This window comes from Rahnella sp. GSA61A, from assembly GCF_019969905.1.
Classification (GTDB): domain Bacteria; phylum Pseudomonadota; class Gammaproteobacteria; order Enterobacterales; family Enterobacteriaceae; genus Rahnella; species Rahnella aceris.
Map to the genome: position 1 here is coordinate 173015 of NZ_JAHXYO010000007.1, position 56888 is coordinate 229902.

The following is a 56888-nucleotide window of genomic DNA, read 5'->3' on the forward strand; positions in this document are numbered from 1 at the left end:
CCCCGACTAAAACATTAGCAAAATTAGCAAATTACAGTGCCAAAAAATGGACAAAGACTGGGGGAGTTGTCGATCTCTCACTTGTTAGTCGTCAAAGAAAACTGATGGCATTGGTTGATGTAGGAGAAGTTTGGGGTGTAGGCCGACGTATATCGAAAAAGCTCAATGACATGGGCATCAAGACGGCGCTCCAATTGGCTGAAACCCCGACGCCATTTATTCGCAAGCATTTCAATATTGTCTTAGAGCGGACCGTTAGAGAACTTCGCGGTGAGCCTTGTTTGGAGCTCGAAGAGTTCGCACCTACGAAACAGCAGATAGTCTGTTCCCGTTCATTCGGCGACAGAGTTACTGAGTACGACATGATGCGTGAAGCAATTTGCAGTCATGCCGTGCGTGCAGCAGAAAAACTACGCGGCGAGCATCAGTTTTGCCGGCATATCTCAGCATTCGTTAAAACCAGCCCTTTTGCCGTGAATGAAGTCTATTACGGCAAGACCGCTAGTACGAAGTTACAGATCCCCACACAAGATAGTCGGGACATTGTGGCTGCAGCTACTAAATGCCTTGATGCAATCTGGCAAGATGGACACCGTTTCCAAAAATGCGGAGTCATGCTAGGAGACTTTTATAGCCAGGGTGTAGCGCAATTAGGCCTGTTTGATGAGTATAAGCCGCGCTCTAATAGTGAGCAGTTGATGGCAGTGCTCGATGGTATCAATCATAGCGGCAAAGGTCGGGTATGGTTTGCTGGCCAGGGGATCCAGAAAAGTTGGGAGATGAAACGTCAAATGCTTTCTCCCGCTTACACAACTCGCTTCAGTGACCTTATGCGCGTTAAGGTTTAAACCAGCAGGTCATTTCTATATTTTTATTCTGGTTTCCTTCTTCAATACATAATCTAAAAATGCCGCAACAGATGACGACAAGACATCCGCTTGAGTCTATTTGCTTGCCATGATATTTTGGGTTGAGTGATTTATAACCAAAGAGTGATAAAGATTATGTCGCAAGGTTTTGATCCGAAAGATCTTGAGGAAATTTGCTCCAGGAAACCAACAAAATTCAAAATGAAGAAAGCAGATTACAAAGAACTTGGTCGTAATACGGTTTTGGGGTCTGTTGATCTTGTCTTCGGAGCCTTAGGCGCTGCGGTTCTTACTGTAGGAGCATTGAATAATAGCAATAAAGTCATCTCAAAATCCGAAAGCGATGATCTTGGTTATGGTTACAAAGACGGTAACCAAGGGTACGGTTATTATTTTGGTGATATTAAAGATGACGACTAGTAACTGAGAATCCATTCCAAGTTACTAGTCTTTGTTATTTTATGCCTTTAGTTGCAGCCGATGTTGCAGCATCCTTTGCCAATTTACCTCCCTTTTCACCTGCTTCCTGCGGCATTTTGCCTCCTTGTGACAAAGACTTCGCTACATCACCTACATTTACTCCTATCCAACCTAGCATCCCAACCCAGAACATGGGGAAGACCACATACATCATTCCCAACACCAGGTTCATGATCCAACCATCAGCGGTTGAGCTGGTAAATTCTGCAAAAGGCACGCTGCTGTTCGAAATGCCCTGCGCGGACATGCTGTCATACAAAATGGTAATCATCCTGTCATCGAGCCAGCCCGCCAGTTCCCACCAAAATGTAATGAATATCAGTGCAAACAACGCAAACGAAATGGTCACCACCGTCTTAGGTTCATAGGCGCTGAACATCATCAGCACCGGAATGACGATTATAATCATCATCTCCAGCAGAGCTTGTATCATTGGCAATGCCTGCTTCAGCGCATCAAACCCCGGCAACGCTTCCGCCTGCTTAATTCCCACACCAATTGTCGACACGAGGCGGGTCACGTTAAATGCCAGGCCTGAGCCCACATCACTGCTGCCAGTAGCATAAGTCTCACCGCTGCCTGAAAGCCCAACGTTGCGCGGACTCACCAGCCAGCGCAGTGCCATCTCCTCCCACTGATCCTTGCTAAATTTCCGCTGTAGCTCTGCCTTAGTCGACTCATCCATATTGGCCAGCACCCGGGCCTTCAGGCCATTAGTGCCATCAGACCACCACTGTTTACAGGTAGGATATCCACCTTTTCCCACATCCGGATAGCCGCTGTCCCGGGCATTGTCATACGGCCACTGGCTGCGCGGGCTGGTCGATGTGTAATAATCATAGTAACCACTGGTATTGAGAAAGTAGCTGCTGCCTATCCACCCTACTGAATTGATTGTTGCGTCACTCAGCTGGCTGTTGCTGTTTTTAAGCTTGAAGTAAGAACGGGAATAGCACTGATCTGCAAAGTCCTGCACTTCCTGCAGCACTATAGGGTCGCGAATTTTGGTGTTTTGCACGTCAAAGCGCATCTGGCGGAGCTGGTCTCCGCAGGGGATCGAGGCAATCATCGCCTGGGTGATGCCCTTGGATATCATATGCAACAGATACCACCAGACCGGGACTTCTGCCGTCTTGCCGTCAAAGTCGTTAACCAGCCCCTTGTAACCGGAGTTCTGGGGCGTAGGTACGCTTACACCGCACTGTTTCGCCCGTGAAGTATCGAATTTAATGGTGCTGATATCGACCGGCAACAGCGGAATGCAGCAGAACAGCATCACGCAAAATGATACGTAGAGCGCGTGCTCAACCCGCGGCAGTGCAAGAACACCTTTATTCCCCTCATCGGCGCCTTCTTCTCGCACCTTCAACCAGATACCCAGAACCTTGAAAACCAGAGGCAGCGCGAAAAGTCCCGTACTAATAAGGATGTTCCACAGGGCGTTATTCAGCATCCAGCCGAACAACACCAGGAAGTACTCCAGAAAACTGTTGGCCGTCATGACGCCTCCTTATGCCAGTACGGAACGCCAGGCGGCGAATTCGATAACGATAATAAAACCTGCCGCCATCCACTCAAGGCGATGAAGTGATTGACCCGGAGATTTCTTCACAACCTGCGGTCGCACAACATAAAACCAGGCCCAGCAAAGCCCGGTATACATTGTCAGCCGCCAGACAAACAGACCGTACCGGCTTGCACTCAGCCAGTCGCGCACCTTATGCCCATCCGGATCGACTTCAAACAACACTGAGGCAATGAAGAAAAGCCCCACAGTCAGCGCGAGGATAACCAGAAAAGCCAGCACGAAACGGCGCGTACGACCAAAACGACGCTGAGGGGAGACGGGTATCGTCATTATTGTGCTCCTGATTTCTGGCTCATGTTATTGAATCCCTGATCCTGACTTCCGCTGTGCTGCTGCAGACGGCTGTCCTGATTGCGTACACCCTGACGTTCCAGGGTCGTGAGCAGACTGTTATTGCTGATGGACTTTCTCAATGCCATTTCGTTACTCAGCGCGGCCAGCTCCCGGTCGAGCGCATCAACGCGACGGTCCCCCTCGGCCAGCGCTTCCGGCTGGTCGGCCGCATTGGGTTCAGACTGGCCGGTAGTCAGCATGCGTCGCATTGTCAACGCCTGTTCCACGGTGTCAGACATGGCCAGTTCTCCTGCGAGGCGCTGTACCAGTGCGGCACTGTCCGGGTCATCCTTCAGTGACTGGATCACGCCGCGGGTCACGACCAGGCTGCCCGTTTTCAGCTTGGCCAGGTTGTCGGTAGTCGGCGCTTCAGAACCCCCGACCAGTTTGGTTAACTGCTCGAGGTTTTCTTTAGTGGTATCTTCAAGTATCGGTGAAAAGCCGGTACCGGCGACCGTGCTGCCGGCGGCATTTTCATCGCCGCCGCCGCCGCACTCGCTGGCATCACGACAAGTTCTAATCGACCTGTCACCCAGCACTTTCACCACCGCGCTCGCAGCAGTCTCGGAGTTCGGATAACGCTGGCAAACGGACCCGTTACAGCTGGAAGCTCCCACGCTGCTGTTGCTGGTCACCGGCAGGTTGTTCATCATGTTGTAACCAGCCTTGGCCAGGTCATGCGTCGGTTTGATTGCCGGCTGGCCTTTGCCGCCACGCTTCTGGCCCCCGATCCATGTAGCACCTTCCTCACCCGTCGCCTTCTGCAGCTTCTGGTCGCTGCTAACGGCATCGCCGTCGCTGGAGGCGACAATATCCTTGTACTCCTCGGTGACGGCCGCCTGCGTCCACTTGCTTCCCATCGTGTAATCGGCCATTTTATTGGCCATGTTCTGACAGTTGAGTTTGGCCTTGTCAAAACTCAGTCCGGCCTGCAGCACGCCGTTGGTCAGCATTTCATACAGCCCGGGATTGGCGCGCTGGATAATCATCGCCGGCATACTGGAGACCGCGCCGGTAGCCCCCTGCATCACGGTGCCCATCAGATCCTTAAAGCCGCTGGTCACACCGTTAAGCTGATTACCTACCGTCGTTTTCAGGTCAAAATTACCGCACATCAGGTCGCTGCTCATTCCGGCGTTCATGCCCAGACGCGTCATGCTGTTTCGGGAAGCGGGCGGCGATATGACCGAGCCGCCGCCAATGGAATAAAACAGGCCGTCACTGATGGCCCCGTTGGCAGAAGCGCCGCTGGGAGAGGTGGTGACCTCAGCGTATGCATTGGGTGTGCCGCTGGCTAACATCACCAGCAACGTCAGCGGGAGAGCGAGAGGGACTTTTTTTAGCATTGTCATAGTGTGAGTCTCACGAAAAATCAGTGCTGGAAAGGAAGGTCTGACCGCGGCGTTTACAGCAGCTGTAAGGTTGCCAGAGTGCCCAGGCATAATTACCGTCCTGAGAAACCGTCGCGCCGGTGTCGGGGAAGACTGCACAGGTGGTCGAGAGCGTCGGAGAAAGACGTTGCCATTTATGGTTTTGGGTACCGGTATTCTCTTTCACCGGTGCAGGTGGCCAGTAGCCTGGGGATTGCTGACCTACCAGCGGCTGGTAGACGTGCAGTTGACCAGTGCGAGTGATGACATCGGCCACGCGCTGGGCGACGACGGCTGCGGACTTATACGCGTCCTGCTGGGTGACAAAACCGCTACGCGGATAGATGTTTCCCCACATATTGGCCCCGGCCTGACTGCCCAGCTCACGCTGTCCGGGGATAAGGGCTTCCGGGTACAGGCCTTCCGGCAGGCCGCTTCGCCAAACCAGCGCATCGAGCGAACTGACAAAGTAAGGAACAAAAGGCGTGGCGGCGGACTTGCAGGAGTAACCTGCTATCTGTCCTCCGATAAGCGTGGTGGCCGGATGGCCATAGGCATCGGCATAGTGAAAATGTAGATTCTGTTTACGCAGCCCGGGGGCCTTCATTTCTTGTTGTCCCCCGCCCGCGCTGACGCCGCCCAGAGAACCGATGACACTGCTTTCTCCGCTGCCAGCCGCACCGCTGACAGCGGACATTTCCGTCCAGGGATTATCGCCGGGGCCGGAATAGGCTGACACCACAGCTTCCGGGATGAAATGTTCAACCTTCACGGACGTTTTGACAGAACAGCCAAAAGGCGTACAGAGGAGCCAGTAGCAGATCCCCTTCACCTTCCAGCCGATACAGGAGACGCTGGCTGCACTGGAAATCAGGCTGGCGGTGTTGACGCTGGCCCCACACAGCCCACTTCCGGTCAACAACGTAGCCAGCAGCAGCCGGCGGGAACGGGGTGAGGAAAATATCATTGGTTTTCCCCTCGCCAGTCCGCCAAATGGTGCATGGCCACACTGACGTCCGTAGTACCGTAAACCACCCATTTATCGTCAAACACGACCGCAGGATATTTGGACAGCCCGAGTGACCAGGCTTTCATCACCCCTTGATAGGCGCTGGTCAATTGCCGTTGTTGAGATGAGAACGCGGGTGAGTTGAGAACATCCCGGGCCTGTTTTTCAGCCAGGGCGGGATTTGTCGGGAGGGTGCCAAAGATATCCGTTTGAACATGCTCGGGCGCATCGAGATATACGACAGGGATATCGGGTGAAGGGGAACTAACGGGGTTCGAACTGTCAGTATAAATGACGGTACCGGCGCAGGCACTGGCAGACAGGCACAGTGCCGACAAACAGCTGATTAGTTTTTTCATAGTGAACACTCCCTAAGCGGATAACCCGCCTAAAGTGCGTCGATACGCTGTTCACGTCAGTAAATAACTCAATATCTGACTACGAAAATTTATCCGGTCTGCTCGTCAGCATCCTGCTCTGCACGCCACTTCAGGTATTTCAATTCCGCATGGAAATATCCCATACAAAGTCCCGAAAACAAGTTCTGTCGGATTTCTTCCGGTTGCTATGACCTACTTTTATCAAGCTTTGCTGAAATATCATCTATGATTTTATTCTTCTCACCCATCCAGTTCTGAAACACATCCACTCGTTCATTTATAAAAGGATGGTCTTTAGCAGACGCAGAAAGCAGAAATGCAATAGCCTGTCCGACATCAATACAAAGCAATAAGGCCCCGTTTACCTGATAACTGTTTTCACCATAAATGCCAGTATGCGAAAAGGCGTGAAATTTATCATCAACCACACCGCTGTCATGCAGATGGTGAGATATTGCTTTGATGTTTGGATGCGCACCATACTCAATAGACAAGTCGTAGAGTTTTTTCACGTAGTCAGACATATCTGGTGAGATATATCTAAGTTTGGCTGTTGCCGCTACAATAGTAAAAACCTTACGGCAGTTATCAGTCGCAGTTTTGGATTTACCTCTGTTAAACCAAATTTCACTCATCTTCTTATCGGATGATGTAAGATATGCATAACAGGCTGACTCTAGTGCTGCACGAGCTACCGGAAGCACTGCGACTTGGTGACCAGATAGTGCCTGAAGAACAGCATTTGAAAGCATCATATACGAATTCATCGCCAGCAGCATGGTTGCAGCGTTTGCGTCATATTCATAGGCGAAAATCTCTTGATGAAAAATCCTGTCCATCTCATGAATCATCCCCATTAAGTCGGGTGCTTTTTTCTCATGATAAACAAGATTTTCTATGGCTGCTTTCAGATAGTTTAAAAGTGTATCAGCTTCAATCTTCACAGCATCATCCAATATGATTTTGTTGTGGATCACTTTATCCTTTCGGCTATGAACTGTAAACGATAACCCCTGCGATATTTATTACCTAGTGATCTGAAAAATCCATCTTGGACTAACTCGTCCACCAACACTAAAAAAATTCATTGTGACGCAAGTTAATTTCGAAACTATACACAAGATTATTAAAGCCTCAGAGGAATTAATCAAAGAGTATGAGAGCGAGGAATGGAAGTTAAGTACTCTTTTTAAGCCATCTAAAATTCCGCTTAATTGTCAGCCCCATAGGAATCGACCTGCAGTAAGAACGAACCAACGCTATACCTGTGGTTAACATGTGATACAAGCAACTTTATAAAAACTAGAAATGAAAAATTAACCTTTAGCCCCATTGTAGAGGCTATTTTAAGGGCAAAAAATGAACTTAGGACATGCCATTAGTTAATATTCTGCATCAGTGGATTCTAATGTTTTGGTAATCATTGTTGTATCAAAAAACATGTTAATACCATCTTGATCTGAATTTTCCATTACGCGAGTTTCCGAAGTTCCAAAAGATAAGGTGTCATGATCGGAATGTTCAAGGACATTTGTAACCATTGTTGAACCAGTTAAGAAAACATCGGCGTCAGTGTTTTCAAGATTTTCTGACAACATTGTGCCATCTAGATAAATATTGGTATCATTATTTTCTATCGTAGATGTAGACAATGTACTCTCATAGGGTTGTTGATTCGGATTAACCACAACCATCTCTATTTCATCACTATAATTAAATAAATACGGTTTCATACTTTCCTCTGTTTTTTATTGAAGAATCAGATTTATACACAGGAATCTCTTGAGTTTTGTTTTCTTCCTGCCTGGATGAGGGGAATAGCTGTAAAAAAATCCAGAGAGTTATTGCAAGGAAGAAAACTCTAATGCTATATTTTTCGGCATTTCGCAAGAGCCCAACTTTATATACCCTTGCGTTGCTAATAGCTTTCCACTCAAAATACTGATATAGCAATACATAATTTTCTCCTTTTGCCTTTGAGATATCTTCATATCTATATTGGTGATAACCCCTCACTCTCAACACTTCAAAGATAAATACTCCCGCATTAATTATATTGGATATAGAGCTTATGCTAAAATACAAAATGAAAATATAAACAAATATAGAGCTTGAGTTATATGATACAATAATTGGTAAAAGGTATACAAGAAGCCCTGCAACTGTCGTAATAAACCCTAGTAAAAAACTAGCTTTATTGTAGGAAGATGATATGGCCTCTTTATTATCCTCTTTCTTCTCTTTCAGAAACTCCACTTGAATGTCATGTAATTCACTCTTTGTCGGTAGTAGTGTATTCTTATAATTATCAACTTCATTGGAGATATCAGTTTGCGTGTATTCAGAGCATAAGTCTCTATAGAATAACTTATAGTATAGTGAGAATTTATTCGTTTCAAAATCATATGTTAAAAAATAATAATGGGAAATGCCGATGCAAACATGAAATAGAGATATTCTTATTAGTGCGTTTTTTAATGGAGTATCAAAATTTTTATCACAAGAAATATGTAATAAAAATGACCAGTTTAATACTATACAAATGAGATGTTTAATTGTCACGGTCTAACATCCTAATAATCCTCTCTGATATCTTAACTCCAGTTTCTAACTCTAACCATAGCCATTGGCCGTTAGCATTCATCTCTAGAAAATACCAGATGTTACTTTTTACAATGAAATCAAAACAACCAAAATTAAGTTCAAAATGCTTCATATATTTTAAACACTGAGACTTGATAATTTCTGGTATATCAATAATGTCATAAACAATATTATTATTACTCTTTCTCCAATCAATTTTGTTATTGGATACAATTTTAACAGTAAAAAAACACTCACCTACTACAGTAACCCGTGTTTCATAATCTTTATTTTGATAGTACTGAAAATAAATAGGCGTATATTTTAAATTATCATCAGGATAATGATTTAAATAAATATTTGATTGCACTATCTCTTTTTTATTTCCGGTAATGATCATTCCGCTCGCTAAAGGTTTAACAATATACTTTTTCTTGCATTGAGAATTATCTTCAAAGGAAATGTGATTCCCAATGGTGAATTCAGGAATATTGAATCCTATTAAACGTGCAATTTTTGCTTGCGAAATTTTATTGTCGGCATATTTCATTTTAGATGGGGGCGACAAACAAAAACCGTCGAATGAATCAGCTATCCCCTCAATAAATGACATACACTCCCGATGAACAAACCCCCAGTACTTCTCATCAATTATATTTGAGAGGGGTTGTGGCGCAGGTTTACGATAATATATAGATTTACATGTGTAGGATGTTATTATAGCCCCGTCATTACTCTTAAGTATAAATCCATCTTCAGAATAAGAAACTTGGTAATTAAAAAAATCATCCGTATTAAATCTAAAAAAATCAATATGCTGGTATCTTGAAATCAAAAAATCACATGTTCGATCAAAGCTGCTTGTAATTATTAATGTTTTTTTCTCCATAGCCTTATATACCCGCATCCTTTTATTTGTTAAGGAACAAACTTGAGCAAGAGAGTTTCTGAATTAGTTAAGACCATTTACTCACTATCATAGAGGAATACTACCAATATTCTAATGAGTTGAGAAGTATAATTTATGTAGTCAGCTTGGCTACAAGCAATGAACTGACGTCATCCCTAACTTTTAATGCAACGCGATGTTAGTATTATCCGCTCCGCTTTGGCACAGAGCCGCCTATCAGATTAGCTTTGGTTTGTGTCGTAGTTGTGTCAAGTCAAGTCTGAGCTAATACAGCTAACGCACCTACGGCTTGTTTAACTGGCGTCGTCTGCACAAAAAATTTGAGCAGCCGTCGCCAGTTTCCTGTTTCTTTATCCTTCTTTGACCGTCAGCACATCCAGAGATTTCAGCAACCACATCATGTCAGTGGCATCCGCCACATTGATATACCATCGGGCTCCCCGTACATACTCATTATCATCCGGCCAGACGGTATTACCCGTAATGGTGATCAATAAATCCAGCGTGGCCCCTGTATTATCTTTCAGATGTACGGAAACACAGTTAAGCGAGCCCACCCGATGAGGTCGCATCGAGAGAAGCACTGGTGACTGCAGGCGCTTTCGGATATGGTCGCAGAGCGTCATAAGCTGACCATGATCAGTGACACCGATACGAGCCTCTCCCTGCGGTGGCACATCAAACATGACGGCCAGACTCACTTCATTATCCTTGACTACGGCAGGTGGTAACATTCCCAGTCGTCTCATACCGGCCTCGCCTCAATGAGTATTCCCCGGGCCTTATCAAGCTTTCGGGCAACGTGAAACGCCGCTTCCAGTTCAGTACAATGGTATTCATTCATCAGCGCACGCCGCTCCGCTTTTTCTTCTTTTTCTGTCATCCCGAGTGCCAGGTACAGGCTGGGCGGCACAGCCCTGAACAAGGCCTCCACCCTTTTGGCCAGGACCACACCTTCGGTATAGCAACGCGGGAGCTTGGTCGCCGACAACAGCATGGCTTTTTGCTCCATCGTGAGCTTTTTAAAGCGTGAAATTTGCTCAACCTCATCCGGGGGCATGGTCAGACACAGCCACCACTCAGCCATGTTGAGCATTTTTTCCGCCGTATCCGGGTAGTCTGCAAGGTTCTGGGTGGCCAGCCACAGCCAGGCGCCGAGCTTACGCCACATCTTTACCACCTTGGTCATGTAAGGCGACAGCAGCGGGTTCGTGGTCACAATATGGGCCTCATCGATAACCATATTGATTTCACGGTCAAGATACTGGTCACGTTCGGCAATGTTGTTCACCGTATTGACCAGGGCAATGACCGCCACCGCCATCTGCGCCTCATAGCCTTCGCGGGCAAGCGTTCCCAAATCAATCAATGTGACGTCCGCCTCCGGCCACGGCGTTCCTGGCCGGTTAAACAGCTCTCCCTCAAAGCCTTCGGTGAACATCCGCAGCGCTTCTGACATTTCTTCGGCACGTGCCCGCCGGCTGGCCGTTCTGCGTTCGCGGCCGTCGGCATCTTTTGAGTTATCGCGTGCGATATTTTCCAGCGCATGCATCAGATCCTCAGGCAACATTTGCCGGTTCTCATTAAAGGATGTGCGCGCCGCCGCGAGGATAGCTTCACGCAGCATCCCGCGATCGGCCCGCGTCATGCGGGCCTCCTCGGCCGCCTCCCCGCCGGTTACCATCAGACGCGCCGCAATTTCCATTTCCCCCAGGATGTCACGTTTTTCATCGTCTTCCTCATCGCCCGTGCTGGCATCAAGCTCTGGCAGGGCTGACTCATCAATGACCAGCTCATCGGGTGAGGCCTGGAGCAACAGATGGGCATCGGCGAAGGGGGCCAGCGAGACACCTTTCCCCGGCTTCACGCTGATTTTATTGACGGTCAGCCCCAGCGACTCACAGTAATCTGCAAACAACCCAAACGAGTTTCCCGCCTCCAGCAGGAATAACCGGGAACGGTGTACCGCCATCAGCTGAGACAGCGAAGCACAAAGCGTGGCCGATTTACCTGAGCCGGTTGGACCGAACAGCAACAGGTGCGCGTTCTGCGTGCGGTCATCTTTGTTCATCGGATCGAAGGTCAACGGAGCGCCGCCGCGGTTGAAGAAGGAAAACCCCGGATTACCGGTGCCGGTATCGCGGCCAAAAACCGGCAACAGGCAGGCAAAATGCTGCACAAACGTCAGCCGGCTGTACCAGTGGTTTTTATCCACCGACGGGTTAAAGCACATCGGCATGGCACGCAGATATCCGTTCAGCGGAGCCACATCGTGCTCAGGATTTACCGGTTGCAGCCCGGCATTGAGCAGTTTGGCACTGATATCGAGATAGCGCTTATCGAGGCTGTTAAGGTCGGGCGCGCGCAGGAGAAACGTCAGCGCAGACCGGTAAAGTTTATGCTGGTCGCCCAGGTATTCACGTGCTTTTTTTGCATCTTCACGGGCGCGGGTGGATTCAATATTTTCCCCCATAGCGTTACGGCCAAGGCGGCTGAATTCTTCTTCCAGCACGTCCTGCGGTTGCACAATCAGCGTCATAGCAATCATGGTTCCCTCCGGCATCAGGTCCATCAGGGTATTGATGTTCTCCCCCCGTCGGACTTCACCGGTCAGATGGCCCGTTTGCGGCGCGCGGCGTAAGCGTTCGACCGGCACGGCCTTATGAGCGACGTTATCAAACCACCACACGCCCCGCTCGGCATCGCTGCGCGGGCGAGTAAACCACAGGGTTTCGCTGAAATCATTCAGAATAGGCAGGCTGTCCGGTTCACCGTCGTCGTGCCGTGCGGCGCGGTAGAGCACCTCGGGAGCCACCCACTGTGGACTCGGATTAAACCAGCGCAGCAGCCAGCTGTGGATCTGCTCCCCGTTTTGTCGCTCACAGCGAATGCCGGCACCGGCCAGCGCCGAGGTCAGCCGGTCACACACCTGATTAAGCAGGACGGCCGGCGGCAGCGGATCACGGGCATTCTTCTCGACGTAACGATAAATAACCATACGCGTGCGGCGGGTCTGGCCACGCCAGGGCGCGCCGGTGACAATCTTGTCCTCAAAAAGCCCCTTCTCTACTGAAATGCTTTGCATGTGTCGTTCAGTTTCAGCCAGCCAGGCGCGGGTAAACGGCGTCCCCTGCGCCCAGGGTTTGACATACCCCCGAAGCTTATCCATATAGGCCGTCACATCAGTTTCATCCTGACAATAGAACTGCACTACCCACTGGTTCCCGTCGAGCTCCGGCAGGCTGTCCTGCAGCGCATCCTCCACTACGTCGCGGATTTCTTCCAGACGTTCGGCCGGACGCCCCTCCGTGCCCACCGGGATCACCTCAAACACGGCGCCGACGGAAACACCGTCATCGAGAAGCAGGCACCGCCCCTCCGGAAGATATTCGCCCCAGGGCATATAATCAATAATCGACGGCTGCAGGCTATAGGCTCTGGCCTCATCGCTGTGGGTGAACCGCCCCTCACGGCTGAACGGCTCATGCCCCTCAACCGCGAAGGGTCCGTTGCCACTAAGCTGTACGTCTGAGGTATCGGGTTGACGACGAAACAGTGAAAACATTACAACTCTCCCGTGCGTTCGCCCGGCAGGGCATATTGGATCTGGCTGTAGAACGGAAACACCGTGCTGTATCCCGGCACCGGCGCATTGCCATCGGCGATGTGCGGGTACACGTACATCACCATGTCTGGATTGGGCAGGCGTGGAAACGTCTGCTGTATTTCATTTTCCTGCGTTCGGCTGTAACTTTCCGCCACTTGCGTTGACGCGGTGCGTTCGCGATCGTTGAGCGTTCGGCGAAGCGTAGTGCGCCCTTCCCCGGTCGCGTGCGTCGTTGATGCACCATCATTCCACAACTCCAGCATGGTACTGTCGCCCGGGGGCAACATCGTGTCTTTACTGGTACTGCAGCCACTCAGCAGCATAAGTACCCCTGCATACATCAGAAGTGTTCTTCTCTTTTTCATTCGCCTACCCGCCTTTCTTGTAGAGTTCATCCGCTGAAGCAAAGTCCTGAAAACAACGCAGTAAAAATCTGTCCAGCGCCTTTCGCTGAAGCTCTCCTGTGACACGCGGGATCCGTAATGCCGCAGCGGGCAGCCAAAGCTGCGCCGCCGCAGGCGTCGGGTCATTGACCAGCGCGACCATCCAGCTTAGTGAATTCTTTTTGCGGGGGGCGACCGGCCCCGGTCCACGACAGCACCACCACATCGGTTGCAGCACGCCAGAAAACAGCAGCGCACTCACTTCCTTCGCACCAAAGCCTGCCACTGCCGGGGCATGACAAACGGACTGCCAGGGCGTGACCTGATGCGTGATGAGCGAGAGAAACAACGCCTGTGCTGAGTCTGAAACCATCCCGACATCCCCCCTTAATCAAGACCGGTACCGGCCTGGCTCAGGCTAAAGCCATAGTTCACCTTGCGGCCCTTCTCTTCATAATCAATGGCAAGCTGTTTGGTGATATGGATCGCCACTTTCATACCAGGCGGCACGTAAATGGCATCAAAGGTTTGGCCATAGCGGGCTTTCACCCAGTCCGCCGTATCCCGCATGCCCCCGGACAAGGCCTTGCCCAGCACGGCCTGCCCGGCATCCCCCGTCAGCGTAGAGGTCACCCCGCCATATCCGTTGGTCTGCGTGCTGTTCTGGTTCTGAGCTAGGGCATCACCCGCCGCGCTGCTGGCCCCCAGCGCAAAGAGCGTCGGCAGGTAAGTCGAGGCGTTGGATTTGCGCTCACCGGAAAGGCACGGAATACCGTTTTCATCAGACAGCCAACCAATACTGCTCGCACTCCCGTTGCTTTCGCCCTGGCCTCCACCCTGACTATCAGCCTGCCCGGCAGGCCTTGGCAAAGTGCGCACAGTACCGTCTGAAAATACAAACGTAATGCTTGTCACTGAGCCGCGCACGCACGACAGCGTCCAGTCCCCCGTCGCCGTACCGGATACGACAGCCCCCTGCACATCCGGCAGATCGATGCCGTTTGCGGTCAGGTTGTCTTTTCCTATTAGCACCTTGAAAGGGTAAGGGTCAGTCACTTTCCCATCGATGGGAACGCGGCCAAGCAGCGCGGTCATCGCCCGACTGCCGATTAAGGTAGAGTTCTCAGGCATGGTATACACCGGGTCTACCGGCCCTTCGGCGGCTTTATTGCCGCTCAACGTCTGGCCGGTATTCGTTTTGTTGGCCAGCTCCGCTTTCTGACGGGTAATGGCGTTATCGTCCATAAAAGAGGTGGCAAAGGAGAACCCGCTGGCGGTATTGGTGTTTCCCTCACCCACGGGTTTGCCGCTGGCATCGACGGCAACGCCGTCTTTCGGCTCAATCCACTGAAGCCCGTCGCTGCCTGCCGCGGGGGCGGGAGTGCCGCCACCCTCGAGGCCTAATCCCACAGGGATATCGCTGCCGACCGTGGAGGAATTTCCTGTCACCGTCTCCTGGGTACGGTTGCCTTTATCCTGCAACTGCTGCATGAGGCCGCCTATTTTCGACGTCAGATCCTGCACCTGATTCTTCAGTTGGCTCTGCTCCTTGTCAGCCACGGACTGCGCGTTGACCACCGCCTGATTAATGCGCTCATCGACGTTCTGGTTAGTCTGCTTAAGGTTCTTGTTTTCCTCCGCCAGGCTCTTATTGTCCGCATCGAGCTGATTTTGCCTTTTGGTCACCGTCTTCAGGCTGCCGACCAGCGTTCTCAGGGTATCCTGCGGCGTGTCCCCCTCGATGCCCATGGCCTTCATATCCTCCGGCGTCAGGTCAGGCACAACCGTTCCGGCCGTGGTCTGCGCTTTCTTCTCGCCACTGCCTGATGAGCAGGATTTGACGCCGATAAACACCGTGCCAAGGATGGCCAGAGGCACCATCAGTTTGACTAAACCATTGGATTTGATTTTCATTGACGGGAACTCCGCGACTTTTTGGCATGAACGGGCGTCACAGTTGGCTCGGCCAGGAAAGCCCCTTCCGGACGGCCTTCAACCACCAGATACAACACCGTGGTATCCTCCGGCGTCCCGGCATTTCCTAACCACCTGTGCTGGAACGTCGCCGACACAAATTGCCCGTCCAGTTCACGGGGATCGAGAATGACTTTTGCCGCCGACGTATTGCGTACCTGCAGAGCCACCACGCTGTAACCATTGAGGGTCCAGGCGGCCAGCGGGCTGACCATCACCGGCGCTGAGGGATAAAGGGTCGTAACCCGGGACGGTAATTTCAGGGCGACCGTACTGATGCCCGGCACCGCTTCAACCGTCCGCAGCGGTCCATAAAGGCTTTGCGCGGCATAGCGGGTCAGCACCACGGGTAGCGGCGCATTCAGCTTCGCGGGTTTACGTCGTTCTGTTGTCCCCTCCCCCTGAGTGGTTGCCGGCTGCCCGCTGCTGCCGGCACCGCTGACCTGGGTTTTATCGCTGGCAGAGGCTGACGACACCTCACCGTCATAGACCACCTGAACCGGCTCACGGGTTGCTTTCCCTGCCGCCGCGCTGACGTCGAGCAGGATAATTTCGCCGTTTTCCTTGTTCTGCAGCTGCAGGCGCGTCACAGGAAACGCGTCGGTGGCATCCAGATAGACCGCCCCCCCGCTGCTCTGTACCCGCAGCTTGCCGTTAAGGGAAGGTGGAAAACCCACCCGCACGTTTTTGTCCACGAACACGATCCGCTCCTGCCCCACGTTTAGCGGTATCTGCAGAGGGATCCGCTCCCACTTCATCAGCTCCACGGCATGGGCGACACCGACCGTTGCTATCAGTAACCCACCGGCTACCAGGATGTTTAATTTCACTGGAATACCCCCGTTTTCTTCTCCGGTGCCTGGACAGGCATCGCCTCCAGACGCTGCGGCACACCGTCATAGCAGTCCATGGCCAGCCCAAATGGATTACGCTCAGGGTCACCCTCCCAGCGGATCACCTTTATCGGATAACGCACCATCGCCCGCTTAACCGGTTCGGTGTGGTAATACTCGTCCGCCACCAGATCAAGGCGGGCCACCCATTCATCCTCGGATTTGATCTCCACGCTTTTACTGCTGTAACCGCGCTTCGGGATCTCGTAAACCACACGCACGCGGTCTTTGAGCTCGCCGCTGTTGGTGCGAAATTCGGCATCCTTGTTTAAAAAGTCCTGACAGGCAGGCGTCAGGAAAGGACTCATCTGGGCAATCTTTGCCGGATAGTCCACCTCACCGTCTTTGGGCCAGGCATTGAGCTGCTGGAAAATGTAAAAGGCAAAGCTGTACACCGTTGACGGCGGCACTTCCCACCATTTTTTGGTACTGCCCGACCGCAGATCGGGCGGATTGTGGATGGTCAGGTTACGGGGTGCCAGCATCCAGCCGGTGCTGGCTGTCAGCAGCGCGACAAACAACATGCCGCACACCAGCCGAAGGGTAAAAATATGGTTGTCGCGTGCGCTCACCGCATTGCGAAAACGGCTCATTGACTTGCTCCCCGTTTAACCGGGCGCGTACGCCGCAGCGCCCATGCCCGGCTGTGGACGATCAGCCCCCGAAAAAGCCCGGCGCGGGCGCGCAGCTCCTCCAGACGACGCCACAGATAGTTGTCCGGTTTTCCGCGCTTGTAATTGCTGACCCAGCGCCCGCCGATAAACACCACAATGATGGGCATAATCAGCATACAGGTCGGGATCGCAATCCAGCCGACTGCGGGGATGAAGACCAGAGGAAGAGAGACCGGAATACCGAGTACAAAACCCACCGTGGCCGCCAGAAGAAACTCTCCGGCGGTGAAGCCTCTCCAGACGACGGGCGGGGTATTCAGACGGTCAGGTAAAAACTCGATCACGGCCATACCGCCTCCTCAGATGATGTCGCTGGATTTGGTGACAAGCCAGATAACGACGACCAGCAAGATGACGCCGATAATCACGAAGGTGCCGAACTCCGTCCAGGTCGCCTTACCCTGACGGACGTGATGGAAGCAGCTGATTGCCGCATTAGCGACAACGATAAAGGCCACGGCCGCAATAATCAGACCGCCCAGCGTCAGACCGTCGCGCAAATAGCCTTTGATGGTGGCATAGGTACCGCTCCCCCCTCCTGATGAAGGCTGCTCAATGGGCGGCAGGTCAGCCAGGGCATTCCCGATATAAAAAAGGGTACTGCCTGCAAGCAGGGAAAGTTTGTTACTAAAAAATGTCATTAACTTCATTTAATTATCCTTACTTCAGTGGAAAAACAGGAAGAGTGTTACGAGTAGCAGAACTACCAGGCGGATGGCCGACTCCGGCAGCTTGCTCATAGGAATGGATTTGTCAGACACGCCGCGATAGGCCGTCACCAGCACCCAGGCAACGAACAGAAACAGCACAGCCCCCAGCAGACCTAAAATCAGCAAATTGAGAGCCGACGGCTCCATGCCGCCGCCGGTGCCGGCACTCCAGCCAGACTGCTGAGCAGAGGTCATAGACATCAGCGATCCTCCTCGCCGCGGTACTGGCCGGTGACTGACATCGGTATCGAAGGCTGAGCGCGGGAGGGTTCGAGATAACGCGCTATCCCTTGCTTCATTGTGGTGATATCTCGGGTCGCGCTGAGGTAATCGAAATAGAAACGGGCATCCTGACCATTCTGGTTGGCTACAACGCGGGCTCTGTCCAGGCCGGCCTGAACCTGATCAAGCTGACGCATCACCAGGGCCAGTTCGTCTTTTTCGGAAGCCTGCGTCGGGAACGAACTGAAGCTGCACATAGCCAGCAGCATTACGCAGAGTCCGGGGGTTGGGCGCATGACGCTCTCCTGTGTGTTTAAGGTTGCGGGGAAAGACTGACGCAACCAAACAGGGAGAGCAGCAGGAAAGTGTTTTCAGCGGTGCAAAAATTAAAAAAACGAATTTATGAGGGTTTTAGTAACGTAGTAACACTAAAGGGTTTTAATGTTAAATGAGATAAGAACTGCCAATCAAAATCTCATATCTGGCAGTGATACAGGGTTTCATGCAGCACATCAAATTCTAAGGAATAGGAAAAAAATGAGCATTTCAAATTATGAAGTTGAGTTTCAGAATGCAATCCAACGAACAAAAGATTGGGGCCTTTATGCACCTTCCTTCAACCCAAAAGAACGACGACTTTTTAATGATAAAGGACTAAGAAAACTGAATAAGCTTCTTCAAGAAAGCTTAGGAAAAATGCATCCCAAGGAAGTCTCGCAACAGTGCTTTGCCCTAAATTATTCCATGCAGGAACAACTTGAAGCTCTTTTGGGAACGGATCTGACTTACACTCTAGGATACGTTGAATATAATCAGCACAACGTATTTTACACCCCAGAAAACGAACTCGAAGCGCTTCTTGGCACACCAGTGTCAATGAGACCCATTAACCTTCATGCCTGGTTAACGTCCCCCTCTTATGAAATCATCGACCTTACCTTCGGTACAACGTACGGTGTAGTAAATAATGACCCGAGATGCTATGGCCTGATAAGCGCTCAACATCATTCACTTTTTACTAAGGACTTCATTCACCATCCACAGGTTGTAGGCGACGACTTCCTGTCAGCCATCGGGGGAGTACTGCAAGTTAATTGGGGTTAGTTTCTGATACCACAGGTCGATATTTAAACTTTGGGGGAAGCATTGTCATCGCTTCCCCAAAATTTCACAGTGCGCCTCCCGAACTTTCTCACCCTAATAACCGTCGCTATATCGCAGTTGTTGTTTGTAGAGTTTACGATTTTCCCGACGACGCTGATCGGGTGCTATCTGACCAGACATGTTCAAACAATGTTCCCGTCGCCTGACAATTGCTTCACGAACAGAATCATCCACCGTGAGATCGAGCACATCCAGCCAACGGCGTGCTGCGCGATGCCACCATCCACGCTCTTCAAGCATCTCAGCCTGATTATCCTTTAACGTCATGTTCATCTTAAAGATACTTCTTGAATGCGCCGGTCACGACCGTCAACACAAAACCCAACATTATCGCCGATGGTAAGAGCAGCAAATTAGGCCATACCGCCGTCGGCCACGCAAGATAGAGCATGCAGGGGCCGTACATTGCGGGTTTCACGTAGCGCTTCGCGTGGTGGTAAACAAAGCTGGACTCATACCCGGCGCCGTAGCGACGTAAATCCCGACGAACGAGGCCGTCAACAATGCCAATAACGCTTACCATGATAAATAGCGGTACTGACAACACCAGGATAGCCACGCGAATGGCGAAGATAATCGTTACATACACCGTGGCCTGGAAATATTCCCACAATGCCCTCGCCAGCCAGCTACCAGCCCGGCTAAGCGTCTCTACTGTACCGCCCTGACTGTGCACACTGCGCGCGGTGTTTACCCAGCTGATAAATCCGGTATCCACAAAAATCCATTGGTACGCCTGTTGTAACCACGCGCTAATCACCGTTACCGGCTGTGAGAGTATCAGGCTGCGGGTAAAGCCTTCAGACAAATAACCGCTTTCCGTTAGCATGACTTGTCGGCTGTGTTCGGCACCCTCACCCGCCCAGATAAAGGTCATGCCGGCATATTCGATAAGCAGGCTGACCAGAAGAGAGGCCAGTAATATCCCAATCACCTTCCAGGGCATCAGCCAGAACAGGGTAATGAACAGACCGGGCTGCTTGGGCGGAGCCGTCTGCTGTCTCTGCTGAACTTTCTCCTCGGCCATTATCCCTCCGCGGATGCAGCTAGGGCATCAGAAGGTAAGGCGCTGCCTGTCCACCAGGTTTCGCCGGTGCGATAATTCTGTTGCATGTATTCTGCGATGCGGCTGATGCTTTCCGGCATCAGTGGGTCGTTACCGCTCCCCGGTAACGGCATGCGGATTTTCCACAACCGCCCCCCTTCCAGCAGGGCAAATGCCTGCCCCTTAGGGAGGTTTATGATATCCGCCGGTGTGATCATCGGCATTCTGGCCAGCGTCACCTGATCCTGAACGTTACTGTTAAAATCGGTTCCCTCACCAGGGCGCGACACGTCGGTCACGCCGGAGGTGAGGGTTTTATTGTACACATCGACTTCTGGCAACTGACTGGTCAGCAGCTCCGCCGTGCTGTTCTCACGTACCCGCAGCATAATCAGGGAGTTGAAGTTACCGACAACCTGATTCGCCTTCGCACGGCTCCCTACGCGGGCCTCAATATCAGAGAGGGTTTGGGTGTACGCCGTCACCTGGATACCGGCACCGCCCCCCTTGTTGATAAGCGGGATGAACTCATCCCCCATCAGCTCATTAAACTCGTCGCAGTGCAGGTTAATGGGAACTTTCTTTTGCGTGGCGATGCCGGTTTCATCTGCCAGACCAAATTTATAAATGTGGCCGGCGACAGAAACCAGATCTGCAAACATGCTGTTGCCAACGGCCGATGCGACCTCCGAATCCGATAGTGCATCGAGGCCGACATACACAATCCCTTTTTTACGGATCACTTCCTGCCAGTCAAAGATGGGACGTTTATCGTCCATATCGTTGTAATCCGGAGCCAGCAGCGCCGCCGTCTTGCCCGTGGTCAGTTTCTCCAGCAGGGGCAACAGGGAGGCGACGATTTTATCAAAATAGGTCCGGTCATAGCGAACTGCGCTCCGCAGTCCGTCCAGTACCGGATCCCACAGTTTCTTCCCTTCATCCGTGCTCAATGTCATTTCAATGGCCCATACCCGCATCGCGTTGGCCTGTCCCTGCATGTTGCGCGGCAAGTCTTTTTCTTTGAGCATGCCCGAAGACAACAAATTCTCTACCTGCATCAGCAGGTGAGGCGCCTTCGAGGCCAGCATATTTTCTACGTAGGTTTCATAGAGCTCACCAATGTTGGTGACGTAACGCAGGATAAGCGTGTAGTCAGGACGCTGACCCAGTGCCACCAGCGCCCGGGTGATGATATTCACAAAACGCCAGGCGAATTCACGAAACGCCGCCGAGTTCCCCTCACCGGACAGCTGCCCTGCGACGCGTGAAGCTACTTCAGAGATGCGGCTAAAGCGGCCGATGGCGTTATACCGTGCGCTGACGTCTGGCCACCCCAGGTGAAAGACGTAAAATTCATTCTCCCGGCCCGCCCTGCGAGCCTCTGCATACATGCGTTTGAGCAAGTCTGCATCCCCCTTAGGGTCAAACATTACCGTGACATCACCTCGGCGAATGTCCTGCGTCACCAGCACCTCGGCCAGACGGGTTTTGCCCACGCGGGTGGTTCCTATCACCAGCGTATGCCCCACACGCTCGCCCAGGTCATACAGCACGTCACTCTCATCAGGTTCGACACCGTGATAAACAGGACTACCGCCCACCGGCGGTAAAGGCCGCGCAGGATTGAATATTGAGTCAGTTTGCGTCAGACGACACAGCCACGGCAGGCTGTATTCCAGCCGTTTCTCTAGGTCGCGAGCCATGCGATAGATAACGGAAGGCTGAACATAATGTTCCGCTTCAGGCCGCCTCGCCTCCAGCAGACGTTGCGTGTGTTTTTGCGTCCACTGAAATCCGCGTCCCAGGAACAAATACCGCTGGCTGACGGGGATTTGTCGGCTGCTCAGCTCATAGCGCGGCAACCGCTTAATATTGCGGCGGTAACGCAGGATACGCAGTCCCTGGCGTGTGCGTTGAAGAGCCAGCACGCCAAAGCCTGCGGCGGTGACCCAACTGACCGAAGGGGCCAGTGCAACAGCCCAGGGCGCCGTCAGACAGATGTAGGTTGCGCTCCAGGCGGTCCCTGCGGTGTACAACTCCACCGCAGGTCGCAAAAGGGACTCCATCACATAGCGGTCGCTCATTCAGGCCTCCTGTTGAACGGACCCTGTAGAAAGTTCTCCGAGGTCTTGCCCGATGAAGTCCGGCTGTTTGCCCGTAAATCCTGAAGTTTGCGAAGCAAGCTCCAGCCCTGGGCTGCGTGGCGAATGTGATCTACACCCTTCCAGTCAGGCGGGAGCCCGTTAGTCACAAACGCCAGTTTCAGCGATAAAAATGGCATGAAATGATCGGTTCTCCACCCGGCAGTCTCCTCCCGGGAAAGAAGCTCTGTACCCGACGTCAGATCCCAGTGATAACCCGCCTCAGGCTGACGACGAACTTCGCCTTGTAAAGCACGGTAAGCACCCAACAGTTCATCATCAAACACGTAGTGATTGAGGGTGACACCATGGAGATGTGTCAGTTGGCGGTCATAAAAAAGAACGCGAGCCAGAGCTGAACGATGGTTGCCGTCACTGCCAATATACCAATCCAGGCCGTTGTAGCTGTTGTAATACATTCCGGACTTTTTCGCCTTGGTCCCCAAGTAGTAATCCGGGTGCCGGTCCATCATCTGCATGTTCCGATCCATGAATTTACCTTTGAACAAAAACTCAAGCCAGGTCAGCCCCTGATAATCCGGGTGTTCAGTCCCTTTAACACAAAATACGTTAATACTTCCCCGGTCTGTCCAGTAGTTGTGCCGCACAAAATCCCCATACTTATGCAATTTTTCTGCATCCCAGGGAAGGATAATCTCGTCCGCCCAGTCGGGAAGGTTAGCCACCGTACGATCCAGAAATCCACTTCTGACTGCGTATCCATTTTCTTTCGTTTTGGCTTGCCAACAGGTTTTCGCTCGGGCTTCCGACAATAGTCTCAGCCAGCCACTTTCAATGCGTTTGAGAAACTCACTCATTGCTGCTTATTCCCCAGATTATCGCTACCCTTTCCCTCTCCCGCTTCTATCACGCTCACTACCGGTTTTAGTAATGACGCATTCATACTCCAGACGTAGCGCATTCCCTCCAGCAGCACGCTAAAGAGAAGGACGCACTTCCCTATTTGATTCATCAGGTAGTGATCTCCCAGAACCATTCTGGTCAAGTCAACAAGTTGTCCCACAGGAAGGAAAAGCCAGAAGCCGAACGCCGACGCACCAATTAAGAAGAAAGGCACTGCGACACACACCCGCCAAAACAGGCTTAGCCCATAACGAAATGGATCGACCATAAGGAATGCAAATGCTTCAAGACGACCAAAGCCCAGCTGTCGCAGTCGATTGAATTTTGAAATAAAGGATTGAGGGGATGTCATAACCGGTCTCTCACTGATCGATGTATTGCCAGCCGGCGTTACCGGACAGCAGTTTTAACAGACGATTGCCGCTGATAAGCGAAACGTCGGGTACGGCGCGCAACGCTTCGCGGCTGATCTCCCCGGTTCGCCCGGTATGGACAAAGAATCCCCGACAGCGCTCCTGACGTACCAGCGCCCCAAAGTCCAGGACATGCCCGGACGAAATGCAGCTGGAATAGCGTTTTGCCTGTATTAACCAGCGCTGGCCATTAATCCAGACCTGACCATCGACCCCGCCGTCGCCGCTGTAGCGGGCATTTCGCTTTATCCGACATCCCTGACGGGCAAACGCCGTCATAAGAATTTCTTCAAATACATAGGGATTGATTTTTCGAAGGTAAACCAGCCTGGCAGCGTCATCCCTCAACTGCGGGAGGCGGGCAAGGATACGCGCGGCCTGACGCTGATAACGCCGGTGGCGGCGCTGACTTGCCGTGCCGAAGAGAAACGGCAGCAGCATGAATGCCAGAGGAAGTAGCAGAACGCTTAACCAAAATCCCGGCACACCCTGCCGCAGGGCAGTGAGAAAATCGCCCCCCGTCAGTGCAGGACTCATTGTGCAAGCCCTTTCTCGGTAATGATCAGCGGGTAGTGGGTCAGCTGCAGACGGCGAGCCAGGTCGCTGCCGGAAACCGGCACCATTTCGCTTCCCGGGAGCAATGCCTGCAACGCCTTCAGGCGGTCCTGGTCGGCAACGTTCACCACAAATCCGGTGGCATTGAGACGCGTAAGCTCGCCCCCGCGCTGAGCCAGCCACTGCCTGGACAGGTCATCATCGCCGATAATAAAAACGGGCGGCATCCCGGAGAGGGTGAGCTTTCTGGGCGTCACGGCACCGGGTGAAAGCTCAGGCGTGCGGACGGGTAATGCAGACGCCACCGAGACCTGCGCGGGTGCCTGAGGCTGATCCACTGATTCCGGCGGCGTAAATTCACCGGGCTGGTCATTCACCGCATCAAAATAGGTATCCGTTGGTTTTCCCCCAAGGTCTCCCACCACCGTCAACGATGCATACCCCATCGTTGAACACCCCACAGCGCTCATCAATACCATCATTTTTAAGATTTTCATTTGGGCTCTATCCAGGTGAGTTGATTACTGGCCAGCGCCACCCCCTTCAGCGTCGTCGGCATCAGATATTGTGTGCCAGAGGCCTGCTGAACGGGGGCCAGGGTGTCGAGCTTACGGCGCACGATCGCTATATAGGTGGCCGCGGCTTTACCGCCGGCTGGATGGTGGTAACACCCAGCCGCTTTAATCCAGCTCCCCGGACTGGCGTCATAGCAGGTTCGCAGGATATTGGCCGCAACGCGCAGGTTAGTGTAGGGGTCGAAGGCTTCATAAAAGGAGGTAAACAGATGACCATTCCACCCCAGGTTGACCTGGGCAATACCGACATCAATGCGTTTCAGCGGGTATTTCCTGACAAATTGCAGCAGTGCCTGCCAGGCGGCTTCGCGGGATTCAAACCGATAGCCCTTGCCCGCCACATTAATTGTCCAGGGCCACGGACGTTCGCCATACGGAAGACGCCGGGAGCTTTCAGTCAGGGCCAGGGAATATAACGACTCCGCTGGCACCCGCGCCGCCGCCGCGATCTGATGGTAGGCAGGCGGAATTTGCTGAAGCGGCTGAACGCTTTTCGCAACGCCGCACATCGGCAGCAGCAACATTGCTGACATCAGAATGCGGCGAGTTGCCATCCGTTTTCCCCTTGCTGCAGGATCACCGGCATTTGCCCCTGACCATAAGTCAGCCACAAGCCGCGATCGTGATTCAGTGTGATTTGACGACTTCTGACCCGGTCCACCGGAATGTTGTGGCTGACCGCCCATTTGCGCACCGTGTCATCTTTGCCATCGCTGCCCACCAGGTAGATATCAACGGGGCGATTGTCCGCCAGGACGGCGGCGAGACGTGCATCACAGCGCTCACAGTTGTCGCGAACGAACAACGCCATGCGGCCGTTAGTGTCATGAGCAAGCCCGGAAGCGTTCCCCATATTGACCGACAGCGCATTAGGGTACAGACGGCTCCAGGCCGCGTTCACTTCCCGCTGAAACGCCAGCTCCTTTTCCGTGCGCTGGTATTCTTCTTTCACCCACAGTTCCGCGAGCCGACGGCGCTCTGAAACGCTATCGCTTTCCACACCCAGCGTGGTCAGTGGGTCAAGCCCCGGAGACTGGATCCCTCGCTTACCCTGTTTCAGTTGCTGATACTTCTGCCACTCTGTATCACTCAGCCCCCACTGCTGGGCTGATTGCTGTTGCTGCGACTGGAGAGACTTATCCTGAAGACTACTTGCGGTTGACGTGGTGCTGGTTGCGCTGGTGACGGTATCCGCTCTGGCGGCACCCGTTGCCAACAATATGAACAGCATTGCTACGCGACTGATTTTCATCACGACTCCTGTTTACTGCGCGCTGAGGCGCTGTGGTATACCGTTAACAGAGAACACTGCCTGATTGCCCTCAATGCTGCGCAGCTGCCATCCCCAGGCAGAATCGCCCGGCGACAAAAGTTGCATCTGAGATAAGTTCGTAGCGCCCTGCGGCGCAATGACAGCAAAATTCTGACCGCCCCGCTGCTCAATGCCCGTCAGGATAAACGGCGCAGCCAGTGGCACAGTTCTGGCTGACCGCAGAGACTTTTTTGAGGCACTGGTTTTATGTTTTTTTCCAGTGTTGGCCGCACCGCCTGAAGCGGTAGCGGGTGGTTTCTGAGCCTGGCTTGCTTTGAGGGCGTCAACAGTGGCTTTGAGGGAGGAAAACTCGAGTGCGCTCGCCTGACCATTATCAAGCTCATACTGCAGCGCTTTTTTCTGCTCACTGATTTGGCTGCCTAACAGGTCAATTTTTTTGTTCTGGTCAGCGATTTGCCCGTCCAGCACTTTACCGAGTTCACTCATTCCTTTCAGCACGCCGGTTCTTAGCGCAAAGCGTTCATCTTGCTCAGCAACGTGTTTTTCGAGCGCGGCCACTGACGATGAGAGCTGGCTGAGCTGGCCGCTGCGGAATGCGGCTTCGAGAGAGTTAACCCGAATGTCCATGTTGCTTAGTTGAAGATACAACACCACGCTGAGCACGCCCGGAGCAATAACACAGAGGGCAGCAACGCCGATGCCAGTACGTTTTAACAGTGCTGACTGACTCAGAGAGAAGGTCGAACGTCGAACGGCAGTGGCGTTTTGTTCACTGACGCTTTCACTTATAACGGGGTCTGGGACAGGTTCATGCTCTGGCAATGTTTCGGAGGTCATTGCACATCATCCTTTCAACTGTTCGGAAAGTTATAAGGTGCAAAACCGCAGGACGGAAGGCGATGCTTAACTCAATATCATTGTTTAAAAATTTCCAAAGTTAAGCTCCAAAACTTAACCTCAAAAACTAAAAGCTATGTAATTTTATTGTAAGAAGTGTTGGGTATTCGTAAGATAACTGCTTCTCAAAATTGCCCTTCCTGTTAGGGCCAGCATAGCAATATAAAAACCATGCATAACGTCAAGACGTATGATTCAATTCAAGCTTTTAGGGGACTTGCTGCATTAGCAGTGATGTTCTTCCACTTCAGATGGCTCATAAACAATGAATTCCCTAATACCGGAGATTATCTTTTTGGGTGGGGAGCAATCGGCGTTGACTTATTTTTTATTATCAGCGGATTTGTCATCACACTGTCTGCACAAAAACTAGACACTGGAGTAAGCGCATCCTTGACCTTTATTAAAAGTAGATTAAAAAGGATAATGCCGACCTACTTTATCATTCTTCTGGTAGTTTTCATATTATCTGGCGGCATGAGTATATTTCATTATTCAGAAAAATTAGCTAATTTGGTCAGCGCGCTAACCTTCCGCCCAATATATACCTCTAACGCACCATTCTATATTAATGACAGCGGCGTATATGGTGTAAGATGGACGTTAAATTACGAGATTTATTTTTATTTAGTTTCCTCACTCTGTCTTTTAACTAAAAGACCTTTATTATGTTTACTATCATTTTTCATAACTGCACTTGTTATTATACCCGTAATATGTGGACAACAATTCACTTTATCCTCTGAAGGGTATCAATTCAATAATCCTTACTTAAATCTTCTCACAAATCCAATAAGTTGGATGTTCATTTCCGGTGTACTTATTGCTAAATTAGTACCACTCGCCCAACGCTTACCGGCCACACTAAGAGTAACCTACTTAGCATGTGTTACCCTCTATACCGTATATAGCTTGTTTTTCCTTAAGCAAATTGGTCACGGGTTGTTATCATCAGGCTTTGCTCTGATATTACTTATGAGTGGGGTGGTTATGAATGACGCATGGTTGAGACGATTCACCCCGAGATGGTTAATTTTCATTGGAAACATTTCGTACTCACTGTACTTAATCCATACATTAATGAACACAGGCCTTGGGAAACGGCTTGCGTGGACTGGTCTTAGTGACGGTGTAAGTGGGTTTGTGATTTACTCGGTTATTTCATTGATATTAGCAACTATTTCACATCGATACATTGAAACGTTATTTTTCAGCAGAAGTAAAAAAGGGAATAAAAATAGAAAAACAGATGGTTTAATTGCCGACAAGTGAAGTCGGCAAATATTAAAAAAGCCTCCTACATGATAGTCAGGAGGCTTTTTTTATTGTCGAACACAGGATGCCACTGCGGCATAGCATGAAGGCTTCCCTTGATTATTTGGCGTTGTTATTACCCAACGATTCCCAGGGTTATCTGCATAATTTGAGTCTGGAGAGTTGTAAGACCCACCTTCAGTCCACTTCGTCAGTTGATATCCTCCAGAAATTAATTTAGTTCCTGCCGGACAAGTCGCGTAAGCCGCTGTTAGGTTAGTACACGCAGATGGGCTAATCACTGTTTGAATGTCAAATGCTGGAGTTTGACGTTTCCACACTCCTGATTGACATGAAAGCAAGGCCCCAGTGGAATCATGACTAACACCTCCCGCATCACATCCCCAACCCTCATTGTTTATTTGGTCAAGCTGTAGGATCCCACCAGCAGAAAGACGGTCATCTGCACGAACGCTCCCCCCTCTGACCTGCCCACCAGTGTAGATATTTTTATCATTGATGGCTCGTACCCAGTCATTATCAGTCATAGCAAAACCACCTCCATGTGTTTCATTGAGCCAACCTTTATTGTCTCTGGTTATCAGCCACCCATTATTACTGCGGATATCACTGCCAGCGGTGATGGCGTTTCCCGCTGTAACACTATTGTTGGCTGTTACGTTGGAAGTTGCATTCACATTCCCCCCCTGAACTGTACCGGCAGCAGTAACATTGCCACTAAAGATTCCCGTCTGCGCGTTGACCGTATTGGTATTGTTGAGGTTATTACTCCCCATATCAATGCTCGTATGCATGCGGTTCAGGTCAGGTTTTCCTGTCACCGAAAAACGGTACAGGCGGTCACTCTCCTCCCGGGCCACACCCAGTTCATCAGAAGGGATAAGCGCCCCGACGTGCCCGCTGGACGAGCTGACGCCAAAGCTAGCTAAAGGCACGCTCCAGCTCTCCATCGCGCCGGTCACATTGGTACTTTTCCAGACGTACGCCCCCAGGCCATCAATATCGACAGAGATCTGTCGCAGTGCGGCATACGGTAGACTTTCTCCGCCCTGGGTGATCACCAGTGCCTGCAGTTGGTCAGTGTTCGTCGCATTGCGCGTGACAGCTGCACTGATCTGCTGCCCGTCAGCCGTGGTATTACTGAATCCGGGTTCGATAAGCCCCGTATTTTTAAGCATCTGTGGCGTAATAATCACCGGTGCAGTGGTTCCTGCCGCAGCCAGAAGAGTGTCATAGTAGCGGCCCACGTAGGTTTTCACCGACGTTCGGAAGCGGGTCAGCTGGGATGCCGTGACCTGCCAGCCGCGTTGCTGGATATAATCGTTGTAATACCCCATGGACCACACAGCCACCGCCAGGAGGATAAGCAGTCCGATACCGGTACTCATCACCGTCCAGCCGCGGTCAGCACGTTTAGAATTTGTCGACATACGTCACCACATGAATAAAGGATCTGAAACGTTAAGCGCCATGCACAGCAGCGCCCCGTAACCCAGCCACGGTCCCAGGGGACCACCGCGGGAGGCCTCCCGCGATCCGGCGTGCCAGAGAATAAAACCGACCAGCCCCACCATGAGAGTAAACAGCGTGAGGGGTGAACCAAACCAGGCGCCCAGACCTGCAGCCAGCCAGACGTCGCCCAGCCCAAGCACTTCCCGCTGAGCGAGACGCTCTCCCAGAATGCGGATGAGCCACCCGAAGCTGAACAGAATGAGGGACGTTAACGCATGGGCAGGAAGACACTGATTACCCCAGGCAACGCAAAAACCTGCGGCAGTAAACGGCCAGGTAAAATCCCGAGGTAACCATCCCGTCAGGGCGTCGATGAGGCTCATCCGAAAGATAAATACGACAAAAAGAACCGACGTCATCAGCTCAAACGGTTTGCTGAGTGAAGACAACATGACTATTGCGCACAGGGCAATGGCGTGAAGCCAGATGTGCTGTTTGATAGAACGCGCATCAGTTTCAGAAAATGCCTGATGCCCGTAATCCTTCATCACGTCCGTTACCTGAGCGCTCTCAGAACGCAAGAACAGTAGTGCAAGGCAAAACAGCGGGAGCGACAGCGGCCAGGGGCCCACTATCGTCAATACTGTGACAGGTTCGGTCATATGACTATTCCCTTTTCCTGTTTCAGGATCCGTTTGTAGATGGCATAAATACGGTTGGCGTAGGACTCACGCGTTTCATGGCGGTCTTTACGAAAACCGGCATTGTAGGAGCCCAGACAGTTCCAGCTGATGCCACAGACCTGAAAATGTGACGCCAGAATCCGCGTTCCGATTTGCACATTGAGACAGGGGCGCGTCAGGAGATCGCTTTTTTGAGTGATCACCCCGTCGCGAATAAGCTCCGGGATATGCGTTGAGTTGACCTGCATCAGCCCGTAATCCTCACTCAGGGCACGGCCGGTCCGTTTGTCACGGTTAATGTTAATGGCGGAGGGATTCAGGCTGCTTTCTCCCCGGGCAATGGCCTTTAACAAAAGAGGATCGATGTGGTATTTGGCACCGGCCGCATCAAAACAAAATGCGGCCGCCGGCTGGCACACGAACAGAAGCAGGAAGAAAAGAACGCGTGCCATGCACTTTTACCCGTTAACCGTAAAAGTCAGCGTGTTCTGCCCCGTACCACCGCTGTCCTTGATGCACTCCTTGGTCGCCGTTTCAGCAGACACGTTGCCGTCAGTGTGCGCAGAACTGTTAATGCTCATGCTGGTATACGCACCGTTACCCATCTGCTGCGCGATAGAAATGCAGGCATCCTGCGGGATTTTGGCTGAAGACAGGGAGAATCCGTTGTTGAAACCATTGGCCGCGACAGGCGTAATTACCACCTGACCACCGAAGGTGTTGGTCATTGTGGCAGTCCCTGAGGTTTCGTCACCCTGAATGGTCATGCCCTTGGCCCCGCCGGCAGCAATCACGGTGCCGGTCATTGTGGCTGCGCTGGTGAAGTTATACCCACTCGTTTGTTTAAAATTGCCCCGGACATAGGTGATGATGCTTTGGTAATTCGTGACCTCCATGGCCACATCCTTCTGCGTCCACAACCCCCACAGCATACTGACGACGTACACGATGGCAATGATGGCCAGGATGCCGAGCGTTCCATTTTCGATAATGCCCCACCCGCGATGAGGCTGACGACGAACGGAAAGGGATAACGGATTAGCTGACATAAGAGTTCCTTTAATGAGGAGAAGTGTGGGTCATGTCCTGAATTTGCATCACCATGCCCAACATGAGTAAGAAGAAAGTGATTATCAGAAACAGAGAGAAAAGTTTTGCGATATTGGCGCGCTGGCCAACCACTACCAGCACCTGCTCAAGCCAGCGGTCAGCGTAGCGACTGATAAGCGTGGATGCGCCGTCGCCCTGTCCCAAAATCGACAGGTAGTTGGCCGCTTCCTGACTGGGGAACTGGTATCCGCAATCGCGCAGCGACCTGCCAAGGCCGCTGCCCATCTTGATACCGTCCATCACGGCACTAAGCCGCTCACGTAGCCAGGGGGAGCCAAAATCATGCAATATTCTGACGGCATCAAGATGCGGCACGCCCGCCTCAAGCAGCGCAGAGATGTTCATGAGAAAAACGGCGCCCTGCAGATCCTTGTAAATGGACCATGGCATCAGCCGGTCGGCCAAGCGACGCAGCCGGCCACGCCAGCGCGGCAGTGACCAGAACACGAGTCCCACTAATGCCACGCAACCAATAGCAGCCACGCTGCCGTAAGCCGTTGTGAAGGCCGACACCTGGTTCATGAATCCGAGGGAGCCCGTCCAGGACTCAGGGGGAGACAGTTTGCTGAGCGTCGGGATAATCAGCCGGTTATTGACTGTCAGCAGGCCGGCGCCCAGGGAGAGCAGTAAAACCGGGTAGACGGAGGCCATCAGTACCTGTGCCATAATCCGTCGCCGGGCGACAATCAACTTGTCGGCTTGCTCAAGAGAGCGAGGCACGCTGCCGCTGCGGATACCGGCACTGATAAGCGCGGCCTCTTCCCGCGGAACCCAGGTAGCGAGCACGTCGGGCAGAGAATGGCCAGCACTGTTATCGGCAAGCGCTTCAAGGCAATCTTCCACCAGTTCGATATAAGGATGCCAGCGGCGGCCAAAATCGGTATGCACTTCCCCGATCATCGTCAGCGCCTCTTTGAATGATTTCTTGTTTTCCAGCAGAAAACGCAGCGTCTCGTAAAAGGGTTGACGGTATCTCCCGGTAAAGGTCCTGCGCACGAGCTCGTAACGTACACGTTCTAACAGGCTCATCTCCTGCGCACGGTAGGTCACGGTTGAATACTCAGACATGGGGCACCTCACAGGCGAGCAGCTCATCTTCATCGAGCGGACACACGAGATCGCCGTCAAGCGGGTCCACAAGCCCTTCGGCCAGGCGTCTCAGAAGATGTGTGCGCCGGCTTATCCCACCCAGATGCTGCAACCAGTATTGCCGCGCGACGGAGGTTCCGTGAGACAGTAACAGGCTCATAAAACGGGCATCGGGTCGGATCACTTCGGCCAGCACGGTACGGCCGGTCACGCCGCGGCTCACAATTCGACCGGTAAGCTCGACCTTTTTCTGACAATGCTCGCAGCCGTCGGGGTGACGAAACCAAAGCTGCTCCGGTGCGCAAACGTCGGGTTCATTGCAGTATTTCTCCAGTCTTTCCCTGATATGCCCCGCAAGCGTGGGGGCCTTCTCAGACCAGGGCACGCGGCAATGCGGACACAGAGTCTGAACCAGCCGCTGACTAAGCAGCCCAACCATGATTTGCGGATCGGCAATGAGCTGAATATTGACACCCATCGAACCAATACGGGGAATAGCACCGGCCGCGCTGGGCGCGTGGAGAGTATCGAAAACGGTATGGCCAGACTCGACGGCGTGGACAGCCGCCATTACGGAATTACGCTCCTGCATTTCACCGATCACGATACTGTCCGGATCGGAGCGAAGTGCGGCAGCATTGGAATCTTCCCAGGCCTCCACCACGTGTTGCCGGGAACTGCTTTCGGGCGTCACTGAGGTTTGTATAGCCCCGGCGATGCGACCCTCAACGGGAAATTCGATGGTCAGCAGGCGTTTTTTACCTCCCGTACGGTCAAGCCAGAGACGGCAAAAGGTGCGCAGTGTCGTACTCTTTCCTGACCCCGTTGGCCCCGTCAGCGTCACCATGCCTTCCGGTATTCTCAGGATTTTTTCTATCAGTGCCCGCTGCTCGGGTAAAAACCCAAGTTGTTCCAGGGTAGGCACTTTATCGCTGTCATCGGGAATAATACGCAGCACCACGTACAGACCGTCCGGCGTCGGCATATGCTGATAACGCGCGCCAAACACCCCGGCGCGGCGGGCATACTCCGAGCCTACCCTGCCTTTTTGTGCAACCTGCTCAAGGAAATCAGTCGAAAGCAAATCGCACATGGAGCGGTAAATCGTCGACACCAGGGACAGGCCTTCGTCATAGGTCAGCTCATCAATGACCTCGAGCTCACCGTGTATGCGCATTTCAATAATTGTGAGTTTTTCATTTTTACTTAAGGTCAGGTGAATATCCGAGGACAACAGCTGCCCCGCAGCCGCCATATAGGTCAGCACCTTTTGCTGGGTGGTACTGAGATCCTGCATTTGCGGACTGATAGATAGCACGCTGCGCCCGGAGTTTACCTGCCTGTCCCGCCGCGCGTTGAGCTCGCTGAGGGACACAAACTCCTTCGTGGCCAACGGGTACGCCTTGACCTTATCCATGACCCAACGCTGCACCCGCGGGTCGGTACGGCGGTTGGTGTCAATCACCAGCCTGACGGCCCCATGACTGTCGGGAACCTCCTCAGCCAGCACAAAATCCATAATTTCACTGTCCGGTTGCATGGTTTTTCCTTAATCAGAAAGACAGTTCTGTCCCGTCACTCAGTTTCACTGTATTCAGGGTGACTGATTTGACCGTCAGCTTGCTTCCCGGCAACTGATCGCCCGGAGAAACCTCGGTCACCCCACCCTGAGGCAGAACAATGCGGGCACGCAGCTGCGCGCCCTTTCCATAAATCTCCTGAAGGCGGACAGGCGCCGGGACACTCTTCTCTAACGGTGCTCGGGTAGCTTGCTGCTCCGCCCCCGCAGTCGGGGAGCCTGAAGGGATGAAAGGCAGCGGCGCGGGGGCATTGGCCACAGGGCTTGCCTGACTCATCTGAATTTCACTTTCGCTCTCACGCAGCTGCCGCGTGAGTCTGGCGGTTTGCACCTGCTGTTCCAGCAGGAAGTTGCGGGACTGAATGGCCTCGAGCTGGCCAATAGTGACATTCCCCGTATCGCCAGAGACCGGGCTTTCTGCCGCCAGGCACGGCAGGCTGAAGACAGCAAAAATGCCCAGCAGCCAGAGCCGGGAGGCGGGCTTAACGTTGTGCATAGAGACTCCCCTTAACGGTGTAGTCAAACTGCCCCTGCGGGCTGAGCGTAAAGGCAATACTGAAAAGACGAAGCCCGGTATCATCGCAGCCGGCCAGCATCCACTCCGGTGCCAGACGGGCATTGACCGCAAAGGTAAACTCACGCCAGTCCTGAGGGGGGGGAGGATTGGCTGCACCGGGGATGACTTCTGGCGGTTTTATCTCGGTAAACTGGACGTGGATGTCGCGCCGCTGCAGATGAGAAACAAAGCGCATCAACTGTGCGTTGCTGTCGGGCACGTCCTCATCTCTCACGGGCTGAGTGCTGGCAGCATAGGGCACATTGACATCCCCGTTCTGTCCGCCCTCTTTCAGGTTGAACTCCGCGCTCTGTCCAAAAATCTGTTTTGCCCGGCGGGCAAAATCCTCCACCGTGGTACCGCGCATCGCCACATACCGCAAGCGCAACCCCGTCTGGGTACATTCGCCGGCGGTAAGCCGCCATCCCACCACCGAAACAGGCAGTGGCTCACGGGTAAACCAGCACTGACTCAGAAAAACAGAGGACGGCAATAAAGACGCCCATGGATGCGCTGCCTTCGTCTGGACTATGGGCTTCGGCGCCGTCAGAGCCTGTGCTTTGTACTCAGCCAACGCAGCCGCCTGCCGGGCCCGCATGGCCGCATCATCCCGCCAGTAAAAGAGCGCGGCACAGACACCCACCACCAGTAATACCAGCGCGCCTAATTTTGGCAGAGAGAGGAGCTGTCGCATCTGAACACGACGACGCTGGATGCGGTTTAATGAAGCGGTCAGGCTTTGCCAGGATTGAGGGGCTTCTGGCGTCGCAGTACATTGCCAGCCGCGCTGCACATCACCCGGGTCGTTGAACTCAATGAAACGCTCCTGGGCGGCGTTGACCTCCTGCAATGTCCCGACCACGTCTCCCATGACGGAGAGGCGCCCCCCGACCGTTGCAAAAAACACCCAGCTGTCAGCGCCTTCATCAAGACGATAAATGCCGTAGCTGTTGTCCCCTTCGCGTATTAAAAATGCAGCAGCCAGCGAAAAGAGGCCAACGCCACGCCTGACCCGGGAAGGTCTGGCGAAGCCAACCATTCTGTTGGGTTTTCTGCCCGTCAGGATCCGATGGGTATCGCCGCGGTTATTTCGTCCAAAACCAATCCCGGCGCTCTTTTCATCTGCCCAGCGTAATCCTGCCAGCCATCCGCAGCGCCCCTGAAGAAGAACGGGCTGTGTCGCCGCAGAAGGACGATTTTCTTTAGGTTTTTTCATCATTACCTCAGCAATACTGGTGTAACTAAAATGACCAGGGTGGTGCGCGTAGTACTGCCATTTTGCCCTCCGCCAAACATAAAGTTGCCCGGCGTGAATGTTCCTTGTTTATCTGCTGAGGTGGTGACCTGGTCAGAGCCAGTCAAAACCAGCGTTTCCCCGGCACGCATATTGACTTTTTGGGTCAGCGCTTCCTGCTGGAACGTAGGAACGTCATTGCGGGTATTGCCATCTTTGCTGACAAAGGATTCAATTTTAGGTGGGCTGGAATAGCTGAACGCAAACTGCAGCTGCACATCACCGCTTTCCTGGATATACGGCAGCATGGTCATGAACAGGCCAGTCGTCAGAATGCTGGTTTGCATAGAAGATGTGACCCCGACGTTAGCAGTCGCTGTCGAGCTTGAGCTGGTCAGAATGCCTTTTTGATTGGAGAGTTGATAAGGAACAGGTGTAAGGTTTGTGGTCGCACGATTGAGCTGGGTGACAACGCTGACGTTACCTTGCTCAGACAGGGCCTTGATCAGCAGCTGTGAGCCGGAAAAGCGCGCCGCACTGCCGCTGGCCGTATCCAGAATGGAGAATCCTGATGAGACGGCATTGTCAGCAGCGTTAGTGAAATTACCGGAAAGTGTCGCGCCGGCCGTATGCAGAGATTTGTACACCAGCCCCCAGTCGAGTCCCATCTGTTCATTACGGGTCTGCGTTACACTGAGTACACGTACGCTCAGTTGCACCTGGCGGTTTAAAACTTTGTTCTGGTAATCGATATAACGACCAATGCGGTCGAGCACGACCGGTGTATCCGTTACCGTTAATGTTCCGCTGGCAGACGATAGCCAATAGCGCCCCTTGGATGGGGTGATCATGTTATCGATGGTTTTACGGATATCATCATAAAGATTGCTGCTGAGATCATAGGCTGTTTTTTGCGCCGAGTTGATATCCCCTGAGGTACCTGAGCTTCCCCCGCCACTGCTGCCCAACTGATTACCGGAACCTGAGTTAACCGACGCAGTACTGTCGATTTTGGTATTCAGGATCACCAACTGATATGTACGGGTATCGAGCTGATAAAAAACAATCGTACCGTGGTCATTACGCGCGGACAGTCCAAGGCGGCTGGACACCATATCCAGGAACCCGCGAAGTTTGCCCTGCCATTTCAGGCCGGTGAGTACCGTGTCTGTCAACGAGACGGAAGCGACCTGCTGTGCTTGTCCCCCAATATTGGGCAGAGGAACCCTGCCATTATCATCCGGTGCAGGCAGTTTGCCCGTCAGTTGCTGGGTAGTGATACTCCCGCCACCGGTTGAGACCAGCGCCTGCAGGGCATCAGGTGTAATGGTTACCCTCAGACCACACATTGCCGTAATGCGCTGCCCAATCTCAGGCAGGGTCATTCCTTCAGGCCGGTTAATGGAGATATCGCAGTCAGGGAATGCGCTGTCTTCGGGCGTTGACACGACAGGGATGACAGGCTGGAGATTTACCCAGGGCTTATCCGTCCAGGTCACCGGTGCTTGCTGTAAATTCGTTCGGCTTTGGGTGATCCGTTGTGCGGTATCTGCATCGCCACTCGCCTGGCGGTCCATGCGATTAATTTCTTTGAGAGAACATCCGGCCAGCATCACCAATGCGGCCGTGATAGCAGCGCGGAGAACGGGTCGGGAAAGGCAAAACTTCAGCATTCTCGATTCCTTCAGTTGAGATAAACGACGTTGCCTTCCGCCACGCCGGCGGGAAGGGACAAATTCATATCGGTGCCGTCAGACATTTTCAGACGTCCGCCTGATACCGTGCACACCAGGGCTGAACCGACTGACTGGCTGTTCAGGGAATCGACCAGGCCCGGGCGATCCGCAGACCAGACCCAGAGTCTCCCTCCCTGAATTGCTGCCTGAATGTGACTGTCAGGGACCGGAACAATGCCAAACTGACCGACGGCAAGCGGCCCCTCGGGTAACTGGCGGGTATATCGCCAGTCATTGACCGCGCTGGCCAACCGAAGCATGTCCGAGGCGAGACGGCCAGCATTCACCTGGATCCCCTGACGCTCAAAGCGGGAGGCCTCCCGGATCTGAACGTTGCCGACAATCAGTAAAAAAATCATGGCCAGCGCGGCGATGGCGTACCCCATCAGTTACGACCGGGTTGGTCACTAACGGATACCAGGCACTGCATCCGGCTGGCGGCGGCGTAAAGCGGTTTGTCTGCCTGGCGATACAGGTCAAAAACCTGAACCAGCACCGACTCAAAGTTGCCGTGGAACGTCAGTGGCGCATCGATGCGGTAATCAAGTGATACCGGCCAGATAACGACCCAACTCCCGCCGTTGTCGCACTTCGCCGAACTTGCCCAACGGGTTAGCGTCTCTTTTAACGTGGACCCCACCTCGGCACGCCACAGCTGCCCAGACGGGGCTGCGGTTACTGGCGTGCCTGGGACAAACAGCGGGCCTGAGGCAGAGGTCGAGGGATTTTGTAAAGGAGGTGCTTTAGGCACCGGGGAAATCTGGGACGTTAATAAAGACGTCGTGCCCGCTGCCGCGACAGAAGGTGATGACGTTTTTGCTGGAGGTTGCACCGTCAGCCTTGGCTGTCTGGTTGGTGGTACAGCAGCCGAATATTTCGAGCCAACGGGGGTTGATTTACTCCCCAGTGTTCCGCTCCTCACGGTCGTCAGCACCGGAGAGGGTACCGGGACACTTTCCGGTTTCAGCACGGGTTTTGGCTGTCCTGCTGCGGGCACGGGAATCAGAGATGTAGCCGGATTATTGTTTGAGACTCCAACTGACGGAGCGGTGAACGGATTACCCGACATTCGCGGGGAAGCCGTCACTGTAGTCAGCGCACGGGAGGATACGGGCGTCGAGGCGCGTGGAGCGAAATCACGATAAGCATCACGAAGCGTAAAACACACCTCGCGGTTGACATCATCAACGCGTAAACGCCAGGCGGGGCCGGCCAGGACCTGCAACGCCTCGCTCAGACGAACGGGACCTATGGAGCGCTGCACGGCCGGTAACGGGCTGCTGAGCAACTCGGTAAATACGGAAGAGGATGCCGGGCAAAGAGAGTAACCAGACTCCAGCAGCAGGTAGCGGAAACCATCCCCGACGGAGCGCACTAACTGTGCTGGCATTGTAATATCGACCATCTGGTTTAACGGGTCACGCTGCGCATCCGCTGGCCGGGTGCTGATCAGGGTGTACTTGTCATAGCGCACCACCTCGGGCGACTGGCCCTGGTAGATATCGCTGACGCGGGGATTGGCGGAAATACGCGGCAACACGTCAGTGGACGTGCCGTTATTGGTGCATCCGGCGGTCAGCAATGACAGCGTAAGCCATGCCAGTTTGCGCCCGGGATACTGGGTCAGTTGTGCCATCAATGTTCACCGTAAGAGTATTCCTAATGAGAGACGGATATTCTGACGACGGCGTAAAGTGGGACAACGTTAAACTCTTTCTGAAAACTGAAGAAAAACCCTTTAACCGGGTTAGCGGAAGTGATAGTAGGACGTGGGCATTAGCGGGGAGTTCGCGAGGAGACATTTTTTTCAGCAAAAGGATAAAAAAAACGCCGGACAAGCCGGCGTTTCGTGCAGAAAAACTGATGGGGTTAATCAGGATAAAATTCACTGTCCATGATCTGTTCAAACGACCACGGACATGATTTTGGGAACGTGTTTTCATCCATCCCTGTTTCTCTTGCTGCAGACAAAATGGCATCGCCGTAAGCGTCTGTCGTCATCTCATCCAGCTCACGCTTTAAGCTTGGACTTTTTGAAAGACGACGCGCAACTTTACGACGTTGCTCTGCAATGGTCAGTTGCCAGCTGCGACCTCGATGGGAAGGCTGGAAAGCCCACTTAAGAAGATGAAGGAACAAAACCTCAAGGCGTGACTCCAGCTCGCTTCGTTGGCTATTGCCCATGCTCTCGATTTCCTCCAGAAGGTTCTGTGTATCTAACTGACCCAGGCTCCCGGAACGCAGCAAATCTGCCTGCTCCTTAGTCCAGCCATAAAAATCAGTATTATAACGGTTAGTCATAGTGTCCTCCGCCAACAGCGCACTTTACCTTCGATAAGGTGAGTCTGTCAGAGAAACGAACGCCAGTCAAAACTGGCGAAGAGTAATGTACACAAGGCTTCATACAGCGTAAGCGGCTAAAACCTCCGGGTCCTGAACATCAAAAAGTTCAGGTTCCATAAGGGCTAACACTTCCGGATGCTGACGCCAAAAAGGGGCTACATCGGCGAGAAGAAGCTGTCTGGCCTCACGCCTTAGCGTTTTAGCTGTAGAAAAATTATCCCACCCGCTTTCAAAAGCGGCTTCGGCGAGCAAGGCATCACATTGTTGATGAAGTTTTGCTGCCGCAGCGTTGTCTTTTACCGGGATGATCCAGAAAATTTTACCGTTCCGGATACACCCTCCGAGGACTTTTCGACCCAGTCTGTCATTGATGCAAACAGACTGAGCAAAGAAGCTTACCGGACCACAATCATGACCTAACTCAGCGTCATAGTAGTCTTTCTCCTCGTCCCGGAAAGCCCAGGCTCTCCGCTGACTGATTTCAGTAATCTGAGTGATAACCTCACTCAGCGTCGCACCGGTGCAAACACTGTATGTCTCTTCACGGGTGTAAGTCCCGCAGTTAAGATCATCTTCCGGATACGTTGTAGTACCTGCGACAACGACCGAAAACTGACGAGCATAGACATCGGCACGAAGCGAAACGCCGGGTTCGTAAGGCGTGTGGATAAACTGAGGGTTAAAGTGAGTCATAAATATTCTCCGATAAAAAAGGAGAATCTCCCTGGGGGAGTTCTCCCCACAGGGTGGATGCTTACAAGCAATGAGTAAAAATACTGCTCAGGAAATACCGTAAAGCGCGCCGCGACATACTCCATATCCATAACCAAGGAACGGGATGTCGTCATCAAAATCCATCGGCGGTTCATTGCCCATAGACTGCGGCGCTGACTGTGACTGAGGTGTCCCGCTCGCAGGCGCTGCAGCAGAATGCTGTTTATTTGCAGGCTGACCACTTCCACTGGTGTTGGTGCGATTGCTGCTGCCCAGCATCTGCATAGTGCCCTGCTGTTTGACCACGATTTCAGTTGTCCAGCGTTCGACCCCTGCATTGTCAGTCCACTTACGGGTTTGCAACTGGCCTTCGATGTAAACCTGAGAACCTTTATGCAGGTATTCTCCGGCGATTTCAGCAAGCTTGCCAAACAACACCACTCGGTGCCATTCAATACGCTCTTTCTCTTCGCCTGATTGTTTATCACGCCAGGATTCAGACGTGGCCAATGAAATGTTCGTCACTGCCATACCGTTTGGAAGATAACGAACTTCAGGTTCCTGCCCTAAAAAACCGATCAGGATAACTTTGTTTACGCCGCGACTGGACATATTGAATTCCTCTTAAAATAGGTGAGAGGAACACACCCGCTGGTGTGTTCCAGCTGGGTGTGTATCCGTGTCAGGTCAGAATGAATTGTCAGCGTAGCTTTTCAGCTGCTCTACATTCTGTCCCGGCGGAGTAGAGGTCGGTTTTTCGGACTTGAACACGATCTCGCCACCAATCTTTATCCACTCGACCGCAATAAGCCGGGCTTTTAAGCTTGGGCGACTTTCACCGGCGTGATCTCCTTTAGACAAGGTAAATACGTCAGCAGTAAGACCGCTCAGGACAAAACCAATCAGCACCTGTTTCTCTTCATCCACTGACTTTTGGCAGCGATTGATGAGCGAAACACTTTCCTTGCCTGCAACAGTCACGTCAAAACGGGTGTATGACGCATTGTCTGTCGGGCCGGTCAGGGCATTAATAACGGCACAGGTGAATTCACCGGTGGTGCCAGCCACTTTGCGGATGTTTTTAAGGTATCCGATGCCGGTAACATTGAGATTGAAATATTCAGCCTTAGGCTGAGAGGAAGAATGTGAAGCGTTGTTTGAAGAAGGGGTATTTGCAGTAGCAGTCATGATGCTCTCTCCGGAGTGAAAATAAACAGGTAGCGGAGAAACAATCATCCCGTGCGGGAGAGTGTTTCCCGCAGGGAAGTCAGTAACGAGGTCACTGACTGGCTGAATTTGTGAAGGTGGCCTTAACCCGAAGGTCTCTGTTTACAAAGGTTAACAGATTTAACGTAACCGCCCGAAAGCGCCATCTCTCAGGTCATGATGGCATTGGCATGTGATTACCCGAAGGCGTTCCTCTCAAATCACCGGAACATTGGCAGTTGTCAGAGACAACGATTGGCCTGTTCAGTTTTAAACCGCGGCGGGGAGAAGTCAATATAGCGGGTCTAAAAAATTGAAAATGGGGAGGCATAAATAAACAGCGGCACCCTAAGGTACCGCCATTGCGATCTGCACCATCGATCTGAGGTTAAGCTGTTTGCACAGCAGCTCCGGGGCATGTTCAGGGCCCGGCACGGTTTTCACGGAGGTTATGTGCCTTACAGACTCTTCTCTCAGGTGTGGGAGCGGTCTGTCAGACTGTTCGGCCAGAACGCAATGCATGTAGCATTCTGGCAGACCGCAGTCACGGGGTGCGGCTTCAGAGCCACGAGAAACATAGCAAAATACATGCCCCACCCGCAATCGGTTAATTCTGCTTTGACTTACGGGACTTAGGCTTAGAAGGCTTTTTCTTCGCCTGGTCAGTGGCGTTGACGACGCCTTTGCATGCCGGGTATTTCTCACAGCTGTAAAACGTCCCTTTCTCGCCGTGCCTCAGCCGGGTTTTACTGCCACAAAGGGGGCATTGCGGGGTCGGGGGCACGCGGATAGTGACATTTTGAACCTGCCCCTGAGAAACGAGTTGTCGAGTCCAGCCCGTCTGTCGCGCCATAAAGTCTTCCAGTCGCATCCGACCTGCAGCAACCTCATCGAGCGCCTGCTCCCATAGTGCTGTCATACCCGGCTCTTTCAAATGGGCAGGCAAGGCATCTATCAGATCCATCGCCACTTCGGTGGCCCGCAGATAGCGGCCCTTAATGACGATATATCCCCGCTTCAGGAGCGTGTCGATGATACCGGCGCGGGTCGCTTCTGTTCCCAGACCCGCATTCTCTTTCAGGACCTTTTTTAACTGCAAATCTGTCACGTAAGACGCCGCGTTCATCATCGCGGCTATCAGCGTATCGAACGTGAAATGCAGCGGTGCTTTCGTTTTAAGACTCTTCACCTCAGCAGCCGTCACTGTGCACATATCCCCTTTGTTCAGCGCGGGGAGCGCGTTGTCCTGCTCGTCCCCGGTGTTCTCTTTCCCGTCAGTGACTGAGTTAAACAATATTTTCCAACCGGGCACTACGACCACCCGGCCAGTTGTACGAAAAAGCTGTCCCCCGATGCTGAGGTCCAGGCGTGTCACATCGCTCTCGTGCAAAGGAAGGAACTGGGCGAGGTAGTGGCGACGAATGAGTTCATACACCCGCTTCTCTGCGTCATTCATTTTTCCCAGGTCGCAGGCATGCTTAGTCGGAATGATCCCGTGGTGAGCCGTGAGCTTTTTATCATTCCATATACGTGAAGCAAAACGGGGATCCAGGGTTGCAATCACAGGTGTGAGGGAAGGGTCAGTTTTGGCCAGGGCGGCAAGTACCTGAGGGATTTCTTCACGCATCGACTCCGGCAAAAAACCACAGTCGGTACGGGGGTAGGTCGTGGCCTTATGGGTCTCATACAAACTTTGGGCGGTATCAAGCACCTGCTGAGGTGACATTTCCCAGAGTTTCCCACAGGCCTGCTGCAAAGCACCTAACGAAAAGGCCAGCGGAGCAGCTTGTGTCTCACGCTTTTTCTCCTGCTCAAGAACCTGAGCCTGCCCCGTCTGACGGCACAGTTGGGCCACCTGTTGGGCAATGCCCTGATGGACACAGCGTTTTTCCTCGTCGGTGTACATTTTCGCAGGTACCCACTGGGCAGCAAACGTCACATCACCCGCATGCAAAACCGCACTGACCTGCCAGTAGGGTTTCGGGACAAAAGCGGCAATCTCTCTGTCCCGGGTTACCAGAAGTGCCAGCGTCGGTGTCTGTACCCGACCTACCGACAGCACCCCGTCAAACCCTTTTTCACGGGCCTTTAATGTATATAGGCGGGTAAGATTCATACCCGTCAACCAGTCAGCACGGGCGCGCCCCAGTCCCGCATAGTATAAAGCCTGAGTCTCGTTACCGGGTTTGATGTGATTGAGCCCATCACGAATACTCTGTTCATCCAGCGCTGATAGCCATAGCCGGTTTACCGGTCCCCGCCACTGGCAAAAGTCCAGCAACTCCCGGGCAATGACTTCGCCTTCCCGGTCTGCGTCGGTGGCTATCACCACTTCATCAACCTGCTTCAATAATTTTGCGATTGTCTTAAACTGATCTTCCGTGTCCTTCTTCACTGTCATTTGCCACTGTGCCGGCAATATCGGAAGGGCTGAAATGTTCCAGGGTTTCCCGAACTGCTGACCATACGCCTCCGGAGAGGCGTTTTCGAGTAAATGGCCAACTGCCCAGGTGACCGTCACCCCAGACCCCTGAAGGAAGCCGGTGCCTCTTTTCGTGGCACCGACTATGGCAGCGATGTCCCTCCCCTGAGAGGGTTTTTCACAAAGGAATAGGCGCATTCTCCCTCCTTTATTTAGCATTATCGCTATTATTAGCCCGGTAGCGGATTCGCAGGAGGTTAACACTGGCCTCATTAACGGGCGGGGAGAAAGCAGACCGATGGTTACCCAGCAGCACGTCAACATCAGGTTCACCAAGCTCCAAAACGGCCTGCTTCCAAACAGGGTTATTTTCGACTGCGTCCTGCCTGGAAACATTTACTGAGCGATAACTCATCGCAGTACCATAAATCTCACGAAGGAGGCGACTTCCTTCACTTAACATGTCGTAACGTTGTTGACGTGAAATCATTCCATAGTGCGAAGCCTGAAGGACCTGCTTGGCAAACTGATCAAAACCAAGAAGCAGAAAAACACAGCGGTAACCAAGGGGGGTATTACTGAACACCCGGATATCAAGGGGTTCAGAAACGGAAGCCTCACTTAACGTTGCCCCTTTCGGTAACCATTGCATGTCTTTTTCAAGACCTTCGATCAGCGACTGCATCTTTTTATTCGCGGCATTGAGCTTCACCTCCATCGTCCACATTGTGGCATCTGCCCAAGGATTATTCGTAAGAGAGTCCTGATTGATTTTGGATGCCAGACTGAGAAAACGCGGCATTCCCATGATGGCAGGCTTGCCTTTACTCCCCTCTACCCCTTTCTCTGCTCGCCTGCCCTGCCATAACCCAATCGCATAGTGGCTGTGGAGTTCAATTTTCAACTCTGAGTGCAATGCACCCGTTCTTTTCTCGGTATTATCCGCCATCGTTGTCACCGTCTTATCAGTTAAGAAGGAGCTGATAGTCCTGAAAATACAGAGGTCCCAACAACGTAAAAGTCTTCATTCATTTTCTGAATATAAGGCCACACCATCCCAAGGCCGGTTCCGAAATAGGTTAATGTGCATTTTTTGACCTTGTTGCGCCCCGCAACAAGGTTATTTTTTAGGCGACCAGCGATAATTATTAATCGCTTTATGGAACCACTAAAATATCTGGCTATTTTTTAATCTTGTTGCGGGCCGCAACAAGATTACTTTTTAACCACCTCTGTGCCCCGCAACATCGCATTCCGAATGTCAGCGATAACGCTTGAAACACTTTCGGCAGAGGCCCGTTGTGCAGGCCGTTGAAATACTGGCATCGGTGATAAGGCGGCGTTTGCCTGTCCGACAGTCTGGGACGAAGTGACAGCGTCGGGCATCACAAGTTGTCCATCACGGGCCCGTTTGAGCATGGCCAGCATCCAGCCCATAGGGTTGGTTAACTGGCCCTTACGCAGCTGTTTTTTCAGCATACCCATAAGCGCAGAAGACTCCGGCTCAGGCAAGGCAGCCAACTGAGCAGACAGCGCTGCCGCATCCTCCGTTGATATCTTGCTGGTCAGCGACTCAGGCAGTTCCGGTACCGACAAGCCCTTACCACCGTTCTCATCCGGTACGTACGTTTTTTTATTCACACCTTGTGTGAAAATACGTACGTTACAGTTCGATTTCCGAACTCCGGCGTAACTTGCTGATTTTAGACTGAGTTCGGTATCCGAACCCGGTTCAACGCTCCCCTCTTTTTCACTGAGTTCGGTATCCGAACCCGGTATCTCATAATGCTTTTCTGCGTTTTTTATACTGAGTTCGGGAACCGAACCCGGCTGATAAGCACGGCGTAGGCTAGCCATCTCCCGCGGCGCTGATGGCGAACCGAGCCGACTTTCAATCATGGCCAAACGCGAATGACGGTGACGCATGGTGGGGTCATTCTTAATGTCGGCAAGCACGGCCATGGCCGTCAAGCGAACTGCCTTATTACGGTGCTGGCAGCTCGATGCAACAAGGTCAAGCCAACCGGGATCAAAGGTTTCCGCATCACGGCAACTGAGCGGTTCATCGTGCTGGGCATAAATGTTTCCCCTTACGCGACCGCGCGCATCACGGACGCGCTTACACAGGCTCAGCCAGCCGGTTATCCTTAGCATGAGAAGCACTCTGCTGATGGTTTCGCGGGACGCCTTTTCCGCATGAGGCGAAGCGAGCTGGAGTTGCAATTCATCGTAGGTAGGAAACACCGCGCCCTCATTTTGCTGCGCATAGAGGCGGATCATTACCCACGCCGTTTTATCCAGCGGCGAAAGACGCGTATCCATAAACAGCTGACGTGGAAAAGCATCATGCACGTTGCCCAGGAAAAGCAGGCCGCTGCGTTCGCTGGTGACGTCATTTTCCGGCGTTCTGCTGGCAAGGCTGTTCTGCATTCGTGACAGCGTAAACTCTACGATACTGTCTGGCGGTAATCCCATCTCGCGTCCTCTTGATACATGACAGTGACAGCACTGCGGGGCCATAAAGGCCCCGTTCCTGGATGTGTGCGTCATCGTAAAACTGTGCTTAACCTTCTGCGTTATTTCCTGATTTCACGGTTATATGTCTCGTGATTCATCAGGAACCAGCGGTGCCCGCCGTCTTTGCTAAGCATCCGCCAGAATGGACCGATATCAATTTTGAGATAGCCTTTTACATCCAGACGCTTGCATACCTTTTGGCCGCTCTCAAGAGAGTTCACCATCCCTATTGCTTTACGACGCACCGCAGGGGTGATGTGCTGACGCGGGTTGAAATCGAGAAGCTCAGTCATACCGCCTCCCGTTTATTGCCCTTACGTTCACGTTCACGACACCATGTGGTTACGCGCGTCCAGACGGCAGTCAGTGAGACATTATGGAGCTCGGCGGCGAGCATCATTACGTCCAGTGCGTCATGAGAGTCTGGAGAATTAAGACCCGATGCGTCCCACTGCGTCCAGATGCCGGCATCCGCCTCTTCATCCGGTGCCTGCGTACGCCCACGGGCGGTATCAATTCCTTTGAGACGACGCCGGGCACTGACCTCTGCCGCGCTGAGACCAAAGTAAGTCTGCATCAGCTCGATGGATCCGCCGAGCGCTAACGCCCGGTCAATGCGCTGCATGCGCTTCTGCTCAGTTCTGGACTGCTGAACGATGATCCAGAAATTGTCATGATTGATGCTAAGATTCAGTACCGACACGCTGCTTTGCATCAGGTAATGCAGGTCGTCGACGGTCAATTGACTCAATTGACGCACCTCTTCGATCGTCATACCTAAAGACTCACACCGGCGAATATTCCCTGATTTCAGCTCCATAAGGAGATGTGTCAATATGGCATTCGTTGCCTGAGATAAGTTTTGGCTCACAGTACCCCCCCGTTCATCCCCAAATCCGCAAGTAACCAAGCATCCGTCATCCAGCAGGCAGTGCATGCTATGAAAATCAGTGCATTACTCATCATCTTTTCCTCCGATCACGGACAAGGCTTTCAACTGCGACGTCTGACCATTAAGCCCCTGACTCAGTTGGGCTTGCCGCCCGGCCATCCAGCCTGATTCGCGGGCTTTTGAGTCACCGCGGCAACTGCGTGCCTCCCTTACATTAAGCTCAGACAGCGCCTGATTTCCGCATCGCTGTGTCAGCCAGTTCCGCAAAACTCCCGATTCTTTCTCTGAGGGTTCAAACGACTCAAGAACGTTCCAAACTCCCACTACCCAACCCTCACGAAACTGGTCAGCCCGGTTTCGCTTTGTTTGTACCTTGAGCCGTTTAAGCCGGTAGGCTGAGTGCATGTGCAAATCAGTGGCCTCTCTGAGCTGGCGGGAGAGGACAGTGAACACGTACAACCCCACCTCAGGACGTTCATTCAGTCCATAAAAATGCAGTGAACGCCGGCGGCGGGACTGGCCGGTTCGGGTGGCGGAGTTATGCCAGCTAAACCAGCAACGGCACCCCGTGGCCATACATACCACGGCAGCCAGTGCATTCAGCCACCCCGGGATATTGATGGCATCGGAATAAATTTGATAACTGACCGCTTCCTGGACGTCGCCGAATACTAGATCCTGCGGTGAGAGGTTGTGTCGCTGCATAAGAATCTGTGCAAGACGCACAGCGCGCGCGGCCTCATAAGCGTTGTTATTGCGAGTTCCTAAAGCCATAAGCTTACGGATACGGCGCAAGAGCTTTTCATTATCTCCGGCTGTCATAGCGTTTCCCCGTACCAATGTGCTGATAATGTTCCCGGACTTCCTGACAGCCGATGCAAAAACGGACGCCACGAACCGCCTGACGGCGCGCTTCCGGGATGGCTGCTCCACAGTCCTCACAAAAGTGATGTGACGGTTTATCAGAACGGACTTCGTCAAGAATAAGACTCAGACTTGCCCTGAGCTGCTGCTCCGTGACTGCCTGTGCCATTTCATCATTGAGATCAAAGGTCATGGGAACCTCCCTTCGCTGCATCACGCTGTAACTCACGCAGGCGACGTAAAACGCGGATCAGGCGCATAACTTTAACGACGTGCTGATCGGCAAAAACGGGCTGGTCGCTGATAACCGGTGAGCCGAAAAAATTCAGGCAGAACATAAACATATTGAAGGGCTGCTTCGGAAGATTACCCGTCATGCCCGCCAGGAACAGGACGAACTCATTGCTGCTCTGTTCGGAAGCGTTGTAACCCGCTGATTGATTAGATTTATCTTCATAAATGCTCTCTTCACATCCCATAGCCTCTGCGAGTTCAAAGGCCAGACGGTAGGCCATGTCCTGCAGGTGCTCGATATCATCCTGTAGTACCGGGATGTGCCAGATATCAGTGACCGGCTCAAGCCCCGTCGCGGCAAAAGCAACAGATGACTCATGAACCACCGACTGAGCAGACTCATCAGATGACTCCGACAACGCGGAAAACAAACTAATATCATTAAATGCTGATTGCCCACTCGGCTCACCGCTGAGAACAGCTGGCCCACCATAAAGATCTGGCTGTGTCTCCGTTCGTTCCGCAGGGCGCAGCTGACTACCATCTGTAAGAGACTGCAAAGAAGCCGGTAATGTTGGAACCTCTACTTCAGCATTGTTATCCGGAGCTGGTTCAGGTCGGTTATGCGTTCCTGTCAGCGTGCCGGAGCGCAGCCCGGTTAAGTGCTTTTTATCATCAGGCTGCGGTGGGAACTGCCTCACTTCTTTTTCTTGTAATACTGATAGGGACGTATCCTGAACTGGGCTCATTACGGGCGGTGCAGGCGGTTCACCAAACATCTCTCGACGCTGCTGCTCTTTCGGGTCAAGCTCAATCAGCCAGCGGTCATAGTTCAGAGATGGGTGAGGTAATGCTTTGAGAAGCTCGCCAATGAGCTCATCGCGAAACATCTCAAAGGAGTACAGTTCTGGGTTATTGAACAAACAGCAGGTATTGGCGAAAACCTCATGAAAATCACGTTTAGCCGATACGTCAGGAGCGAATATTTTCCACGTTTTCTCAGCTGTCGAACGCAGACTAAGTAAAGGGGTTACCTGAGACCGACTTAGCCCTGAATCAAGAAGAATCGGCATAGAAGGGTATAAATAGGTCAGGGTATCTTCCATCCGGCTAATCCCTGAGAAATGTATCGGATAGCCCTGCTGATTAAGCAAATCGGAAAGCTCACGCAATGTGACACTCTTGCCGAGCTGTTCCTCCCAGATTGTCCGGGCTTTATGGATACCAAAGGCCTTTTCGATGTAGGTAAGATCACCGCGAACTTCGTTTTCAGCAAGATGCCCAATCACGCACTGGAGACGTCCAGGCCATGGCTTAACAATGGTCTGGATTCGATAGAAACGATCGTCCCCTGTCTCCTGCCAGAGTTCGCAAAGGATCTGATAACGGGTGTTCCCACCATCGCTGAAGATATACACATCTTCACCATCCGGATCGCGCGTTACTTTGGGAATAGAGTCCAATCCACGCGAGCGAATAGAGGTTTTGATATCATCGAAACGGGGGTTGCGCGACGTGCGCGGATTATCAGGATTTGGACGCAACTGATCTAATGTAAGCACCATCGGCATTTCACTAAGAGGAAGAACTGATGGTGAAACGTTATCGCCTGTAGTGAGCTGTGACGGTGATTTACCGCGCTGTAGCATGGCATCAGAAAGATTAATTTTTGTGAACTTGCTCATCGGTAAACTCCTCCTTGTAAGGCAGGAGCTCGAAGAGACTCAAAACGGGTAAAGCGGCTGTCAAAACGGAGTGTGACCATCCCAATAGGTCCCTGCCTCTGCTTTCCAATGATCACTTCAGCCAGCCCTTTGTCTTCTGTGTCGGGGTTATAGACCTCATCGCGATAAATAAACATGATAACGTCAGCATCCTGCTCCAGCGCGCCGGAGTCACGTAGATCACCGTTGTTTGGTCGTTTGTCTGCACGGGATTCAAGAGAGCGGTTGAGCTGGGAGAGAGCCAAAACCGGGCACTTCATTTCTTTCGCCAGCGCCTTAAGAGAACGTGAGATTTCGGCGATTTCCTGCGTACGATTCTCCTGATCGGGGCACCGCATCAGTTGTAAGTAATCGAGCATAATCAGTGAAGGTTTACCGTACTTACGCGCACTGCGACGTGCGCGAATTCGAAGCATCGACGGCGTCAAATAGCTGGTATCGTCAATGATCAGCCTATCCCGCCAGTCATTAGCGATTAGGCCAGCAACATGACTTATCCGAGCCCAATCCTCATCCTCCAGCAGTCCACTTTTGAGGCGTTGAAGCTCTACATTGCCCAATGAGGAAATCATGCGCATGAGAAGCTGTTCAGTCGGCTGCTCGAGACTATAAACCTGAACGATACTTTCCTTATGTTGCTCAAGAGCGCCCGTCACCATGCCCATTGCCAACGCCGTTTTACCCATCGATGGGCGTGCAGCCAGCAACACAAGATCACTGTCCTGAAGCCCGCATGTGCGAGTATCAAGATCGTCATAACCTGTTGGTGTTCCGGTTATCCCGTTACCTGACTGATTACGCATTTCCAAATCGCTGATAAGTCGCTCTAACCCTTCGATTACGGAGGTACCTTTTTCAGGCTCTGCTTTTTCAGCGATATCAATGATCCGTTTTTCAGCCTGCTCGAGGATGCAAGAGATATCTGCACGGGGTGCAGCGACATCCCGACTCAGATCGTTACCCAAAGCAGCAAGCTGTCGCGCTCTGCTATAACGCGCAACAATTTCGCTGTACGCGACAATATTGGCCGCGCTTGGCGTGTTTTTACTGAGCGTTGCTGCGTAACCAAACCCTCCCACTGTCTCCAGCGTTTTTTGCTGATCAAGCGTGTCTGTCAGAGTGATAAGATCAATTGGTTTGCCAGCATCAATCAGGCGCTTCATTTCACGAAAATATGTCTGATGCGTCCTACTGAAAAAATCATCTGCGGTAAGGACAAGTGCAACGTCATCCCAACGATCGTTATCGAGCATTAAACCACCCAGCACGCCCTGCTCCGCTTCAACAGAAACCAGTCCATTCAAGGCTTCCATGTTGGATTCAGCCATGTTTCGCCTCCATTTCTTTCAAGGCGATGCGGTCGAACTGCGGTTTCCATTCAGGGAAAAGTTCGCTTGCAAGGTTGTACATCGTGGCGAACGCAGAGTCGCTTACTCGGCCGGTTTTCTTTTCCAGGCGATGGGCAGGCTGACCAGCTGCGTGACCTTCAACATAAATTTCGAGGTCATAAATGAAGGTGCTGAGCAGCGAGACTTTGATTTGTTCGCTGTGCGCGCTATACCGGCCATCATTGATGATCTCTTCAAGTTGCTGGTAAGTATCACGAGCAAGGCGGGTGTACTTCATACAGTTAATGAGGATGCGTATTTCTGGGAGTTTCAGACCTAGGGCTGAAAAAGGCAGCAAGTTTTCCATCATATTGATGGTCCCGCGAATGAATTCCCTTACATCAGGAAGTACGGGTTTTACGACACCCACGGCCGTTCGCGTTGCTGCCAGAACAATCAGTTCCAACATGATTGAACGGGCCCCCTGAGAATCGACGATGATGACATCGTATGACTGGAAAAGAGGGTGCTGAAGAACGTTACGTAAGCGTAAACGACCATCAGGAGCGTGAAGCATGGCAGTCGGAAGCTGAGCGTGAGGGTCGTTTGAAATAATGATGTCTAGCCCGCTGATGACGCTGTGGGATATGAGACTCGAAGGTTGGTTTAGATCTGCAGTCTGCATGAGCAATTCATACAAACCTTTGGGGGCTTCATAGGAAAGAGAGAAAATGCTACTCGCAGTTGGCTGAGCATAGTCTCCATCGATAAGAAGGACTTTTAAACCTGCATCGGCTAGAAAGCCGGCAAGATTAGCGGCCTGAGTTGATTTACCTTCCCCACCCTTGGTAGAAATCACTGGTATAACATGCATTTAGGCACCTGATAATTATCTCAGGATGCGAATTTACATATATACCACAATCACTTATGAAATCTAACAACTCGACACAGGGATTGAAAATCCCTGTGTCCTTGGTTCGATTCCGAGTCCGGGCACCATATTTAAAGAAACCCGCCTATGGCGGGTTTTTTGCTTTTTAAATCTTGCGTATTTACCCTTTCGTGATTCACTTCTCATCCCTTCATTCATTTGCACAAAACTCCCGTTCAATTCTGCTTAAAAGTTAGGCCAACGTCCGTTAACGGTCATATCCCTGCGTTTTAGACTGATTCCTTAGCCTGATCAGTTTCCTCAAGGCCCTATAAAACAGGAATGTCTCATGAAAATAACCAAAATTGAGGTATTGCGCGTTGCGATTCCATTCAGCAGCGACAGGGATAAAACACCAGAGATACAGGCGGATGCCTATAACGCGGCATCTCCCGAACTCACCAGAATGGAAACACTACTGATCAAAATCACGACCGACAGCGGCTTACACGGCTGGGGGGAAGGTTTCGGTCATCTTTGTAATCCGCTCACCGAAACCGCGATGAACGGTTTAGTCGGGCGATTTTTTCTCGGCCAAACCTGCCCGGAAAGTCCTGAGGAAATTGCTGCACTGATGCAGCAGGCCGAGGTGAACTTTCATGCTTTCGGGCGCACCGGTCCCGTGATGTTTGCCCTTTCAGCTGTGGATATTGCGCTATGGGATTTGCTGGCGAAAGCATGGAAGCAGCCGCTTTGGCAATTGCTGGGGGCGAAACGTCAAAAAATCGGGGTTTACGCCAGCCTGGTCAGTTATGGCAATCATCCTGAACGTGTGGCGGCAAAAGTGCTGAGTACCTGGCAGGCGGGATTCCGCGCCATAAAATTGCATGAAACGGCTTATCCGGCCATTGCCGCCGCCAGAGAAATACTGCCTGCCGATGCTGAACTGATGGTTGATGTGAACTGTCCGTGGAACGTGGCAGAAGCCTCGCAACAGGCGCAGGCTTTACGTTCTCTGAATCTGGGATGGCTGGAAGAACCGGTCTGGCCACCGGATGATTTAGCCGGTCTGGCGGAAGTGCGAAAACAAGGAACCCGTATTGCCGCAGGCGAGAATGCAGCAGGTGTTCAGGGCTTTGTGGAGCATTTCGAACACGGCGCGATTGACGTCGCACAACCCAGCGTCAGTAAAGTCGGCGGGATCACCGCCATGCTGAAAGTGTTTGCGCTGGCGAAGCAATACCACATCCGCGTTGTTCCGCACTGTTTTTATTACGGTGCCGGCCTGATGGCCACCGCCCAACTGGTCGCTACGCTCGACGACAGCGTGAGTCTGGAAGTGCCTTACATTCAGTGGCAGGAAACGCTTTATTCACAACTGAATTTTGAACCGCATATGCTGTTGCCGGATACGCCGGGGCTAGGTTTTGAGCCATCACTTTCCATCATCCAGAAGTACCTCATCAGCTCGAAAACCCTTTCTCTGACCGCGGAGGCCGCACATGCGTAAATCCAATTATCGGGTGGTCATCGCCCTGCTGCTGTTCTTTGCCGGCATGCTCAATTATCTCGACCGCGCGGCGTTATCGGTGATGGCGCCACTGATCAAAGGCGACCTGCATATCAATGATGCCCAGATGGGGATTTTGTTCAGCGCCTTCTTTATTGGCTACTGCCTGTTTTGCTTTATTGGCGGGTGGAGTGCAGACAAGTTTGGCCCGCGAAAAGTCTTCGCCTTCGCTGCTGCGTTCTGGTCCGTATTTTGCGGCGCAACAGCACTGGTCACCGGTTTCGCGCATTTACTGGTCGTGCGCGTCATGTTTGGTATCGGCGAAGGCCCGATGGGCACCACCACCAACAAATCAATTTCCAACTGGTTTCCGCGCAAGGAAGTCGGCCGCGCGGTCGGCTTCACCAATGCGGGGCAGCCACTGGGGGCCGCCATCGCCGCGCCGATTGTCGGGCTGGTCGGGTTGCATTTCGGCTGGCGCATCGCCTTCGTGGTGATTGCTGCACTGGGCTTTGTCTGGCTGGCGGCATGGATGACCTTTTTCCGCGATAAGCCAGAACAGCATCCGCGGGTCTCAGAGGAAGAAAAACGTCTGATTGCCAGCGACCGCCCGGCGACACCGGTGACAAACGGCGCCAGAGGAAATGATGCGCACAGCTTGTGGTATTACGTTTTTTCCAAACCGGTGCTGGGGGTGGCTGCAGCCTTTTTCTGCTTCAACTACATTCAGTATTTCTTCCTGTCATGGCTGCCAAGCTATCTCACTGACTTCCAGCATCTCGACATTAAGAGCATGAGCATTATCGGTATTCTGCCCTGGCTGGGCGCCACCGCCGGCTTTATTGGCGGCGGGATTGTCGCCGATATTCTCTACCGTCGTAGCGGTAATTTCCTCTTCTCACGCAAAGCGGTGATTTTCGCCGGTCTGATTATTGCTGCCGGTTGTGTGCTGATGACGGCTTATACCCGCAACACCGCAGGCGCCGTGGCGCTGATTACCGTCGCCAGTATTTTTGCTTATATGACGCCACAGGCGTGCTGGTCATTGTTGCAGGATATCGTTCCGGCGCACCGTATCGGGACCGCAGGCGGTTTCGTGCATTTACTGGCGAATCTGGCCGGGATTTTATCCCCGAGCATTACCGGATTTTTAATCCAGTACGGCGGGGGATATCAGTCAGCCTTCATCCTCTCAAGTGGCCTGGCGATCGTCGGTGTGATTGCAATGGCTATTCTGGTACGCCAGAACAAAGTGAATGAATTGTTTGGCAAAAAAGCGCCAGCGGAAGAAATCGCCGCCGGTCATTAATCCTCCGGTGTATCCTGTAAGGCCCCTGTTCAACCTGCAATTGAATTGATACATTGCAGGTTGAACATTGAGCAGATTTATAGGATGTAAAATGCCCTCGTCAGAACTTTCGCTGTTCCCCCCTGCATTGAAAACCGGCGATACCATTGGTTTTTTCTCTGCGTCATCACCGGTGACTGCCACCGCCCCTAACCGTTATCTGCGCGGGAAGAAATTCCTTGAAGATAAAGGATTTGTGCTGAAAGCCGGCACAATGACCGGACAATATGATCACTATCGCTCCGGCTCCATTCAGGCACGTGCCGAAGAACTGAATCAGTTGATCCGTGATCCGCAGGTGCGTTGTGTAATGTCGTCGATAGGCGGTAACAACACTAACTCCCTGCTGCCTTATCTGGATTACGATGCGCTGCGTACTGATCCGAAAATCATCATCGGGTATTCCGACACGACCGCATTGCTGGCCGGGATTTATGCGCAAACAGGATTGATCACCTTTTACGGTCCGGCGCTGGTGGCTTCTTTCGGCGAATTTCCGCCGCTGGTTGATGAAACCTACGCGTCTTTTGCTGACATCCTGATGACCCGCCGCTCTGAGCCTTATCGCTATGCTTTACCGCAGCACTGGACGGACGAAAAACTCAACTGGAATGATGTCACGCCGGTCAGGGCGAAAACGTTGTACGCCAATACCTGCCGCTTTCGCGGCAAGGGACGCATCGAGGGGCGCGTCATCGGCGGAAATCTGAATACGTTGTCTGGCATCTGGGGCAGCCCTTATATGCCGGAAATCCGTCAGGGCGATATTTTGTTTATCGAAGACAGCTTGCACAATATCGCGACCATCGAGCGCTCTTTCTCAATGCTGAAACTGAACGGAATTTTCGACCGTGTGAGCGCTATTCTGCTCGGCAAACACGAATTGTTCGATAATGCGGGGACAGGAAGGCAACCGGCGGATGTGCTGCTGGAAGTGCTGAACGGACAAGACATTCCGCTGGTTGATGGCTTCGACTGCTGCCATACCCATCCGATGTTAACGCTTCCTCTGGGTGCCCGTATTGCTGTCGACTTCTCTCAGCAGCACATCGACATTGTCGGCCCGTATCTGCAGCAATAAATCAAAAATCACGTACTACTAAAAATCCGTACGTGATTTATATGCTTTTCCCCCCACGCTTTCCGCCATTACATTTCGAACGACTGCTCTGTAAACATTTACGACAGAAATCTGTTTTTGAAATAGAACGGTTTATACTGACTGACCTGATGCGTGAGATATAAATCAAGAATGCGCGCCGGGTGCGCATTGTTCTCATTGCATG

Annotated in this window: 61 protein-coding genes and 1 pseudogene (1 of these 62 cut by a window edge); 7 read left to right on the top strand and 55 right to left on the bottom strand. The window is 52.4% G+C overall.

Annotated features, from left to right (window positions below; genetic code table 11):
* Together LC431_RS11660 and LC431_RS11665 are read left to right on the top strand one after the other, a co-directional pair.
* On the top strand, positions 1-848 hold the 3' portion of the coding sequence (locus LC431_RS11660; RefSeq protein ID WP_060435763.1) for a Y-family DNA polymerase. The gene continues 418 nt to the left of window position 1, outside the view; only the last 848 of its 1266 coding nucleotides appear in the window; the start codon falls outside the window, past its left edge; its stop codon occupies positions 846-848.
* Between the two features lie 156 nt (positions 849-1004).
* Positions 1005-1289: a hypothetical protein gene (locus tag LC431_RS11665; protein ID WP_223509854.1), complete on the top strand. Its 285-nt coding sequence runs from the start codon at positions 1005-1007 to the stop codon at positions 1287-1289.
* A 34-nt stretch (positions 1290-1323) separates the two neighbouring features.
* On the opposite strand, the gene LC431_RS11670 is transcribed toward LC431_RS11665, so the two are convergent.
* From LC431_RS11670 to LC431_RS11765, 20 genes are all read right to left on the bottom strand, one after another.
* Positions 1324-2850 (bottom strand): conjugal transfer protein TraG N-terminal domain-containing protein, encoded by a 1527-nt coding sequence (locus tag LC431_RS11670; RefSeq protein ID WP_060435722.1) that lies wholly within the window; start codon positions 2848-2850, stop codon positions 1324-1326.
* A 9-nt stretch (positions 2851-2859) separates the two neighbouring features.
* The gene (locus LC431_RS11675) at positions 2860-3207 is read right to left on the bottom strand and encodes a hypothetical protein (RefSeq protein ID WP_061552871.1); all 348 of its coding nucleotides are present in this window, start codon (positions 3205-3207) and stop codon (positions 2860-2862) included.
* Positions 3207-4571, bottom strand: a complete 1365-nt coding sequence (locus LC431_RS11680; protein ID WP_370633818.1) for an integrating conjugative element protein — start codon at positions 4569-4571, stop codon at positions 3207-3209. Before LC431_RS11680 ends, LC431_RS11675 begins: the two co-directional genes overlap by 1 nt.
* A 61-nt stretch (positions 4572-4632) precedes the next feature.
* The gene (locus LC431_RS11685) at positions 4633-5607 is read right to left on the bottom strand and encodes a TIGR03756 family integrating conjugative element protein (RefSeq protein WP_060435725.1); all 975 of its coding nucleotides are present in this window, start codon (positions 5605-5607) and stop codon (positions 4633-4635) included.
* Positions 5604-6008 carry a TIGR03757 family integrating conjugative element protein gene (locus LC431_RS11690; protein ID WP_060435726.1) on the bottom strand — a complete coding sequence of 135 codons (405 nt, stop codon included), beginning with the start codon at positions 6006-6008 and terminating at the stop codon, positions 5604-5606. Before LC431_RS11690 ends, LC431_RS11685 begins: the two co-directional genes overlap by 4 nt.
* Positions 6009-6214: 206 nt before the next feature.
* A complete protein-coding gene (locus tag LC431_RS11695) occupies positions 6215-7006 on the bottom strand; it encodes a hypothetical protein (protein WP_223509856.1) in 792 nt (263 codons plus the stop codon).
* Positions 7007-7411: 405 nt separating this feature from the next.
* A complete protein-coding gene (locus LC431_RS11700) occupies positions 7412-7762 on the bottom strand; it encodes a hypothetical protein (protein ID WP_223509857.1) in 351 nt (116 codons plus the stop codon).
* A complete protein-coding gene (locus tag LC431_RS11705) occupies positions 7743-8591 on the bottom strand; it encodes a hypothetical protein (RefSeq protein WP_223509859.1) in 849 nt (282 codons plus the stop codon). The genes LC431_RS11700 and LC431_RS11705 overlap by 20 nt, the downstream gene beginning before the upstream one ends.
* The gene (locus LC431_RS11710; RefSeq protein WP_223509860.1) at positions 8581-9501 is read right to left on the bottom strand and encodes a hypothetical protein; all 921 of its coding nucleotides are present in this window, start codon (positions 9499-9501) and stop codon (positions 8581-8583) included. The genes LC431_RS11705 and LC431_RS11710 overlap by 11 nt, the downstream gene beginning before the upstream one ends.
* Positions 9502-9872: 371 nt before the next feature.
* Positions 9873-10223 (bottom strand): hypothetical protein, encoded by a 351-nt coding sequence (locus tag LC431_RS11715; protein ID WP_370633811.1) that lies wholly within the window; start codon positions 10221-10223, stop codon positions 9873-9875.
* A gap of 44 nt (positions 10224-10267) precedes the next feature.
* Positions 10268-13087 (bottom strand): conjugative transfer ATPase, encoded by a 2820-nt coding sequence (locus LC431_RS11720; protein WP_060435727.1) that lies wholly within the window; start codon positions 13085-13087, stop codon positions 10268-10270.
* Positions 13087-13494 (bottom strand): TIGR03751 family conjugal transfer lipoprotein, encoded by a 408-nt coding sequence (locus tag LC431_RS11725; protein WP_060435728.1) that lies wholly within the window; start codon positions 13492-13494, stop codon positions 13087-13089. The genes LC431_RS11720 and LC431_RS11725 overlap by 1 nt, the downstream gene beginning before the upstream one ends.
* A 4-nt stretch (positions 13495-13498) precedes the next feature.
* Positions 13499-13885 carry a hypothetical protein gene (locus LC431_RS11730; protein WP_060435729.1) on the bottom strand — a complete coding sequence of 129 codons (387 nt, stop codon included), beginning with the start codon at positions 13883-13885 and terminating at the stop codon, positions 13499-13501.
* A gap of 14 nt (positions 13886-13899) precedes the next feature.
* On the bottom strand, positions 13900-15426 hold the full coding sequence (locus LC431_RS11735; RefSeq protein ID WP_223509863.1) for a TIGR03752 family integrating conjugative element protein: 1527 nt from the start codon (positions 15424-15426) through the stop codon (positions 13900-13902).
* The gene (locus LC431_RS11740) at positions 15423-16316 is read right to left on the bottom strand and encodes a TIGR03749 family integrating conjugative element protein (RefSeq protein WP_060435731.1); all 894 of its coding nucleotides are present in this window, start codon (positions 16314-16316) and stop codon (positions 15423-15425) included. Before LC431_RS11740 ends, LC431_RS11735 begins: the two co-directional genes overlap by 4 nt.
* Positions 16313-16972, bottom strand: a complete 660-nt coding sequence (locus LC431_RS11745) for a PFL_4703 family integrating conjugative element protein (protein ID WP_060435732.1) — start codon at positions 16970-16972, stop codon at positions 16313-16315. Before LC431_RS11745 ends, LC431_RS11740 begins: the two co-directional genes overlap by 4 nt.
* Positions 16969-17343 carry a TIGR03750 family conjugal transfer protein gene (locus tag LC431_RS11750; protein WP_060435733.1) on the bottom strand — a complete coding sequence of 125 codons (375 nt, stop codon included), beginning with the start codon at positions 17341-17343 and terminating at the stop codon, positions 16969-16971. Before LC431_RS11750 ends, LC431_RS11745 begins: the two co-directional genes overlap by 4 nt.
* A 9-nt stretch (positions 17344-17352) precedes the next feature.
* Complete coding sequence (locus LC431_RS11755) at positions 17353-17703, bottom strand: TIGR03745 family integrating conjugative element membrane protein (RefSeq protein WP_060435734.1); 351 nt, start codon at positions 17701-17703, stop codon at positions 17353-17355.
* A 15-nt stretch (positions 17704-17718) separates the two neighbouring features.
* Positions 17719-17964, bottom strand: coding sequence for a TIGR03758 family integrating conjugative element protein (locus LC431_RS11760; protein ID WP_060435735.1), 246 nt, complete (start codon positions 17962-17964; stop codon positions 17719-17721).
* A complete protein-coding gene (locus LC431_RS11765) occupies positions 17964-18281 on the bottom strand; it encodes an RAQPRD family integrative conjugative element protein (protein ID WP_060435736.1) in 318 nt (105 codons plus the stop codon). The genes LC431_RS11760 and LC431_RS11765 overlap by 1 nt, the downstream gene beginning before the upstream one ends.
* A gap of 241 nt (positions 18282-18522) precedes the next feature.
* On the opposite strand from LC431_RS11765, the gene LC431_RS11770 reads away from it, so the two are divergent.
* Positions 18523-19089 carry a hypothetical protein gene (locus LC431_RS11770; RefSeq protein WP_072270524.1) on the top strand — a complete coding sequence of 189 codons (567 nt, stop codon included), beginning with the start codon at positions 18523-18525 and terminating at the stop codon, positions 19087-19089.
* A gap of 93 nt (positions 19090-19182) precedes the next feature.
* On the opposite strand, the gene LC431_RS11775 is transcribed toward LC431_RS11770, so the two are convergent.
* Genes LC431_RS11775 through LC431_RS11820 form a run of 10 tightly spaced genes read right to left on the bottom strand, consistent with a single transcriptional unit; the run spans position 19183 to position 26852 of the window.
* Complete coding sequence (locus tag LC431_RS11775; RefSeq protein WP_072270533.1) at positions 19183-19416, bottom strand: PerC family transcriptional regulator; 234 nt, start codon at positions 19414-19416, stop codon at positions 19183-19185.
* A gap of 7 nt (positions 19417-19423) precedes the next feature.
* On the bottom strand, positions 19424-20176 hold the full coding sequence (locus LC431_RS11780; protein ID WP_060435738.1) for a TIGR03747 family integrating conjugative element membrane protein: 753 nt from the start codon (positions 20174-20176) through the stop codon (positions 19424-19426).
* Positions 20176-22278 (bottom strand): type IV conjugative transfer system coupling protein TraD, encoded by a 2103-nt coding sequence (gene traD, locus LC431_RS11785; RefSeq protein ID WP_223509865.1) that lies wholly within the window; start codon positions 22276-22278, stop codon positions 20176-20178. The genes LC431_RS11780 and traD overlap by 1 nt, the downstream gene beginning before the upstream one ends.
* Complete coding sequence (locus LC431_RS11790; RefSeq protein WP_223509866.1) at positions 22275-23153, bottom strand: hypothetical protein; 879 nt, start codon at positions 23151-23153, stop codon at positions 22275-22277. The genes traD and LC431_RS11790 overlap by 4 nt, the downstream gene beginning before the upstream one ends.
* Positions 23150-23551, bottom strand: coding sequence for a hypothetical protein (locus LC431_RS11795; RefSeq protein WP_223509868.1), 402 nt, complete (start codon positions 23549-23551; stop codon positions 23150-23152). Before LC431_RS11795 ends, LC431_RS11790 begins: the two co-directional genes overlap by 4 nt.
* A 10-nt stretch (positions 23552-23561) precedes the next feature.
* Complete coding sequence (locus LC431_RS11800) at positions 23562-24149, bottom strand: restriction endonuclease (protein ID WP_223509869.1); 588 nt, start codon at positions 24147-24149, stop codon at positions 23562-23564.
* The gene (locus LC431_RS11805; RefSeq protein ID WP_223509871.1) at positions 24146-24664 is read right to left on the bottom strand and encodes an integrating conjugative element protein; all 519 of its coding nucleotides are present in this window, start codon (positions 24662-24664) and stop codon (positions 24146-24148) included. The genes LC431_RS11800 and LC431_RS11805 overlap by 4 nt, the downstream gene beginning before the upstream one ends.
* Complete coding sequence (locus LC431_RS11810; RefSeq protein WP_370633813.1) at positions 24661-25296, bottom strand: transglycosylase SLT domain-containing protein; 636 nt, start codon at positions 25294-25296, stop codon at positions 24661-24663. Before LC431_RS11810 ends, LC431_RS11805 begins: the two co-directional genes overlap by 4 nt.
* Positions 25275-25994: a TIGR03759 family integrating conjugative element protein gene (locus tag LC431_RS11815; RefSeq protein WP_223509872.1), complete on the bottom strand. Its 720-nt coding sequence runs from the start codon at positions 25992-25994 to the stop codon at positions 25275-25277. Before LC431_RS11815 ends, LC431_RS11810 begins: the two co-directional genes overlap by 22 nt.
* 12 nt (positions 25995-26006) lie before the next feature.
* Positions 26007-26852, bottom strand: a complete 846-nt coding sequence (locus LC431_RS11820; protein ID WP_223509873.1) for a plasmid transfer protein — start codon at positions 26850-26852, stop codon at positions 26007-26009.
* A gap of 231 nt (positions 26853-27083) precedes the next feature.
* On the opposite strand from LC431_RS11820, the gene LC431_RS11825 reads away from it, so the two are divergent.
* Complete coding sequence (locus LC431_RS11825) at positions 27084-28184, top strand: acyltransferase (protein ID WP_223509874.1); 1101 nt, start codon at positions 27084-27086, stop codon at positions 28182-28184.
* 50 nt (positions 28185-28234) lie between these two features.
* Here the strand turns inward: LC431_RS11825 and pilV are convergent, their stop codons facing one another.
* The 25 genes and pseudogenes from pilV to LC431_RS11950 form a co-directional block, all read right to left on the bottom strand.
* Positions 28235-29617 (bottom strand): shufflon system plasmid conjugative transfer pilus tip adhesin PilV, encoded by a 1383-nt coding sequence (gene pilV / locus LC431_RS11830; RefSeq protein ID WP_223509875.1) that lies wholly within the window; start codon positions 29615-29617, stop codon positions 28235-28237.
* A 3-nt stretch (positions 29618-29620) separates the two neighbouring features.
* Positions 29621-30301, bottom strand: a complete 681-nt coding sequence (locus tag LC431_RS11835; protein ID WP_223509876.1) for an A24 family peptidase — start codon at positions 30299-30301, stop codon at positions 29621-29623.
* Complete coding sequence (locus LC431_RS11840; protein ID WP_223509877.1) at positions 30298-30774, bottom strand: lytic transglycosylase domain-containing protein; 477 nt, start codon at positions 30772-30774, stop codon at positions 30298-30300. Before LC431_RS11840 ends, LC431_RS11835 begins: the two co-directional genes overlap by 4 nt.
* Positions 30775-30780: 6 nt before the next feature.
* On the bottom strand, positions 30781-31371 hold the full coding sequence (locus LC431_RS11845) for a type 4 pilus major pilin (RefSeq protein WP_223509878.1): 591 nt from the start codon (positions 31369-31371) through the stop codon (positions 30781-30783).
* A 10-nt stretch (positions 31372-31381) separates the two neighbouring features.
* The gene (locus LC431_RS11850; protein ID WP_223509879.1) at positions 31382-32500 is read right to left on the bottom strand and encodes a type II secretion system F family protein; all 1119 of its coding nucleotides are present in this window, start codon (positions 32498-32500) and stop codon (positions 31382-31384) included.
* Complete coding sequence (locus tag LC431_RS11855) at positions 32493-34061, bottom strand: GspE/PulE family protein (protein ID WP_223509880.1); 1569 nt, start codon at positions 34059-34061, stop codon at positions 32493-32495. The genes LC431_RS11850 and LC431_RS11855 overlap by 8 nt, the downstream gene beginning before the upstream one ends.
* 13 nt (positions 34062-34074) lie before the next feature.
* Positions 34075-34596 (bottom strand): type IV pilus biogenesis protein PilP, encoded by a 522-nt coding sequence (pilP, locus tag LC431_RS11860; RefSeq protein ID WP_223509882.1) that lies wholly within the window; start codon positions 34594-34596, stop codon positions 34075-34077.
* On the bottom strand, positions 34583-35875 hold the full coding sequence (gene pilO2, locus LC431_RS11865) for a type 4b pilus protein PilO2 (protein WP_223509883.1): 1293 nt from the start codon (positions 35873-35875) through the stop codon (positions 34583-34585). The genes pilP and pilO2 overlap by 14 nt, the downstream gene beginning before the upstream one ends.
* Entirely contained in the window at positions 35875-37563 is a 1689-nt protein-coding gene (locus LC431_RS11870; protein ID WP_060435751.1) for a PilN family type IVB pilus formation outer membrane protein, read from the bottom strand. Before LC431_RS11870 ends, pilO2 begins: the two co-directional genes overlap by 1 nt.
* 11 nt (positions 37564-37574) lie before the next feature.
* The gene (gene pilM, locus LC431_RS11875) at positions 37575-38012 is read right to left on the bottom strand and encodes a type IV pilus biogenesis protein PilM (RefSeq protein WP_060435752.1); all 438 of its coding nucleotides are present in this window, start codon (positions 38010-38012) and stop codon (positions 37575-37577) included.
* Positions 38012-39262, bottom strand: a complete 1251-nt coding sequence (locus LC431_RS11880) for a TcpQ domain-containing protein (RefSeq protein WP_060435753.1) — start codon at positions 39260-39262, stop codon at positions 38012-38014. The genes pilM and LC431_RS11880 overlap by 1 nt, the downstream gene beginning before the upstream one ends.
* 233 nt (positions 39263-39495) lie before the next feature.
* Positions 39496-39927 carry a DUF29 domain-containing protein gene (locus LC431_RS11885; protein ID WP_047609022.1) on the bottom strand — a complete coding sequence of 144 codons (432 nt, stop codon included), beginning with the start codon at positions 39925-39927 and terminating at the stop codon, positions 39496-39498.
* Positions 39928-40026: 99 nt separating this feature from the next.
* Complete coding sequence (locus LC431_RS11890; protein ID WP_223509885.1) at positions 40027-40662, bottom strand: hypothetical protein; 636 nt, start codon at positions 40660-40662, stop codon at positions 40027-40029.
* 87 nt (positions 40663-40749) lie between these two features.
* Positions 40750-41295 carry a single-stranded DNA-binding protein gene (locus LC431_RS11895; protein ID WP_223509886.1) on the bottom strand — a complete coding sequence of 182 codons (546 nt, stop codon included), beginning with the start codon at positions 41293-41295 and terminating at the stop codon, positions 40750-40752.
* Between the two features lie 75 nt (positions 41296-41370).
* The gene (locus LC431_RS11900; RefSeq protein WP_223509887.1) at positions 41371-41871 is read right to left on the bottom strand and encodes an STY4534 family ICE replication protein; all 501 of its coding nucleotides are present in this window, start codon (positions 41869-41871) and stop codon (positions 41371-41373) included.
* Positions 41872-42496: 625 nt separating this feature from the next.
* Positions 42497-44509, bottom strand: a complete 2013-nt coding sequence (locus tag LC431_RS11905) for a DNA topoisomerase III (RefSeq protein ID WP_223509888.1) — start codon at positions 44507-44509, stop codon at positions 42497-42499.
* A gap of 10 nt (positions 44510-44519) precedes the next feature.
* Positions 44520-45260 carry a PFL_4669 family integrating conjugative element protein gene (locus LC431_RS11910; RefSeq protein ID WP_223509889.1) on the bottom strand — a complete coding sequence of 247 codons (741 nt, stop codon included), beginning with the start codon at positions 45258-45260 and terminating at the stop codon, positions 44520-44522.
* Between the two features lie 266 nt (positions 45261-45526).
* On the bottom strand, positions 45527-46786 hold the full coding sequence (locus LC431_RS11915) for an STY4528 family pathogenicity island replication protein (protein WP_217147401.1): 1260 nt from the start codon (positions 46784-46786) through the stop codon (positions 45527-45529).
* Between the two features lie 101 nt (positions 46787-46887).
* Positions 46888-47121 (bottom strand): hypothetical protein, encoded by a 234-nt coding sequence (locus tag LC431_RS11920; protein WP_060435758.1) that lies wholly within the window; start codon positions 47119-47121, stop codon positions 46888-46890.
* The gene (locus LC431_RS11925; RefSeq protein ID WP_060435768.1) at positions 47118-47699 is read right to left on the bottom strand and encodes a DUF2857 domain-containing protein; all 582 of its coding nucleotides are present in this window, start codon (positions 47697-47699) and stop codon (positions 47118-47120) included. The genes LC431_RS11920 and LC431_RS11925 overlap by 4 nt, the downstream gene beginning before the upstream one ends.
* 84 nt (positions 47700-47783) lie before the next feature.
* Complete coding sequence (locus LC431_RS11930; RefSeq protein WP_060435769.1) at positions 47784-48542, bottom strand: DUF2786 domain-containing protein; 759 nt, start codon at positions 48540-48542, stop codon at positions 47784-47786.
* Positions 48526-48777 carry a TraR/DksA C4-type zinc finger protein gene (locus LC431_RS11935; protein WP_072270529.1) on the bottom strand — a complete coding sequence of 84 codons (252 nt, stop codon included), beginning with the start codon at positions 48775-48777 and terminating at the stop codon, positions 48526-48528. Before LC431_RS11935 ends, LC431_RS11930 begins: the two co-directional genes overlap by 17 nt.
* On the bottom strand, positions 48767-50503 hold the full coding sequence (locus LC431_RS11940) for a ParB family protein (protein WP_223509890.1): 1737 nt from the start codon (positions 50501-50503) through the stop codon (positions 48767-48769). The genes LC431_RS11935 and LC431_RS11940 overlap by 11 nt, the downstream gene beginning before the upstream one ends.
* Positions 50500-51870, bottom strand: coding sequence for an SPI-7-type island replicative DNA helicase (gene dnaB-PI / locus LC431_RS11945; protein WP_223509891.1), 1371 nt, complete (start codon positions 51868-51870; stop codon positions 50500-50502). The genes LC431_RS11940 and dnaB-PI overlap by 4 nt, the downstream gene beginning before the upstream one ends.
* A pseudogene (locus tag LC431_RS11950) lies at positions 51843-52744 on the bottom strand (ParA family protein). The gene dnaB-PI and the pseudogene LC431_RS11950 overlap by 28 nt, the downstream one beginning before the upstream one ends.
* A 349-nt stretch (positions 52745-53093) precedes the next feature.
* Here LC431_RS11950 and LC431_RS11955 point away from each other — a divergent pair.
* The 3 genes from LC431_RS11955 (at position 53094) to LC431_RS11965 (ending at position 56683) form a co-directional block, all read left to right on the top strand.
* Positions 53094-54254: a mandelate racemase/muconate lactonizing enzyme family protein gene (locus LC431_RS11955; protein WP_126124598.1), complete on the top strand. Its 1161-nt coding sequence runs from the start codon at positions 53094-53096 to the stop codon at positions 54252-54254.
* On the top strand, positions 54247-55563 hold the full coding sequence (locus LC431_RS11960; RefSeq protein ID WP_223509893.1) for an MFS transporter: 1317 nt from the start codon (positions 54247-54249) through the stop codon (positions 55561-55563). Before LC431_RS11955 ends, LC431_RS11960 begins: the two co-directional genes overlap by 8 nt.
* 91 nt (positions 55564-55654) lie before the next feature.
* Positions 55655-56683, top strand: coding sequence for a S66 peptidase family protein (locus LC431_RS11965; protein WP_112197558.1), 1029 nt, complete (start codon positions 55655-55657; stop codon positions 56681-56683).
* The last annotated feature ends 205 nt before the right edge of the window (positions 56684-56888 follow it).

Coding starts and splice junctions, on each gene's coding strand:
- LC431_RS11665 (WP_223509854.1), top strand. CDS start 1,005: ATGTCGCAAGGTTTTGATCCGAAAGATCTTGAGGAAATTTGCTCCAGG.
- LC431_RS11670 (WP_060435722.1), bottom strand. CDS start 2,850: ATGACGGCCAACAGTTTTCTGGAGTACTTCCTGGTGTTGTTCGGCTGG.
- LC431_RS11675 (WP_061552871.1), bottom strand. CDS start 3,207: ATGACGATACCCGTCTCCCCTCAGCGTCGTTTTGGTCGTACGCGCCGT.
- LC431_RS11680 (WP_370633818.1), bottom strand. CDS start 4,571: ATGTTAGCCAGCGGCACACCCAATGCATACGCTGAGGTCACCACCTCT.
- LC431_RS11685 (WP_060435725.1), bottom strand. CDS start 5,607: ATGATATTTTCCTCACCCCGTTCCCGCCGGCTGCTGCTGGCTACGTTG.
- LC431_RS11690 (WP_060435726.1), bottom strand. CDS start 6,008: ATGAAAAAACTAATCAGCTGTTTGTCGGCACTGTGCCTGTCTGCCAGT.
- LC431_RS11700 (WP_223509857.1), bottom strand. CDS start 7,762: ATGAAACCGTATTTATTTAATTATAGTGATGAAATAGAGATGGTTGTG.
- LC431_RS11710 (WP_223509860.1), bottom strand. CDS start 9,501: ATGGAGAAAAAAACATTAATAATTACAAGCAGCTTTGATCGAACATGT.
- LC431_RS11720 (WP_060435727.1), bottom strand. CDS start 13,087: ATGTTTTCACTGTTTCGTCGTCAACCCGATACCTCAGACGTACAGCTT.
- LC431_RS11725 (WP_060435728.1), bottom strand. CDS start 13,494: ATGAAAAAGAGAAGAACACTTCTGATGTATGCAGGGGTACTTATGCTG.
- LC431_RS11730 (WP_060435729.1), bottom strand. CDS start 13,885: ATGGTTTCAGACTCAGCACAGGCGTTGTTTCTCTCGCTCATCACGCAT.
- LC431_RS11735 (WP_223509863.1), bottom strand. CDS start 15,426: ATGAAAATCAAATCCAATGGTTTAGTCAAACTGATGGTGCCTCTGGCC.
- LC431_RS11745 (WP_060435732.1), bottom strand. CDS start 16,972: ATGAGCCGTTTTCGCAATGCGGTGAGCGCACGCGACAACCATATTTTT.
- LC431_RS11750 (WP_060435733.1), bottom strand. CDS start 17,343: ATGGCCGTGATCGAGTTTTTACCTGACCGTCTGAATACCCCGCCCGTC.
- LC431_RS11755 (WP_060435734.1), bottom strand. CDS start 17,703: ATGAAGTTAATGACATTTTTTAGTAACAAACTTTCCCTGCTTGCAGGC.
- LC431_RS11760 (WP_060435735.1), bottom strand. CDS start 17,964: ATGTCTATGACCTCTGCTCAGCAGTCTGGCTGGAGTGCCGGCACCGGC.
- LC431_RS11765 (WP_060435736.1), bottom strand. CDS start 18,281: ATGCGCCCAACCCCCGGACTCTGCGTAATGCTGCTGGCTATGTGCAGC.
- LC431_RS11770 (WP_072270524.1), top strand. CDS start 18,523: ATGAGCATTTCAAATTATGAAGTTGAGTTTCAGAATGCAATCCAACGA.
- LC431_RS11775 (WP_072270533.1), bottom strand. CDS start 19,416: ATGACGTTAAAGGATAATCAGGCTGAGATGCTTGAAGAGCGTGGATGG.
- LC431_RS11780 (WP_060435738.1), bottom strand. CDS start 20,176: ATGGCCGAGGAGAAAGTTCAGCAGAGACAGCAGACGGCTCCGCCCAAG.
- traD (WP_223509865.1), bottom strand. CDS start 22,278: ATGAGCGACCGCTATGTGATGGAGTCCCTTTTGCGACCTGCGGTGGAG.
- LC431_RS11790 (WP_223509866.1), bottom strand. CDS start 23,153: ATGAGTGAGTTTCTCAAACGCATTGAAAGTGGCTGGCTGAGACTATTG.
- LC431_RS11795 (WP_223509868.1), bottom strand. CDS start 23,551: ATGACATCCCCTCAATCCTTTATTTCAAAATTCAATCGACTGCGACAG.
- LC431_RS11800 (WP_223509869.1), bottom strand. CDS start 24,149: ATGAGTCCTGCACTGACGGGGGGCGATTTTCTCACTGCCCTGCGGCAG.
- LC431_RS11805 (WP_223509871.1), bottom strand. CDS start 24,664: ATGAAAATCTTAAAAATGATGGTATTGATGAGCGCTGTGGGGTGTTCA.
- LC431_RS11810 (WP_370633813.1), bottom strand. CDS start 25,296: ATGGCAACTCGCCGCATTCTGATGTCAGCAATGTTGCTGCTGCCGATG.
- LC431_RS11815 (WP_223509872.1), bottom strand. CDS start 25,994: ATGAAAATCAGTCGCGTAGCAATGCTGTTCATATTGTTGGCAACGGGT.
- LC431_RS11820 (WP_223509873.1), bottom strand. CDS start 26,852: ATGACCTCCGAAACATTGCCAGAGCATGAACCTGTCCCAGACCCCGTT.
- LC431_RS11825 (WP_223509874.1), top strand. CDS start 27,084: ATGCATAACGTCAAGACGTATGATTCAATTCAAGCTTTTAGGGGACTT.
- pilV (WP_223509875.1), bottom strand. CDS start 29,617: ATGTCGACAAATTCTAAACGTGCTGACCGCGGCTGGACGGTGATGAGT.
- LC431_RS11835 (WP_223509876.1), bottom strand. CDS start 30,301: ATGACCGAACCTGTCACAGTATTGACGATAGTGGGCCCCTGGCCGCTG.
- LC431_RS11840 (WP_223509877.1), bottom strand. CDS start 30,774: ATGGCACGCGTTCTTTTCTTCCTGCTTCTGTTCGTGTGCCAGCCGGCG.
- LC431_RS11845 (WP_223509878.1), bottom strand. CDS start 31,371: ATGTCAGCTAATCCGTTATCCCTTTCCGTTCGTCGTCAGCCTCATCGC.
- LC431_RS11850 (WP_223509879.1), bottom strand. CDS start 32,500: ATGTCTGAGTATTCAACCGTGACCTACCGTGCGCAGGAGATGAGCCTG.
- LC431_RS11855 (WP_223509880.1), bottom strand. CDS start 34,061: ATGCAACCGGACAGTGAAATTATGGATTTTGTGCTGGCTGAGGAGGTT.
- pilP (WP_223509882.1), bottom strand. CDS start 34,596: ATGCACAACGTTAAGCCCGCCTCCCGGCTCTGGCTGCTGGGCATTTTT.
- pilO2 (WP_223509883.1), bottom strand. CDS start 35,875: ATGATGAAAAAACCTAAAGAAAATCGTCCTTCTGCGGCGACACAGCCC.
- LC431_RS11870 (WP_060435751.1), bottom strand. CDS start 37,563: ATGCTGAAGTTTTGCCTTTCCCGACCCGTTCTCCGCGCTGCTATCACG.
- pilM (WP_060435752.1), bottom strand. CDS start 38,012: ATGGGGTACGCCATCGCCGCGCTGGCCATGATTTTTTTACTGATTGTC.
- LC431_RS11880 (WP_060435753.1), bottom strand. CDS start 39,262: ATGGCACAACTGACCCAGTATCCCGGGCGCAAACTGGCATGGCTTACG.
- LC431_RS11885 (WP_047609022.1), bottom strand. CDS start 39,927: ATGACTAACCGTTATAATACTGATTTTTATGGCTGGACTAAGGAGCAG.
- LC431_RS11890 (WP_223509885.1), bottom strand. CDS start 40,662: ATGACTCACTTTAACCCTCAGTTTATCCACACGCCTTACGAACCCGGC.
- LC431_RS11895 (WP_223509886.1), bottom strand. CDS start 41,295: ATGTCCAGTCGCGGCGTAAACAAAGTTATCCTGATCGGTTTTTTAGGG.
- LC431_RS11900 (WP_223509887.1), bottom strand. CDS start 41,871: ATGACTGCTACTGCAAATACCCCTTCTTCAAACAACGCTTCACATTCT.
- LC431_RS11905 (WP_223509888.1), bottom strand. CDS start 44,509: ATGCGCCTATTCCTTTGTGAAAAACCCTCTCAGGGGAGGGACATCGCT.
- LC431_RS11910 (WP_223509889.1), bottom strand. CDS start 45,260: ATGGCGGATAATACCGAGAAAAGAACGGGTGCATTGCACTCAGAGTTG.
- LC431_RS11915 (WP_217147401.1), bottom strand. CDS start 46,786: ATGGGATTACCGCCAGACAGTATCGTAGAGTTTACGCTGTCACGAATG.
- LC431_RS11920 (WP_060435758.1), bottom strand. CDS start 47,121: ATGACTGAGCTTCTCGATTTCAACCCGCGTCAGCACATCACCCCTGCG.
- LC431_RS11930 (WP_060435769.1), bottom strand. CDS start 48,542: ATGACAGCCGGAGATAATGAAAAGCTCTTGCGCCGTATCCGTAAGCTT.
- LC431_RS11935 (WP_072270529.1), bottom strand. CDS start 48,777: ATGACCTTTGATCTCAATGATGAAATGGCACAGGCAGTCACGGAGCAG.
- LC431_RS11940 (WP_223509890.1), bottom strand. CDS start 50,503: ATGAGCAAGTTCACAAAAATTAATCTTTCTGATGCCATGCTACAGCGC.
- dnaB-PI (WP_223509891.1), bottom strand. CDS start 51,870: ATGGCTGAATCCAACATGGAAGCCTTGAATGGACTGGTTTCTGTTGAA.
- LC431_RS11955 (WP_126124598.1), top strand. CDS start 53,094: ATGAAAATAACCAAAATTGAGGTATTGCGCGTTGCGATTCCATTCAGC.
- LC431_RS11960 (WP_223509893.1), top strand. CDS start 54,247: ATGCGTAAATCCAATTATCGGGTGGTCATCGCCCTGCTGCTGTTCTTT.
- LC431_RS11965 (WP_112197558.1), top strand. CDS start 55,655: ATGCCCTCGTCAGAACTTTCGCTGTTCCCCCCTGCATTGAAAACCGGC.